This is a genomic window from Halobacillus massiliensis, from assembly GCF_900166625.1.
GTDB classification, from domain to species: domain Bacteria; phylum Bacillota; class Bacilli; order Bacillales; family Halobacillaceae; genus Halobacillus_A; species Halobacillus_A massiliensis.
In genome coordinates, this window is record NZ_LT800499.1 from 4,250,253 (window position 1) to 4,297,267 (window position 47,015).

A 47,015-nucleotide genomic window follows, 5' to 3' on the forward strand; every position below is an offset into this window, starting at 1 on the left:
CTCTCTTTTAGCTCCCCATACATCATTGATTATATCGGCTCCTGCCTTTACAGCCTGCCTGGCCACTTCTGCTTTATACGTATCGATTGATATTGGAAGCCCTGTTTCCTTTTTTACAGCTTCAATCACGGGGAGGACACGGTCAATTTCTTCCTGCTGAGACACAGGCTGATGCCCAGGACGTGTCGATTCACCACCGATATCAATAATATGCGCACCATCTTCTTTCATCTGCTTTGCATGATTAACGGCATTTTCGAAGGAGTCGAATTTACCGCCATCAGAAAAAGAATCGGGCGTAATATTTAAAATTCCCATAACGAGCGTCTGCTCGGAGAGGTCAAAGGTATGGGAGGATGTTTTTAGAATACCGTTCATTTGCAACCCTCTTTTCGTCATCATTCGTCATCCATTTTACAACATATTGAGTATTGTTTCACCTGGTTAGAAGTCTCCCTCAATTTACTTATAAGTTTGAATAGAGAAAGAGCTGTTCCGTTTATTGTAAAAAGAGATAAGCTGCTGGGAAATCGCTCGCTTTCCACTGGGAGCCGGTGAGCTAGCTCGTTGTACTCGCGGATCTCCCCCTGGCTCTATCTCCCTTGCAGGAGCCTTGGCATAGCAAGTTTTTTTCAATGTTGATAGAGAAAGAGCGATTCCGTTTATCATGTGTGGAGATAAGCGGCTGGGAAATGACTCGCTTTCCGCGGGGAGCTGGTGAGCTAGCTCGTTGCACTCGCGGATCTCACCTTAGCTCTATTTCCCTGCAGGAGTCTCGCCATTTCCCAGCCTCTTTACTGTTGATGGTATAAACGGAACGCTGTAGTTTCAGTAACCCTCTAAAGGAAATAGTTTTCTCTTACACAATGTTCCATAAAAAACATACAGGGCCGGGGGAAACGGCGAGACTCCTATGGGAGGATAGAACAAGGTGAGATCCCGGTGGGCTAAAAGCCCGAGTAAGCTCACCGTTCACCCATGGAAAGCAAGTCTTTCCCCAGGCCCGGTTTCTATATCATAGTAAACAGAACACTTTTCCCGTTTAATTAGGCTCCAGACTCAAAATAAAAAACCCGCGCTCCTTTTACAGAGCACAGGCTTTCCTCATTTTACTCTTCCTCAAACTGATACAGAGGAGTAGAGAGATATCGTTCACCATTACTTGGAATAATCGCAACAACTTTTTTACCTTTTCCTAATTCTTTAGCTACCTGCTTGGCAACGTGAATGGCTGCACCTGAGGAGACTCCACCTAAGATGCCGTCTTTTCTAGCAGCTTCACGAGCAGCTGCATAAGCTTCATCTGTAGATACCTGGCGGACTTCATCATAAACATCTGTATCGAGAATTTCTGGAACAAATCCAGCCCCGATTCCCTGTATTTTATGCGGACCAGGATCTCCGCCGGAAAGTACTGGAGAAGCGTCAGGTTCTACGGCATAAATTTTAAGGTTCGGGTATTTTTCTTTTAATACTCCGCCGGCTCCTGTAATCGTCCCGCCTGTACCAATTCCGGATACAAAGCCGTCAAGCTGATCGCCCATTTGCTCAACGATTTCCGGTCCTGTAGTTTCAGCATGGACTTTAACGTTGGCTTCATTATTAAACTGCTGAGGCATAAAATATCCATTTTGCTCTTTCAGCTCTGTTGCCTTTTTAATGGCGCCTTTCATACCTTCCGCTCCAGGCGTTAAAACGAGTTCAGCTCCATAAGCACGAAGCAGATTACGACGTTCTTGGCTCATTGTGTCCGGCATGACGAGAATCGTTTTGTATCCTTTAGCTGCCGCGATCATGGCAAGGCCGATACCTGTGTTCCCGCTCGTTGGTTCGACAATCGTATCGCCCGCTTTAAGTTCGCCTGACTCTTCAGCAGCCTCTATCATAGATAGCGCGATACGGTCTTTTACGGAGCTTCCCGGGTTCATATACTCTAATTTTAAGTAAATATCCGCAGCTTCTGGATCTGCACTTTTGTTTAGTTTTACCATAGGGGTCTGCCCTACTAATTCATTTACACTGTTCGCTATTCTCATTATTTCACTCCTAATACCAAGTATTTTAATAGGATTTAATACAAGATTACGCAAATAATATCTCGTTGTCAAACATTTCAATTAACTTTTATTGAAAAAAACTAAGCATAGATTACAAAAGAACAAAGCAGGACATCTGCTTTGTTCTTAGGTGTGGCTGGATTGCAACTCTTTCAATTCTTTAATATTAAAATGATAATCCTCGTTACAGAAATGACATTTTGCTTCTGCCCCGTGATCTTCTTCAATCATACGCTGTATCTCTTCATCGCCCAGGCTGGATATGGCCATTTCTACACGCTCTCTTGAACAGTGGCAATTAAATTCTACGGGCATTGTATCAAGAAACTGAACATTGCCGTTTCCCAGCACAGATTCTAAAATTTGCTCAGGTGTCTTTCCATCTTGAACCATTTTAGAAATCGACTCAATTTCACTTAAACGTTTTTCAATTTCCGCAGTTGTTTCTTCGCTTGCTCCAGGCATCAACTGTACAATAAAACCGCCCGCTGCCAAGATGGAGTGATCCGTATTTACAAGGACTCCCGCTCCAACCGCTGAAGGCACCTGTTCTGAATTAGCAAAGTAGTACGTAAAGTCTTCACTGACTTCCCCGGAGACAATTGGAACCTGGCCAGTAAAGTGGTCTCTCATACCTAAATCTTTTACTACGCTCAGCGTACCGCTTGTACCGACCGCCTTAGCTACGTCTAATTTTCCCTTTTCATTTAAATCAAAATCGACATGTGGGTTTTTTAAATAGCCGCGGACCTGTCCTTTGGAATTGGCATCTGCAATAATGGCACCAATCGGTCCGTCCCCTTCTACTTTTACCGTAAGCTTGTCTTCACCTTTTAACATAGCACCCATCATAACGCTGATTGTCAGGGTACGACCAAGTGCAGCAGAAGCCGTAGCCCAAGTATCCTGACGGCGGCGTGCTTCTTCCACAGTATTTGTAGAAGATATTGCGTAAGCGCGAACCTGGCCATCAAACCCCATTGCACGTACTAAATAATCTCCCATATATTATCCTTCTCCTTTAAATTCTTTATTATCTTTGTTCTTTTGAAAAATTTTATTCAGCCCTTTTAGCGTTAAATAAGGGTCCACAATATCGATAGTGCTTGAGTCGTCAGCGATTAGAGGAGCCAGACCTCCAGTGGCAATCACAGTAGGTTTTAAGTCAGCTTTCTCTTTCATCCTTCTGACCAGCTCATCGACCTGTCCGATATATCCATAAAACACTCCGGCCTGCATCGCTTCTACTGTAGAGGAACCAAAGACACTTTTCGGGTTTTTTATTTCTATTTTCGGCAGCTTGGCTGCTTTTGCATATAAAGCTTCCATGGAAATATTTATACCCGGGGCAATGGCACCGCCTACGTATTCTCCTTGCTCATTAATATAGCAGTAAGTGGTTGCCGTGCCGAAATCAATGATAACCAAAGGGGCATCAAACTGCTCAAGAGCACCGACGGCATTAACGATGCGGTCTGCTCCGATTTCCCCAGGATTAGGATACTTCATTTTAAGCCCATGATCGACATTATCCTGCCCAATCACCATAGGTTCTTTATTGAAATAATAACGAGACATTCCGACAAGAGCATACATAATCGGAGGGACGACAGATGAAATAATCACTCCGTTGATATCTCCGAATGTTAGTCCCTCATGCTCGAAAAGCGACTTAATTAACATGCCATATTCATCTTCTGTTTTATAGCGGTCCGTTTTTACACGCCAATGATATTTTAACTCATTATTATCAAATACACCTAATACAGTGTTTGTATTACCGACATCAAGCACGAAGTTCATACAAAAATCCTCCCGTTCCGTTTCCTTCGGCTTCCATCATATCACAATTAAGAGGGTAATTTCCCAAATCAACTCCCTCATTTTAAAAAAGAAAAAGCCACATTTCCCGGGAAATGTGGCTTCATCATATTATTAACGATCTTCAGGCTTGCGATTATTGTCATCTTCAGGCTCTGAAGAAGTATCGTGTTCTTTATCCGCAGAAGTTGAAGAATTTTTATCTTCCTCTTTGGACTTCAAGTTTACACGAACATTCTCATTATTGGACTGCAGCTCATCGATCTTCTTCTGTTCTTCTCGATTGGCTTCAAGCTGTTTATTATTCTTAATGGCAATTTCCTCAAGCTCTTCATCTGTTGGAAGACGTCCTTTCTTAAACAAGGACTCGATCTGGGTAGCATCGAGAGTTTCGATTTCCAACAATGTCTGAGCGATCAGCTCAAGCTTATCTTTGTTTTCAGTTAAGATCTGTTTTGCTCTGGCGTAAGAGTCATTAATGAACTTCTGAACTTCTGTATCAATATCATAAGCGATTTGATCACTATAGTTTTGTTCATTTTGAATATCACGACCAAGGAATACTTGTCCACCACTGTTCTGTCCGAACTGAAGCGGTCCAAGCTTCTCGCTCATTCCGTATTCAGTAACCATTTTACGGGCAATCGAAGTGGCGCGCTGGAAGTCATTGTGAGCACCTGTGGAAACTTCACCAAACATGATTTCCTCAGCAACCCTGCCGCCTAATAAACCTGTAATCTTATCGAGCAGTTCCGGCTTCGTCATAAAGTAACGGTCTTCACGCGGAAGCATTACGGCATATCCTCCGGCCTGTCCGCGAGGTACAATCGTAACTTTATGAACCATATCTGCATCATCCAGTACCATTCCGATAACCGTATGTCCACTTTCGTGGTGTGCGACAATGTCACGTTCTTTTTTAGAAATCACACGGCTCTTCTTAGCAGGTCCTGCAATTACACGGTCAATGGCTTCATCAACATGAATCATTTCAATGCTCTTGCTGTCGGAACGAGCAGCTACAAGTGCTGCTTCATTCAGTAAGTTCTCAAGATCAGCTCCAGAGAATCCAGGAGTTCTTAATGCTATTGTCTTTAAATCAACATTTTCTGCTAAAGGCTTATCCCTTGCATGCACACCAAGTACAGCCTGACGTCCTTTAACGTCTGGGCGATCCACCGTAATCTGGCGGTCAAAACGTCCAGGACGCAGCAAGGCCGGGTCAAGAATATCCGGACGGTTTGTTGCGGCAATCATAATGATACCTTCATTAGCACCAAAGCCATCCATCTCAACAAGTAATTGGTTAAGTGTCTGCTCACGCTCGTCATGACCTCCGCCAAGACCAGCACCACGCTGACGACCTACCGCATCAATCTCATCAATAAAGATAATACACGGAGAATTTTTCTTTGCGTTTTCGAACAAGTCACGTACACGGGACGCACCCACACCGACAAACATTTCCACGAAGTCAGAACCACTGATGGAGAAGAACGGAACTCCCGCTTCACCAGCTACCGCTCTGGCCAGCAATGTTTTACCAGTACCTGGAGGTCCTACAAGCAGAACCCCTTTAGGAATACGCGCACCGACAGCCGAGAATTTACGAGGATCTTTTAAGAAATCAACGACTTCAACAAGCTCCTGTTTCTCCTCATCCGCTCCGGCCACGTCTTTGAAACGCACCTTTTTCTTCTCTTCACTGTACATCTTCGCTTTACTCTTACCAAAGTTCATCACACGGCTTCCACCGCCCTGAGCCTGGTTAAGCAGGAAGATAAACAGAATAAAAATAATGACAAAAGGAATGATGGATGTCAGGACTGTCACCCATACACTAGGCTGCTCTTCTTCTTCTACCGTTAAGACACTCTGCTCCTGGGCTGTTTGAGTCACATCGTTAATGATCTGCTCATTCGCCGGAAGCTTGGCAGTGAACGTGTCACCCTCTTCAGCACCGACAAGCGTACCAGTAACCTGCATCACTCCATTGACAGGCTGCATAGTCATTTCTTCAACTTCACCGCTGTTTAATCTATCATAAAACTCATTTACATTTAACGTTTGCTGTGGCTCACCTTGACCTCTGAATAGACCGACTACGCCGATAACTACGAGGAAGATAAGTAAGTAAAATATTGTATTCCGAAATATCCGATTCATTGCCTACCTCCTCCCAAACGAGAAAAACTATAGTAAATATTATCATACGGAAATCTTACTATACAACTAATACCACTTGACAACAGCATGTTGGAACAATTATTAGCAGATTTGCTCATTATCCACCATACACTTCTGGTTTCAAAACACCGATATAAGGCAGGTTACGGTATTTCTCATTATAATCCAGTCCGTAACCGACAACGAATTCATCCGGCACTTCAAACCCTATCGTATCTGCTTTAATGTATGAAGTTCTTCCATCCGGCTTATCAAGCAGTGTAACAATCTTAATGGATTTTGCTTTACGATACTTAAACAGATCCACTAAATAGCTGAGCGTTAAGCCGCTGTCAATAATATCTTCAATAATTAAAAGATCTCTGCCTTCAACCTGGGTATCAAGGTCTTTAACAATCTTTACTTCACCGCTTGATCTCATACCGCTGTAACTGGAGACATCCATGAAATCCATTTCCAGATGTGTATCGACTCTCTTTAGAAGGTCACCCATAAACGGCATGGCGCCTTTTAAAACCCCAATTGCAAGCGGGAAGCGTCCCTCGTATTCGTTTGACAGCTGTTCACCAAGTTCTTTACATTTCGCCTGAATCTCTTCTTCAGAAATCAAGATCTTCTCAATCTCGTTGTGCATGAAAGCTCCTCCTACGTTTCTCAGTAATTTTTATAATGTAATCGAAGCCATGTACCGGAAGGGTCCCTAGTACACCCTTCACCTTTTCTTAACCCAACAAGCCATAGGACCTGACCATCATGATCAGTTACAAGCGGCCAAGTATCCCGTTCCTTAGCGGGGATTTTTTGATCGATAAAAATATCTTTTACCTTCTTCGACCCATTCATTCCTCTAAGCTTTAATCGATCCCCCGGACGGCGTGTTCTCACAATAAGAGGAAGGCTTACGTGATTTGAATCACAAGTATAGACATACCTGCCGGCTTCCTCTCTACTGTCAGCCGCCTCCAGAGAAATCATTGAACCATCCGGAAGTGTCACTTGCTTCCCTATGTAAAGTGGTGCGTGAAACGCCGTTTCTTCCTCAGGCTGAGCAAAGGTCAACGTTATAACGTCATACGCACGAATTACCCGAAGATTTCCCGGGAAATCTAATGATGCATTAGGTTTTTGTTCTTGTAAAAGGTGAAAAAACATCTCCTCATGTAAGTAGGAGATTTCTTCAATTTGATTACCATACAGATAGTTTAATATTAGATGAAAGGCAGACCTTTGTAAAGCAAGGGGGAACTTTTGAAATGTCGTTTTTGATAAAACAGCTTTGCCTCCTTCATCGCTTGACATATCAACATTTTCGAGCAGCTTTTTCGCTTCATTATTAATAAAAGTTCGATCTTCTGTCACACGCTCGCTCATATGCTGCATATGCTCATAAAGTTTAGGGTTTATTTCCTTTAGAAATGGGAGCACATGCTTTCGAAAAGCATTCCTCGTATACTCAGTATCTTCATTTGAAGCATCAATTCTTGGCTCTAAGCCGTTCTCCTTACAGTAGCTTTGTATTTCGGCCTTAGAAAGACAAAGAAAAGGCCGAATTAAAAAGCCGCCGGCAAACGGACGCTTTACAGGTATGCCTTGGACTGCCTCAGGCAGTGCACGGCGTGCCAGCTGCATAAGCATCGTTTCTGCCTGGTCATCTCCATGGTGGCCTAGAGCCAGTCTGTCAGCGCCTGTCTTTTCCATAACTTCTGCGAGAAACTGATAGCGTAAGGTTCTTGCCGCTTCCTGTGTCCCGATACCTGCCCTTTTCTTATACGCAGGAACATCCACAGAGGTTCCAAAAAATTCGGCACCCCACTGAAGAGCTGCTTTCTCAACAAAACTCACATCTTCTATAGAAGCTTCACCCCGCAGGCCGTGATCGACAGAAGCAGCGATAATCCGCAGATTATACTCTTCCTTTATCGTGGTTAAAAAATGTAAAAGTGCGAGTGAATCAGGACCGCCGGAAACAGCAGCAACGATTGTTTGATTCTTTTTAATTAAATCATGCTTTTTTATAAAGGAATGGACAGTTCCAAGCATTGTCCTCACCCACCTATCTCTCCTAATCCTATCACTCTAAAGCCCTATCCTGCAAAGCATTCATTTAAAACCAGAAACTCCACATGGAAATGCCATAGCAGATAACGGCAATAAAACCGACACCAAGCATTTCCCCCCATTCTGAAGCATCGTTTTGTACGCGCTTTTTCGTCGTACGCTTAGGCGTCTGCACTCGTTTCATTAAAATCTCGCCGAGCGCTTTTTTCATTTCAGCTGCTGAATGATACTTTCCTTGCCAGCAGTCAAGCATAAGCTGCTTATAAGCAGAAGGAAGAGGTGCCTGATTTAACCGGTCATTCAATGTTTTCCGCGGATCTTTCTGTGCGTCAAATCTTTTCGGGTATACGGTTTCCAACATAATCATCGTTACAGCAAACAAATCATAAGATGGCTCTGCTCTTCTCGAACCATAACCCCAATGTCCGCGGTCATAGAACTCTGTATACTCTTTAATCGCCCGTCCGACAGCGGTGACTCCTCCTACATCTATCCACTGTACCCGCGAGGAGGAGACGAGAAGATTATCTGTTTTTAAGTCTCCAAATACATATCCGGCATCGTGAAGGTGCTCTAAATCGCTCAGCAGCTGCATGGCAATAAGCCCAACCCACTCTTTTTTCTTACCGACCAGATAATCATTCAGCGGTACACCATCGATAAATTCCATAACATAAAAGGGGTAAGTCTGCTGCGAAGGCGCTACCCAGTCATCAACGTCAACAAAAGAAGGCCCAAGTTTAACCCCTTGGACCTTGCTGAATTTCTTTAGCATATTTACTTCAAGCATTAACCGTGAGCTGTCTGTGCCTACTTTAAGGGCATACTTCACCCCGTTTTTTTGACAAAGATAAACAACCCCGCATGCTCCATCGCCAAGTGGTTTAATAATTTGGTAAACATGATGATTCCATTTGCCCCGTATCGCCGTTCCGGCTCGTAAATTAGTAACCTGTTTCTTCATAAGGATCTTCCTTATCCATGCCGTTTCTCTTCAACGACTTATTGGTAAACGCATAAAGAGCTTCTTTTAAAGCAGGACCTGTCGGAGTATAACCGCCGCTGTCAAGCTTTGAAAATAACCCATGAATCGCGTTAAGCTCAGTCGTCCAGTCAATTCTCTGTTTGATCGTATGCTTAGGATCAGGGAAAGAATAGACACTAAACTGATTCGCCCCTGTTCTGGCATTTAAGCTCAAGGACAAATCAGCTAAAGCTTCCTTGACCGTAGGAAGCTTATGATGCATGCTGGCACTGGTATCTACGAGCACAAGGACTTCCAAATCACACGTTTCTCCAAGATCATCTACGATTTCCACCACTTCTCCGCGCTGATCAGGCGGAAGTTCTTCAATCGTTTTCCTTTCTCCAAGAATTTGTTCAAGCTCTTTATTTACAACCCCCTGTATAGTTTGTGTCATGGCCTGCTTCGTGACCATCTGCACTGTTTCTGAAAGGTTCTTCTGATAGACTATCTGGCTGACACCCCCGCCTGATTCTGCAATTGCCTCTACTTCCTGCAGTCCCTGCGGCTCCTCACGGTCATCGAGAACCCCTATCACGTTTACGGTTACCCCCTGGTTTCTAGCTAATCCAGCGACCACGACTGGATCCTCTCCATAGTTTGAGCATCCGTCCGTAATTAATAAAATTTGTTTCAGTCGTCCTGTTTTCATAGATATTCCCTCCTTTTTCGTTACCCCCATTTTCGCCGAAAAAGGAAGGGAATATACCTGTTAAGCTACGCCTGTTTTTTCGCAAAAGGAATGGCCGACCATTCCGGTATATAATGATCCAGGCGTGCCACCAGTATTGTCATATCATCATCTATGTCGCCTGATTTTGTTCGAATGACCTCCTCTAATAAAATATCCGCCACCTCTTGCGGATCGTCGTTATTAATTTCCCTAATCTTTCTCTTAAACCAGAACTCTACATTTTCGATTTGCTTCTGACCTTCGAGTATTCCATCACTTACCATGATTAATAGATCACCCGCTTTGAGCTGCTCGCTCGTCGTATCTACATCAACGTCGCGGATGATTCCCATCGGCAAGTTGCTCGATTCTATGGAAAAGACCTGTTCTCCCCTTTTTATAAAGCTTGGAGTACTGCCTATTTTAATAAACTTGGATGTGGCTTTATGAAGATCAATAATTGCCAGGTCCAAAGTGGAAAAAATTTCATCATTGCTGCGTAATGAGAGCACCGAGTTTATCGACTGGATCGCCACAGATTCTTGAATCCCCGATTGCAGAATCTGTTTTAACAGCCTGAGTGTTTCCACACTCTCCTCGTGTGCACGTTCTCCATTTCCCATACCGTCACTGATCGCCAGTGCATACTTTCCTCTACCTAACTCCATCATTGTATAACTGTCTCCTGAAATGAATCCACCTCCTTTAGCGGCATGCGCCACACCTGATTCTATTGTGTAATGCTTTGCCGACCCGAAATTCATTAAACACCTTCCATTTGGATAAGGTGAAATATCCTCCATCGTCACAACGATCGTTTCTTTTAAGATATCTGAAAGCAGCGGGGCAATAATCTTTGCTCCTTCCCCCCGGTACTGATCAATCTCGATGGCTATTTCGAGATCGATATTGCCTGTATCCAATGTATAAATATCTAACTTGGCCACTTTAAGCCCCATTCGCTCAAGCGCCTGATGTATAAGTGTTTCTTTTTGTTCGTGCTGCTCCCTCTCCTTTACAATTTCTTTCGCGAAATTCCCCATTACTTCCGACACTCCATGCAGCTGCTCAGCCACGAAGCGCCGGCTTTCCCGGACCTGCTGTTTGAGCTGCTTATTCGCATGATAAAAGGACAGCTCCTGTTTCATCGTATCTACCAGTTTTTGCGACTTTACACAGTATTGATCTACTTCTTTACGCATCATCCTTCCTACTTCATCTTTTTCATCGATTTCCATCATCAAATCTGTCATGAGATTATGAGTCTCATTAAATTGATTAATCCAGCACTTTTCCTTTTTAAAACACGCCTGGCACGTTTTTTCCGTTACGTGACTAAGGAAATAATCGATTTCCTGAGAATTATGATCCTCCTCCTTTGATTGATCGGTAAGATGAAAGCTTTTGGACAAGGCTTCAAACACATCGGAGAACTTCCCCACTCGAACTGCTGTCACATCCCGTACCTTTTGTAAGTACTTCTGCTGCTCCTGGCTGTGCTCATCAGTCCCCGGCACGTAGCGAGAGAGTTTTTTCACCCACTTGTCCGGTGTCAGGAAAAACAGAACAATCGCAAAGAGCGATGCCCATATGGAAGCTGACAAACTTCCTCCTGTATAAAACCCCATTAAGACGGTACTTACAAAAAGTCCTGCACTGACCCCCAGTTTATTGCCCTCTTTTAATAACCCCCCCAGCAAACCAGAAAAGGCGAGCAGACTCATTTGGTATAAGTGATCGACTTGCGACAAACTGAGAACGAGACCGGTTACGACCCCCACCGTAGAACCGATCGCTGCTCCCGCGATATAAGCAATTAAAATAACAAGATATCTCGAAAAAATATCGACAACCGCGACATCCTGCACTTGAAATCCAATCATCCCCGTAAGAACGGATGCTAATAATATAATGAAACAAACAATTTCTTCATTCGATAAGGTCGGATGATAACGCTGTGGTGATAAAAGCGGAAGACTCTGCATAAAGATAAGTACAAGAATAAATGTTAGAACTCCCTCCGCTAAGACTAAAAAGATTTCGTAGAGCTGCCACCTGTCGAGAAAGGCCAGGCTGGCGGTCCTCGGTATAAGACTGGCGAATGCTGCAATGAGAGGGAGCCATCTCTGGGGATGGTGCATTTGCTTTAACAGGACATTTAAGAACAGGATGGAAGCAGAAGCTCCTAAAATAAATCCTGCATGACCGTAGCTGTATGTAGAAGCCCCGATCGCCATCATCGCCGTCGCCGGTATCATCAGCGGACGTTTGAACCACCAGATCACTGCCAGAAACGCTACACCAAACGGGGCCATTGAATTAAGAATCACAGCACGTCCCAATAATAGGCTCAGTGCCATATGGAACACACCCTTATCTGCTAAGAACGTCACAGAAGATAAAGCTGCACGCTCAAAGTTCTTATTAAGTGCAGAACCCTTCCACAATGTTTGTCTTCCTTGTCGCTTCGTTAATGTACCTAACATCTCATCACTCCTTTTTTGTTAGACTCATTAAACCACACGCAAAAAGATCATTTTGTCAAAAGAACGGACGAGCAGTAACAAAACTTTCGATTGAATTCCTACATAATTAGGCTGATTCTACAAATTCAAACCACTGAAGTCTCTCACTATTCCAAAATCCCCGAGGATAACCTATCGAAATTGACAGACTAATCTCACAATTTTATTTTATATTGACATGTTTTTTTTCATAGTGTACTATATTCCTTGTGCTTAAGAAGACATGGCGGTGTAGCTCAGCTGGCTAGAGCGTACGGTTCATACCCGTGAGGTCGGGGGTTCGATCCCCTCCGCCGCTACTAACAAGTGCTGAATGGCTTTGTTCAGATGCGACTCGCATCAGACAAGCATCTGAGCCATAAAGCCATATTAACTACATAAGTAAGGCCCGTTGGTCAAGCGGTTAAGACACCGCCCTTTCACGGCGGTAACACGGGTTCGAATCCCGTACGGGTCATCCTAAAAAGGAGGAAGCTAATCAGCTTCCTCTTTTTCTATGAGCTCTTCTTTACTCTGCTCAAAAAATCTTTGGGGCTCATGAGAAGCAAGTCCCGTTTGCCTATTGGAAAACCGGGCCTGTGGAAACAACTCGCTTTCCATGGGCGAACGGTGAGCTTCCTCGGGCTTTTAGCCCTCCGGGATCTCACCCTGTTCTATCCTCCCATAGGAGTCTCGCCGTTTCCCCAGGCCCTTAGCGTTTATTAGGAATAACGAAACATTGAGTTAGAGAAGACTATTTTCTTTAGAGCGGTTAATAAAACTACGAGCGTTCCGATTATACCAACAACGGTAAAGAGGATGGGAAATGGCGAGACTCCTGCAGGGAGATAGAGCCGTGGTGAGATCCGCGAGTGTAACGAGCTAGCTCACCGGCTCCCCGCGGAAAGCGAGCTATTTCCCAGCCGCTTTTCTCCACCCAAGATAAACGGAACAGTCTTTTCTGTTTACTTTTTTCCATAGAAAAAGCAGATCAGGATCCCTGATCTGCTTCTATATTTATGTGCATCTTTTACTTATTGTCCTAGACAGCAAGCTATCCTCTCTTAGCACCTCGACCTCCACGTTTGGTCTCGGTTTGCTTCTTCAGTGATGCTAAACGGTCTTCGCTATCCTTAAGAAAGTTGTTCATCTTCTGTTCGAATGACTCTGCTGGTTTACGAGGCTTCTTCGGTGCACGACGACCATAGTTTTCTTTGGCTTTTTTTATGGATAAGCCAATTTTACCATCGTCTCCAACATTAATTACTTTAACTTCTACTTCGTCACCTTGGCTAAGATGCTCATTAATGTCTTTGACATAGTTGTCGGCAACTTCACTAATGTGAACGAGTCCCGTTTTCCCATCCGGGAGTTCAACGAACGCTCCAAAATTAGTGATTCCAGTTACCTTACCCTGTAGCTTGCTGCCTACTTCAATTGACATAAAAAAAATGCTCCTCCTTAGAATTCGATAAAAATATCCTTCTTATCTATTATATATAGGATTTCAAAAAGGTGTCAATACGAAGGATCATCATTTGGCATTTTAAAGATAATTTCATTATCTTTTGAGAAGAAATAATTCGAGCGAGCGATTTGCAGGACATATTCTTCATTGTTCAGCAATTCAATCTCTTCTTTCAAGTTCTTCTCTTCCAACTTCAATTGATCCATCTCACCCTGCAGCTGTTGATACTCCTCCACTTTTTCAGCGTGAAGCGACCTCTGCTGGAAATGATAAAAAGTCATAGAGCCAGTGAATATAACGACTATAAGGCTAAATAACATGATGCGGCGAATCAGACGTTTCTTCTTACGAGCATCCCGTTGCATCTGCGCATCGTAGTGTTTCATGTATGTAGAATCCAAGCGAGCGACGGACTCTTTCTCTGCCATGTAATTAGACCTCCTCTGTCATGCCTAGCTCATGCGCTAATTCATAACGCCTGGCTAATCATTTTTCTTTTTCCATTTATTACTTAATCTATTCTTTATTTTAACGTATAATCCTCCTCCTTTGTGTAAGTAATTTTGAATTTTTTCCGGGAATAGCTTCCAAATCAGCCGAAGAAGCATCATTATCGGTGTAAAAACGACAAGAAACCCAAGATAAATGCCCTTATATATTAAACGATAAACCAATAATACGACATTTTTCAAGAGGATAAGCACACCGATGACAGGAACGAGGATAAGAATGTGAAAAATTCGCTTAATTAGTCTAAAAAGAGCGGTCACAAACTTTATTCCAACTTCAAGAACCTTTTTGAAAATATTTTGAAATAATGCCCTATAAGCAGAATATCCGCACAATACCGCTACAAATACATACATACGCATTTCACCATAATTGACAAGATAGAGGATATAAAAAAGAAAAGCAGCCTGTGAGATCCAGAAGGCAGGCTGCCACAGAAATTCTAGCCAGCTTTTTTGATTTCTTCTTCGAAATAGCCGGTTGAAGGTGTCTAATGCAGCCCCGATATAGACACCTCCGGCCAGCATCGAGATCATCGTCATAAATTGCGTTGTGAGCGTCATTTGAACAGCTTGCTAAATAGTCCTTTAGCTTTCTCCCCTTGATTTTCATCCAAATATGTCATTTCATAAATCCGCCCTTTTATCGACACCTCTCCATCATCTAAGTTGAGATTTTTCATCTGCAGGTTCTCCCCTCGGATCACCAAATATCCCATATTCGTCTGTAAAAGGAATTCTTCGCTGTCGAAACTGTCCACTTCCTTGACCCCGGTTATTTCCACATTCCGGCGGCTCCATATTTTCACATTGTGCTCAGGCTGCTGCCTGCTGTTATTCATCGTTTTATCGTAGTATTCCATTTTTAACAGCCTCCTTCTCTAGTACAAGCTATGAGAAAAAGAATGGAAATAGAACGAAAAAAACCGCCTTCCTTTAGAGGATAGACGGTTTAGCCTTTAACTGTTAACAGGCTCTTCTCTTTTTATTTCATAAAGCGTCGCTGCTTCATCTTTTTTGACATTTTCTTTTAATGATTTCACTTCAATAGTGAGGATTTTCTGACCAAACTGAATGACCAGCTCATCTCCCACGGATACATTTGTTGCAGCTTTGCTGGCATTTCCATTGATTTTAATTCTACCCTGGTCGGCTACTTCTTTAGCTAATGTACGACGCTTAATCAATCTGGAATTCTTCAAAAATTTATCTAAGCGCATCGTTACTCTCCTTTATTATTAAGTTTCGCGTTCACCCATAATTCTTCAAGGCCATCGAGTGTATATTTATCTAATGTTTTCCCGGCCGCTCCTGCCTGCTTTTCCATTGAGGAAAATCGGCTTCTAAACTTTTCATTAGTCCGTTGCAGGGCATTTTCACCGTTAATCTTATAATGACGTGCCAGATTTGCAATTGCAAATAACCAGTCTCCAAATTCTTTTTCCATCTCTTCGCGATCATCTGTTTCTTTAGCTTCGAGAAATTCATTCCATTCCTCTTCTACTTTATCTTTAACAGATTCGACGTCGTCCCAGTCAAATCCTACCTTGCCCGCTTTTTTCTGTAATTCTTCTGCCTGCAGCAAGGCCGGAAAGCTTCTCGGAACATCATCCAGCTTCGACTCCGGCAGCTGTCCGCCTTTTTCTTCCCTTTTGATCTCTTCCCAATTGACAAGCACCTGTTCAGCAGTCTCGGCCTGTGCCTCTCCGAATACGTGAGGATGTCTGCGGATCATTTTTTCGGTAACCGTTTTTATAACATCATTAATTGTAAAGAAGCCCTCATCTTCACCAATCTGACTATGAAGCATTACCTGCAAAAGAACGTCTCCAAGTTCTTCGACCATATGCTCATCATCCAGGCGGTTAACAGCGTCTATAAATTCATACGCTTCTTCAATCAAATACTTTCTTAAAGATTCGTGGGTCTGTTTTTGGTCCCAAGGACATCCCCCAGGTCCCCTAAGATCCCTGATTACTTCTCTTAAACGGAAAAATTGATGATTCAGCTGCGCCTTCTCAACCGGTGTTATATAGACACTTGTTAAGTTATCGACTTCAACCACCCGGTCGAGTTCTTCTAAAGAAACACGGATGATTTTTTCTTCGGTACTTCCTGCCGCTTTTACGACAGTCACCGGATGATCTGCCGTCAGGTCTTCAAGCAGTGTGAGCTTAACTTCTGAAGCAATCATCGCATCGTAGACCTGGCAGAAAACGATATGATTTTGATACTGCAGTTCTTCCCTTTCAAAAGAGGTAGCGTCTATAAACTGAAAGCCTTCAATCGGATCGATTTTTAAAGCAGTAAACATATCATCAAGATAGCTTTGACCGCCTTTTAGGTCAATTTCTACTCCTTCTTTCTCTAGCAGCAGCTGTACCGTTTTCTCTGCCAGCATCGGGTGGCCAGGTACCGCATAAATAATCTCCTGGGAAGAAGCCTTATCACAGAGTGTTTGCACAATGTTTTCATATACTTGTTCAAATTGTTCGGCCTCTTCATAAAATGTATCAAAGCTTTCAAAACGCACATCTTCTTCCACAAGCGCCTTAACAGCAGGATGATCGAGGGTTCTTGTATAGATCGTCCCTGTATAATTTTTTAGTTTCCGGTACAGCCCGAGGGTGAGCTGTTCGAGACTGCCGGCACCGAGGCCAATGACAGTAATTTTATTCATATATTTCTTCCTTTCGGTAATAGTTTTATGAGCCAGTCTCTAAATGGAAGGGACTCAAGTTCCTTCTCTCCAATAACTTTCAGCCGTATCAGTAGAATGAGGTAAATTAAAGCTCCAGCTGCGATGAAAAACATCAGGAAAACAAATAAAGCCAGCCGGTATTCAATAAAACCAAGCAGTGGAGACACAATAAGGAGAAATATCACCATTCCCGATAGTGAAGCCATCATGCCATTCCACGGCAGGCGTCTCCAGAGACTAAAAGGAAAATCCCGATTCAGTAATACTACATAGGAAGCCGTTACAAATCCGGCGGCCCCAACAGAAGCAAGAGCAGCTCCTGATTCTTCAAACAAAGGAATAAGATATATATTAAGACCGGCTTTTAGAAAAACAGCAAGCAGGATAATGAAAGCCGTATGGCCCGTAAAGTTCAGGCCCTGCAGAACAGAACTTAAGGTAATGGCAAGCGAACTAAAGACAATAACAATCATTAACAGCCTTAATGAGTCCGTCCCTGCGCTATCTTGAAACAATAGCGTATTTACGAATGGGAACAATATGACAAGCCCGGCTGTTGCTCCTAAAGAAATTATTAAAGTGTATTTGCCTGCACCGAAAATGTATTTCCGGACTTGCTGTGGGTCTTTTTCAAGACGTTTTCTCGTAACAGAGGGAACGAGCGCTAGAGCAAGAGATGAGGCCAGCACTGTACCCAGCTGAATCAGGGGCTGTCCTCTGTCGAATACACCTTTTGCTAACCTGGCTTCTTCTAAAGCGAGTCCGGCTTTTTCTAGATTTGAAACAAGTAAGAGCGAATCAGCAAACTGTAAAAACAAAAGAAGCATATAGTTTAGTGAAATAAATAACCCGTAAAATAAAATAGGCCGCACGTAAGAAATCTTTATGTTTTGCAAGCGGGCAGGTTGAATATTCTCCCGGCGAAACCAGTACACAAATAATACGACAGCAGCGGCGGATGTGCCTAAAATAGAAGACCACACTCCGCCAATTCCTATATTATAAAGTTCTCCTGTCCGTGACACGTAGAGTGCAGTTACAATAATAACCACGACCCTGACCGCCTGCTCGGTTACTTGGGAAACAGCGGTCGGTTCCATAACCCCTTTGCCTTGAAAAACCCCTCTCACGATTGAAGAGAAAGGGATCAATAAAAATACAAAAAAGGCTCCTCTTAATGACGGAACAAGACGTTCATCCCCCATGATGCGGGCAATTTGTTCGGCTTGAGTGTACCCCGCCAGAAAAATAGTACCGCAAATGGCAAAGACCCAGGCAAATACAGGTATGTAAAACGACTTTAACGACAGCTCAATCCCTTCCTCCCTTACATCAGAGACGAGCCGGGAAATTGCGGCAGGAAAACCGTAAAGCGATAAAATTAACGACATCCCTAAAATAGGGTAGATTTGCTGATAAATATAAAATCCTATATCTCCAGCTATATTTTGAAGCGGTATGCGGTAACCCGCACTTAATACTTTTCCGATAAGCCCGGAGAGTGTGAGTAAAAATGCCCCCTTCACTAAACGATGGGACGAGTTAGAATATTCCATGACCGTTCCTTCCACCTAGTAGATTAAGTTCTCTCATTATAGCATAAAAGAAGCCAGATCTCTTGATAGACCTGGCTTTGTTACTATTCCATCTGCTTGGCAAGAAACTGTGCAGCCGTCTGAATAGCCACACCATAGTTCTCATCGATTGGTGATCCTTCTTTGTTGAAAATGGCTACACAACCGATCGGATCCCCCTGTGCGATAATAGGATAAATAATATAAGAGATAACGTCCACTTCTTGATCGCGAACTAACTCAATTGGCTGCGGATGCTTTTCCGATACCTCGGTCCGCTTATCCATTACCTGTTCTACAGTCTGTCCGATTTGGCGGTTTAAGTAAGACTTCTTCGACTCTCCCGCTACCGCTATAAACTCATCACGGTCACAGATAAGTACAGGTACCTTCAATGAATCATGTAAAGCTTCCGCGTATTCTTTTGCGAAATCACCTAATTCATTAATAGGCGAATATTTCTTTAAAATCACTTCTCCTTCGCGGTCCACAAAAATTTCGAGGGGATCTCCCTCTCTAATGCGAAGTGTGCGGCGAATTTCTTTTGGGATTACGACACGTCCTAGATCATCAATACGACGTACAATACCAGTTGCTTTCATTCCATTGCTGCCTCCCTTTCTTGGTGAAATCTCCTTAATTATCCTGTAAAAAAAGCAGATGCAGGATAATTGGTGATAAATATAGTATGATACACCAAAAAAAACCTATTCATAAAAATAAAAGAAAAAGAGTGATTGAAGTCGTTTGATGGAAAAAACAGTCTTCTTTTGGGCTTAGAAATGGTTGTTCCGTTTATCACGTTTGGAGAAAAACGGCTGGGAATCAGCTCCCTTTTAAGCGAGAAGCCGGTGAGTTAGCTCGCTGCACTCACGGTTCTCTCCATAGCTCTATCTCCCTGCAGGAGTCTCGTCATTTCCCTTGATCCCACTTTAAGGGAAGTAAAAAGACTGTTCCGTTTATTGTAAAAAGAAAAAAGAGGCTTGGAAATGACTCCCTTTCCGCGGGGAGCCGGTGAGCTAGCTCGTTACACTCGCGGATCTCACCTTGGCTCTTCTCCCTGCAGGAGTCTCGCCATTTCCCAGCCTCTTTAACGCTGATGGTGTAAACGGAACCCAAAAAAGTTCGGAGAAAAAAACCACTTCCTTTGTTCTCTTACGTTAATGTTCCGTTACTTTAAAAATATAAAGGGCCGTGGGAAACGGCGAGACTCCTATGGGAGGATAGAACAGGGTGAGATCCCGGAAGGCTTTTGCCTGAGGAAGCTCACCGTTCGCCCATGGAAAGCGAGTCGTTTCCCCCGGCCCGGCTCACTAAATTCGGGCAAACGGAACAGGACTCTCATATTTCTGAGAATCAAAGAAGCCTTTATCGGAGCAGAACAAGGGTGTAATCCCGACCCCAGTCCGGTTTTCTAAATTCAGGCAAACAGACATAAAAAAGACTGCCGCTATTTAAGCAGCAGTCTTTTCTCTTATACATTAATAAGCTGGGTCATTAAACACTTGTCGCTTCACGAGTTAAATCAGGAAGCGCCTTAATGAATTCTTCGACAATATCATAGCGTTTTATTTCATTCTGACGATCCCATGTAAACGTTACTTTTAATTGAGAATCTTCCGTACCAAGCTGTACCATGCGGCCATATTGATTAGCAAATTCAAATAACTTTGCCCCATCGATGGCCTGGCTTTGAGAGGCTTCCATAAGAAGGATCATCTTTCGTTTTTTCTCAGAGATTGATTCTATTCGAGCTTTCTTCGCGTGATACCTCAGGGAAGAAACAGTGATCAGATTTTCCACCTCTTCTGGATAGTCACCGAATCGGTCAATCAGTTCATCACGGATATCATGGATATCTTCGAGCGATTCAATTGCCTGAAACTGTTTATACATATCGATTTTCTGTTTTTCATCAGAAATATATTCATCTGGTATATAAGCATCAACTTTCACATCAAGCTCTGTTTGGAAAGGCTGAATAGCTTCTGGCTCTTTGCCCTGTCTTTTCGCTTCAATTGCGTCTTTAAGCATTTGTGAGTACATATCAAAACCAACAGAATCGATAAACCCATGCTGCTGGGCACCGAGCAGATTTCCGGCTCCCCTTATGGAAAGGTCACGCATAGCAATTTTAAATCCAGAGCCTAGCTCTGTGAATTCCTTAATCGCCTGCAGACGTTTTTCCGCCACTTCTGTGAGTACTTTATCTTTTTGATAAGTGAAGTATGCGTAGGCTACACGATTAGATCGCCCCACTCTTCCCCGCAGCTGATAAAGCTGACTGAGACCCATTTTATCAGCATCATAAACAATCAACGTATTGACATTAGGAATATCCACACCCGTTTCAATGATGGTTGTACTTACGAGCACATCAAATTCCCCTTCCAAGAAGGAAAACATAACATTCTCAAGCTCTGTTTCATTCATCTGGCCATGAGCAAATGCAACCCTTGCTTCCGGGACAAGCGCTGAAATCTCCTGTGCCATCCGCTCGATGTTTTCGACACGGTTAAACAGGAAAAATACTTGGCCGCCGCGCGCCATCTCACGCTCCACCGCTTCCCTCATGAAGACAGGGTTATATTCAAGCACATATGTCTGAATCGGGAATCTGTTTTCCGGCGGAGTTTCAATAACCGATAGATCACGGACCCCAAGCATAGACATGTGCAGCGTACGTGGAATCGGTGTTGCTGTTAATGTCAGTACATCGACATTGGATTTGAGCTGCTTAATTTTTTCCTTATGTTTTACTCCGAACCGCTGTTCTTCATCGACAATCAGCAAGCCTAAATCTTTAAACTGAATGTCTTTGGAAAGGATACGATGGGTACCGATGACGATATCAACCAATCCTTTGCGCAGACGGTCCGTCGTTTCTTTTTGCTGTTTTTTCGTACGGAAGCGGCTTAACAGCCCAATATTGATGCCGAAGTCCTGGAATCGTTCCTGCATTGTTTCATAGTGCTGCTGAGCAAGGATTGTCGTGGGTACAAGCAGGGCCACTTGTTTTCCGTTTTCAACGGCTTTAAATGCTGCACGAATCGCCACTTCAGTTTTTCCATAGCCCACATCACCGCAAAGCAGGCGGTCCATCGGGCGAATGCGCTGCATATCCTGCTTAATTTCTTCTATACAGCGGATTTGGTCTTCTGTTTCCTCATAAGCAAAGGCAGCTTCAAAATCGCGCTGCATCTCGCCATCTTCTGAAAAAGAGAATCCTTTAGATGCTTCACGCTCGGCATAAAGCTGAATGAGGTCATCCGCAATATCTTCAACGGAAGACTGGACTTTTCGTTTTACCTTCGCCCATTCGCTTCCTCCGAGTTTATATATTTTAGGCTCTTTTCCTTCTGAGCCTACGTATTTCTGGATAAGATCAATTTGATCAATCGGTACAAACAGCTTGTCATTTCCGGAATATTTCACCATGAGAAAGTCTTTATGGGTATCTCCGACTTTCAATGTTTCAATGCCGATGTATTTACCAATACCGTGATTGGCATGTACAACATAGTCACCGACTTTTAACTCCTGGTAGTTTTTAATTCTTTCGGCGTTTGTCATTTTCTGTTTGCGTTTAGACTTGGCCGTCTGCTTCTTAAACAGCTCTTTTTCTGTTAAAACGGCAAGCTTGTGAAGCGGCCATTCAAAACCGCTGCTAATGTTGCCTTGAAGGATAACAGGCATTTTTACAGGAAGCGTGACCGAATCTTTAACGACAGAGGCTTCCATCCCATAATCAAGCAGTACAGAGTGTATCTTCTCTGCCCTTGCTTCATCAGGAGCTAACAGGAGCACACTGTAATTCTGCTTCGTCCAGCGTTCCATTTCTGTTTTCAACAAATTCATCTGGCCATGGAACTGCTGCATTTGGCGAGAGGAAATATTGACGATATTCTGAGGCTGGGTATTTGCGATATGGCGCATGAAAACAGATAAGTACAGCTTAGGGTGCTTCATCTTAACCCAAGTATCATGCCAGTCAAAGGAAATGCGCAGACCGCGCACAAGCTGATTTACTTCAAGCAGGCTGTTGTACCATTCGGCTTCTTCGTGATCTAGGCGGCTTGCTGTTTCATTAATGCGGCTCATTTCATCGAGTACAATTAACCCATTCTCAGGCAGATAATCAAGCAGGCTTATCGGCTCTTCATAAAAATACCCAATATACTTATACAGCTCTTGAAAACGTTCGGCACTACGCAGGCGTTCAATATCTCTTTCCGTATGGGCATTCAGCGTCTCTTTTGCATCGCTTTTCGTCAGCTTCTTCAAAGAATGACTAAGAGCTTCTTCCAGTTTATCCGCAGCTCTTGTAAAATCTTCTTTTGTAAGCAGAAGTTCCACCGCCGGACCAATGCTGACTTCCTGAAGTTTTTCATGAGAGCGCTGTGTCTCTGAATCAAATGTACGGATCGAATCAATTTCTGTATCAAAAAGCTCGATCCGATAGGGGAATTCTGCTGTTAAAGGGTATATATCGATAATGCCTCCACGCACAGAGAATTCCCCGGGACTGGCTACCATATCTACGCGTTCATATCCCATGTTTATAAAATGTTCCAGATAAGTATTTAAATCAATATCTTCTCCAACACGAAAAGGGAGCACGTTATGCTCCCAATAGGATTTAGGCGGCATGATTCTCTTAATAGCAGATACAGGTGCAATCAGGACACCTGTTTTCTTGTTCAGCCACTGACTTAAGGCGTCAATACGCTGACTCCTTAACTCAGGACTGGCTACGGCAATTTCCGAGGCAATCAATTCGTTCACGGGATAAAGGTGAACATCTTGATCCTCGGTTAATTCCATCATATCCTCATAAAGCTGCTGTGCTTGAATAAGCTGGTGAGTCACGATGATAACCGGGCGGTTCAGCGACTCTTTTAGAATGGAGACAAGCAGGCTCCTCGAAGCTCCTGAAAGCCCGGCCACCATTTGTTCTTTCATACCTGCCTCAAAGCCATCAATCACAGATCGCACGTCGTCATGGGACTGCAAATAATTTTTTATACCTTGCATCTTTAACTCCTCCGGAACCAGGAAGCCCGCTCTTGGAGGAGCTTCCCAGTTTAGTGAATAAAAAAGTCTAGTTCATGATAATGAGGATTCTGCTGTAACGACCGTTCACAGGAATCACAGATTGTTTTAATCTTCATATTGCCCTGTGCATCATACGTAATCATTTCCTTATGATCCTCTTCATTTAAACACTCTAAGCCAAGCTCAGAAATTGCGACACGTTCTCTGTCCAACTTTCCTACTTGGCGTTTGCAATGCCGGCAAATATAGTGAATTTGCATAGATACACATCTCCTCTAAAGGTGTCATGTATCTAGTGTTACCGGCGAAATTACCACTTATACTATTTTACTTCGTATTGTAATCGTTCATAACTTCAAGAAAAGGTCTGGATAACCACGCTTCACATGCCTTGGCCGACTGTTCAATGGATTCATTGACAGCTCCCTGTTCTTCCTTGGAAAAAGTGCCAAGTACGTAATCGACAACAGACATTGGGACAGAAGGGCGTCCTACCCCTACACGAAGACGTTTGAACTCTTTCGTTCCCAGCTGATCAATAATGCTGCGGATTCCATTATGTCCACCATGACCGCCTTTCTGACGCAGGCGAATCCGTCCTGTCGGTAAGTCTAAATCATCATAGATGACAAGTACGTCTTCTGGCGGGATATCGTAGTAGTCTAAAAATAAGCGAAGAGACTCTCCTGATAAATTCATATATGTCTGCGGCTGAAGCAATAGAACCTTTTCGCCGGAAAAATGCTCGATCGTATATTTCCCTTTGAATTTTTCCTGCGAAAGACTCCAGTTATGTTTCCCTGCCAGTTCATCAATAACCATAAAACCTATATTATGGCGGGTTTTTTCATATTTCCTCCCTGGATTTCCAAGGCCTACAATGCACTTCATTTAAAAATCTTCCTTTGCCTTTTCATATTCGTTCTATTATAACAGATTTACCTGAAAAAAATTGTCTAAACAGGACTGCTCCCACAAAAAAGGACGCAACCTTCGGCTACGCCCCTCTTCGTATATATTTTTTATTACTCTTTTATTACTCTTTTATTACTCTTTATTTTCTGCTTGCTCGTTGTTCTCTTCCTGCTCTTCGTCAGAACCTTCTTTTTCTCCTACGACTTCAGGTTCCTGATCAGCTTCTTCAAGCTCCGGCTCTTCCGGCATTTCTTCCGGTGGAGTGACGGAAACGATCGTTGTATTTTCATCTTCCGTAATCTCATAATTACGAGCTTCTTTTAAGTCGGCAACCATAATACTGTCACCTATGTTTAACTCGGAAACGTCCACAACGATTTCTTCTGGAATATCACGAGGTTTTGCTTTTATAGCCAGTTCGTAAAGCGGCTGCTGAACAACTCCGTCTTCTTTGACGCCGGCAGCTTCACCTTCAAGACGAACAGGTACTTGTACATCCATCTCTTCAGCCATGTTTACGATGTAAAAGTCTGCATGAAGCAGTTGATCTTTCAAAGGATCTACCTGATATTCGTGCAGCATTACGTCTACTGTATTGCCGCCATCAATATTTAAAGAAATAATTGCGTTTTTCCCTTCATCACGAACAGTTTTCAGCAGTTCCATGCTGTTTACTGAAACGTTAACAGGTTCTTTATCTTTTCCATAAACTACTGCAGGAACGTTGCCTTCCTGACGTAATTCTCTCGTTACTGATTGTTTAAGGTCTTTTCTTTGATCTGCTTTTAATGTAATAGCCAAAATAATCTCCTCCAGTTAATTAACCATCTATTTAAATCTGATTCCCAACTTTGTAGAAATTAAACCTTTTTTATTACAAAACACACTAAAAAACCGATTAATCAAACAAAATACTTACGGATTGACGTTCATGGACACGGATTATAGCTTCACTGATTAACGGAGCAACAGACAGCTGGGTGATCTTATCAATCGCTTTTTCTTCACCTAGCGGGATAGTGTTCGTTACGACAAGTTCTTTTATGTTGGAGCTGTCGATACGTTCAATAGCCGGACCAGATAAAACAGGGTGTGTACAGCAAGCATACACATCTTTTGCCCCATTTTCCACTAAAGCGTTAGCCGCAAGTGTAATAGTACCTGCTGTGTCTATAATATCATCGATCATAATCGCTGTCTTTCCTTCGATGTTACCGACGATATTCATAACTTCTGCCACGTTTGGACGCGGCCGGCGCTTATCAATAATAGCAATCGGAGCTTTTAAGCGGTCAGCCATCTTGCGGGCTCTTGTTACTCCTCCATGGTCAGGGGAAACGATTACGACATCCTCGAAATTCTTCGATTCAAAATAATCGGACAGAATGGGCACACCAACCAGGTGATCAATCGGCATATCAAAGAATCCCTGAATCTGTGGTGCGTGAAGATCCAGCATAATGACACGGGAAGCTCCTGCCGTTTCAAGAAGGTTAGCTACAAGCTTTGCCGTAATTGGTTCACGGGCGCGTGCCTTGCGATCCTGTCTCGCATAGCCATAATAAGGCATAACAATGTTTATACTGCGGGCAGAGGCACGTTTTAATGCATCGATCATAATAAGCAGTTCCATAATGTGCTGATTGACCGGGGCACATGTCGACTGAACGACGTAGACATCACATCCGCGAATACTTTCGTCAATGTTGATTTGAATTTCTCCATCACTAAAGCTTGTTACCGTACACTTGCCTAATTCTGTGCCTATATTCTCCGCAATTTCTTTTGCCAGCTCAGGATTAGAATTGAGAGAGAACACTTTCAATTTAGAATCCTTGTATCCAGTTGCCATGGATGAACCCTCCGTTAATCTTTTTTATTCGGCTGCATTTTACTAGCGTAGCCTTCTTTATTCGTTTGACGGGAACGAGCGATAGATAATGCTTCTGCTGGTACATCTTGATTAATGGTGGATCCAGCGGCTACATAAGCACCTTTTCCAACCGTAACAGGAGCAATTAAATTCGAGTTACAGCCGATAAAGGCATCATCTTCAATTGTCGTTAAATGCTTGTTAACACCATCATAGTTCACTGTAATTGTACCACAACCGACATTCACTCCGCTTCCCACTTCCGCATCTCCAATATAGCTTAAATGTGAAGCTTTGCTTCCGTTTCCGAAGGCTGCTTTTTTAATTTCAACAAAATTGCCGACTTTCACATCGTCCCCTAAAGAGGAATCAGGGCGAATATGCGCGAAGGGGCCAATCTGCACACGCTCTCCGATGCGGCTGTCCGCTGCAACACTTTGCTTCACCACTGTTCCTGCACCAACACTACAATTCGCAATTGTTGAATGAGGTCCGACCGTTACATCGTCAGCGATCACTGTCTGCCCTTCTAAAATGGAACCAGGGTAAATGGTTACATCCTGACCAATTTGAACATTAGGACCGATATAAGTCTGCTCTGGATCGACAAGAGTAACTCCATTGCGCATATGAGATTCATTAATTCTCTGCTTCATTAACCGTTCGGCTTTCGATAAAGCCACACGGTCATTTACTCCTAGAGCCTCTGAGAAGTCCGTAGTCTGGTAGGCACTGACCACTTCTGCCTGATCTTTAAGTATTTGAATAACATCTGGAAGATAATACTCTCCCTGTGCGTTATCATTGGAAACATTTTTTAAAGATTCAAAAAGCAGTTCATTATCAAAGCAATACGTACCAGTGTTGATCTCCTGTACAGCCTGCTCTCCCTCTGTAGCATCCTTTTGCTCTACAATACGCTCGACCTGGCCATTTCCACCACGAATCACACGCCCATAGCCTGTTGGATCTTCAGCATGAGCTGTTAAAATTGTAGCCTTTGCCCCTTTTTCCAAGTGATGATTTACCATGTTTTGCAAGGTTTCATCCGTTAATAAAGGAGTATCGCCACAAGCAACAATTGTAACACCTTGTTTTCCTGCCAGAATGCTTTCCGCTTGCTGGACGGCATGTCCAGTTCCAAGCTGTTCTTCCTGGATTGCATAATGGCTGTTTTTTCCGAGCTGGTCTTGTACTTTTTCAGCACCATACCCAACAACAGTTATTAATTCATCAAGCTGTAATTTATTCAGTTGGTCAACTACGTGCTGGACCATTGGCTTTCCGCATACCGGATGCAAAACTTTATAAAGCTTTGACTTCATACGAGTGCCTTGTCCAGCGGCTAATACTACTGCAAATTTTTGGGTCATGAAGCAACCTCCATCCTATTTATCCATTATGAATAATATCTTAAATACCGTATGATTTCAACAGAGAGCTCGTTCCAAAATAAGGGGATCTCTACTCAAACAAAAAGGAAGCCCGACCCCCCTTGAAGGTCTGACTTCCTTTTTAAGGAATTCTTAATTAAGAAGCTCCTGCTTCTTCAAATTCTACTTCAGATTCCGCATCACCGGCATTGTGATATTCCTCAAGAACTGCTTCCTGAATCTTACCGCGTGTCCCTGAGTTGATAGGGTGGGCGATATCACGGAATTCACCATCAGGAGTACGCTTGCTTGGCATTGCAACAAACAATCCATTGTTGCCATCAATCACCCTAATGTCATGGACAACAAACTCCTGATCCAAGGTAATAGAAGCAATTGCTCGCATTCTTCCTTCGGTATTTACGCGTCGCAGTCTTACGTCAGTTACTTCCATTAAAGTTCACCACCTTTTCCCAAAAAAGAACTTATTAAACCAATTCCACAAGACAAAAAGAAAATCCTGCTAATTTCACAAAAAAATTTGAAAGATATTAAAAATTCTAATTTTATAAGTCCTTTTCCTTATGAATTATCCTTTATATAGGTGATAAGTATTTATAGGATTTTTATTGCAGGAAAAACCGGTTCTGTTTGCCCTAATTTAGAAAATGAAGCCAGGAATCCTATAGGAAATTTCGTTGTTCCGTTTACCGTGATAAAGAGGATCGGGCCTGGGGAAGCAACTCGCTTTCCATGGGCGAACGGTGAGCTTCCTTGGGCTTTAAGCCCACCGGGTCTCACCTTGTTCTATCCTCCCATAGGAGTCTCGCCGTTTCCCCCACCCTTTATGTTTATTAAAAATAAAGAAACCTTGGAATAGTGAGGGTAAATCCTATAGAAAGTTGTAGGAAATTCCCTTGTTCCGTTTACTTTGATCAAGAGGATCGGGCCTGGGGAAACAACTCGCTTTCCATGGGCGAACGGTGAGCTTCCTCGGGCTTTAAGCCCTCCGGGATCTCACCCTGTTCTATCCTCCCATAGGAGTCTCGCCGTTTCCCCCGGCCCTTTACGTTTTTTGAGTAACGGAACATTTAAGAGGAGAGGATCGATCTCATGAGAGAGCTTACTGAGATTACAGCGTTCCGTTTATACCAACAACGGTAAAGAGGATGGGAAATGGCGAGACTCCTGCAGGGAGATAGAGCTAAGGTGAGATCCGCGAGTGGAACGAGCTAGCTCACCGGCTCCTCGCGGAAAGCGAGCTATTTCCCAGCCGCTTTTTTCCTGCCCCAGTAAACAGAACTGCCATCATTCCCCAGCCGCTTCCTCTTACTACAGTAAACGGAACTGCGATTTTCTTCCAACGCAAAACAAAAGCCTCTATCCGGAAGATAAAGGCTTTTGTTTTGCGTAATATTTATTTAAAAAGATTTCCCGGATGGACTTCGATTTTCGGCTGACGGTTATCCACGTTCATAATCTGAACGACCGATACGTAATCATCCACAACACGATCTTCTTCTTCATCTTCCGCTTCGGCTAACACACCAATACCGGCAACTTCTGCATTGAATTCCTTTAACAGGCTTCGCATTCCGTTTATCGTGCCGCCAGCTTTCATAAAGTCATCGATTATACATACTCTTGAGCCTTCGGTCAGTGATCGTTTCGTAAGCACCATCGTCTGGATCTTTCTGGTGGAGCCTGAAACGTAATTAATGCTTACTGTAGACCCTTCCGTGACTTTAGGGTCACGTCTTACAATAACAACCGGCACGTTCAAGTATGAGGCAACGGCATAGGCGAGTGGAATTCCCTTAGTCGCAACCGTCATGACAGCGTCTATTTCCTTTTCAGCAAAAGCTGAAGCCAGCAGGCGTCCAATGTTCCGAACGGTTTCCGGCTCTCCTAATAAATCACTCATAAACAAATATCCGCCCGGAAGAATCCGCTGAGGGTCCTCAAGCCGTTTACACAGTTCCCCCACAAAAGACTTATTGAAGTCTTCGGAAAAAGCAGGGATGTACTTTACTCCTCCCGCAGCCCCCGGAACGGTCTCAAGACGACCGATCCCTTCCTTCTGGAACATCTTATTAATAATTGCTAAATCTTCACTAATAGAAGATTTAGCCGCATCGTATTTTTTTGATAAAAAAGGCAGAGATACCATCTGTCTTGGCTGATCCAGCACATAATGGGTCATCGCCACCAGTCGTTCGCTTCTTTTCATGAAAGACACCTCAAAACCCGAATATTATCTTATAATATAACAGATTTGTACGGTTTTATTCAAGTGGTTTCTTTCATTCCAAGCATTCTGACCATGTAAACTTCTGGACAGAAGCCTTTAAGGCTATTATATATTCGATGCAGCTTTCCATCCTGTGAGACTAAAGCAAATACCGTGGGGCCGCTTCCGCTCATTAATACAGCCTCTGCTCCAGCCTGCTTCATCTTTTCTTTTATCTGGTTGACTTCCGGGTGCAGCTTCGTTGTTACCCCCTCGAGTATATTCGATACGTTAGCACAGATATCATCAAAGCTTCCGCGGTAAAGAGCATCAATCATGGCCTTTGTATTTGGATGCTCAGCTTTTTTAATATTAAGCTTTTGATAGATGGTCTGAGTTGAAACTCCAATCGCAGGCTTTGCGAGCACGACCCAGCATGCAGGGGGTGGTGGAAGCTCCTCTATGATTTCACCACGTCCGCGGGCTACAGCCGTCCCTCCATATACGCAAAAAGAAACATCAGAGCCGATACGGGCTCCAAGCTCAGCCAGTGTGTCTATGCTGGCATTGATTTTCCACAGTTTATTCAGTCCGCGCAGTACAGCAGCTGCATCACTGCTTCCGCCTGCAAGACCTGCGGCTACAGGGATATTTTTTTCAAGGAATATGCGGACACCCTGTTTTATATTAAAATGATTCTGCATCAATTGAGCCGCCCTGTACGCTAAGTTACGCTCATCGTTTGGCACAAAGCGGCTCTCCGATTCAATTTTTATTTGACTGCCTGGAAGCAGCTTTAATTCAATGCGATCGGCCAAATCTACTGTCGTCATGACCATTTCTACCTCATGGTAGCCGTCCGGACGTTTATGTAGTACGTCAAGAGACAAATTAATTTTAGCCGGTGCTTTTTCTAACACAATCATACCTACACCTCCCAGGGGACGTAATCTTCTTTCAGCATTGTATCATAAAACACAGTTGTGTGGAGAGGCTTTAAGACGGCCCCGTAAGACAAAATCTGTATCCGATGAGAAGATCTGCAGATTAAAGGTTCGCCTTTAATAATCCTTCACTTATAATAAAAAACCGCCCAGCCAAAAAAGGCTGAGCGGTCACCGTTACTTTTGGTTATTTATCATTTGTTCTTCGGCCATCTGGATGGCACGTTTCACCATGTTACCAGCATCGCGGGTCGTAATCCCGCCCCAGCCTTCTTTTTGAACCGTGTCGTAAAATCCAAGCTCTTTTGCGATTTCCTCTTTCAACGAATCGGACATGATACTTCGTCTGCGTCCCATCGTTTTCAGCTCCTTTCGCCATAGCTAACTACGACACTTTTATTATCTGTCGTCTACAGGAAAAGATGCGAGGAAGTATTCGGAAATTCTCTATTCATACAAAAAAACAGCAACCCGGGGGTTACTGTTCCATAGCCATTGATGATAAATCTTCGAAGCTTAGTTCGACTGTCTCTGTGAGTACATCTGCATAACTATATGACACACGTTCGAAAGCATTTTCTTCTTGGTCCAACTCAACAATAAATACTGCAGGGTATGTTTCTGCAAGAACGCCAGTGCGTTCAATTGTCTTACGACGTCCACCGTTCGCTTTTAATGTTAAACGTTTACCAATCTGCCCTTCAAGGGATTGTTTGATTTCTACTAACGTTTTAGCCACTACACTCCACCTCACTAAAGAATAATATATCATCATTTCTGGACAAAGTCAAATAAAATATTTAATTATACCAATAGGGTAAATTCAATGTCAACATAATAATTTGTAGATAAGGGTCTAATTTAAGCTTTTTGCATAAAATATTTTCCCTTTAAGCCATATAATTATGGTATTCCCCAGACAATGATTATATTCCTTAATTTTCGACATCTTCAGAGTAAGGCATTCCAATTCGTAAGAGCCCTCGCGTTTGTAGACCTCCTAACCCTTTTTCACCGCTGATTGTATTGCGGACCACATCCCAAATGTTTATATAGTCCATAAATGAAGTATATGCGACGCGTGCGGCCACATAGACTGGGTCAATGGCATGAATATTAACGCGTGCAGGGGAGCTGGCGAAGTTTGCGCCTGCTTTAATAATCGATTCAAAGTGAGATTGGCAGGCACCAGCGAAAATAACAAGCTGGTCAAAATGAGGATAATGCTGACGTAAGTTACGGACAGCCTCAACAAAATACTTTGAATGACGGTAGGCATCTAAATTTTTAGTAGAACCTTTAGATTTGGAATAAGCATCGTGACCCGTTAATACAACAATTTCCGGCTGAATTTTCTTAACAAGGGCCAGTACTTCTTCCGGCATGTTCCTTTCATGAATATACTGTCCATGCACCTGCAGCCCGAGTTGTTCATACAGCTGAACACACTTTTTCAAAAACAAGGCATCGCCGTCGATATGAAGAATGCGTGGAGAAATCTGAAAGTAATTGGCTTTCTCTTCCTCGGACTCTAAATATCCGCTGCTGGCTTCAATATCTCTTTTTTCCTTTAACAGACGATAATCCTGACGAAACAGGCGGTAAGAACAAGCCTCTTGTTTATTAATATGTGATTTTCGCTCTTGATATTCAGATCCAGTCACTTTTTTTAAATCTTCCAGGGGAGCATCTACTTCCAGACGCACATTTTCTCCGAGTAATATGACATAGGAATCTTCAATCGACTTTACCCGAAAGATTACATCGTGGTTATAGGACTTCCTTGTTACTAGATCACCCTTTGTTAACATCAGCATCCCACCTTCGTCATACGCTACATTAGCCTATGCGAAAGTTACAGGTCTGTTACTTCGGAGAGAATTGACGGGCGAGAACAGCGAATTCCTCCATCGACAAGGATTCTCCCCGGCGTATGGGGTCAATTCCAGCAGCTTCTAGCAGCTTCTGAATTTCCTGTTTATCCATTCTGTCTTTAAAATGTCTCGACAGGTTATTGCTTAATGTTTTTCTTCTCTGCCCAAAGGCTGCCTTCACTAAATCAAAGAAAAAATCTTCATCTTCCACTTGCACAGGTGGATTTGCTCTCATTTTTAAGTGAAGGACAGCGGAATCCACGTTTGGCTGCGGCATGAATACGGTTTTGGGCACGTGCATAGCAATCTCGGCTTCTGTATAATATTGAACAGCAATTGACAGCGAGCCATAACTCTTTGTATTAGGCCCGGCAGCCATCCGCTCAGCGACCTCTTTCTGTATCATGACGGTAATACTGTCAACCGGCAGACGAGCCATTAACAGATTCATTAAAATCGGTGTAGTGATATAATACGGAAGGTTTGCTACTACTTTGACAGGCTGATCTTTGGAAAAATGCTCTTCCATCACCTGTTTGACATCCGCTTTTAATATATCCATGTTAATGATCTCCACATGATCATATTCAGACAGCGTATCTTCTAAAATAGGAAGCAGGCGCTGATCGATTTCAAATGCGACGACTTTTCCTGCATGCTCGGCCAGCTGTTGAGTTAACGCTCCAATTCCCGGACCGATTTCAATTGCCCCTGCTTGCTTATCAATGCCTGCATGTTCAATAATATTTTTCAATATATTTACATCAATTAAAAAGTTCTGACCTAAGCTTTTCTTAAAAGAAAATCCGTATTTCTCCAAAATTTCTTTTGTTCGTTTCGGTGTTGCTACCGCTTTACTGTTCATTATTTTCCTCCTGCACAATTTGTTCCATAGCTTCTTCCAGCTGGCGGGTTGTAATTTGAAACATATTCAGGCGTTTGAGCAGCTGTTTTCCGTTCGTTTCCCCTATGTGAAGGAGGTTCCCCAATTTTTTTCGACGCTCATTTGCTTTAGATCCGCCTATCAGCCCATAGGCAATTAAATCTTCTTTTAATATCGTGTTTTCCATATTTTCCGCCAGTTCATATACTTCAGATAGCGCTTTTCGAATATCTTCTAAGGAAGCATGCTCAATTCCTACTCCTTTATCCCGTTTCGCCCGTGCCCGGTCTTTAGGCAAAAACGCGTGCTTACAGCCTGGCACGTGGTTTGTTACAATATGTCGGATTCTCTCCCCGGGATAGTCAGGGTCGGTAAAAACGATGACACCCCGCTTTTCATAGGCATGCTTAATTCGTCGCAGCACTTCTTCATCTATCGCAGAACCATTCGTTTCAATCGTGTCAGCCTCAACTGCCTGACGTACACGGGCTGTATCGTCCCGGCCTTCCACGACTATGATTTCTTTTATCTTCACCGTACATCCTCCAATTATTACTTGCTTTTAATCTTCCATAGCATACCACGTATTAAACATAGAAAAAAAGCAGAGGAAAGCTCTCCTCCGCTCTTTTTAGTCCAGTACTTTCACTTCTACCGTCCGGCTTCCAAAACTTAAAGCCTGACTTTTTGAAGGCACATGCACATCTATTTTATTTCCCTGGATGGCGCCTCCTGTATCTCCGGCAATGGCCGTTCCGTATCCTTCCACCCAAACCTTGCTTCCGAGCGGAATAACACTTGGATCAACCGCAATTACCTTTTTATTAGGATTTGCCTTTAAATCAATGCCTGTAGCTGTTTTTCCGCTGCAGCCTTTACAGTCAGCTGTATAAGCCGTCGCATTCATAGTCAAAGTCTTTGTGCTTTCTTCTTTTGGCTCAGATTTTTCAGAAGTGCTCTTCTTTGCGGAAGTTCTTACAATAGCAGGCTTGTCCTTCTCTTTTTTGGCCATAGCAGGCTGCTCAGGAGCCTCTTCTTTTGTACCTAGAGCTACAATTTCATCGACACTTTCTTTTTCAATTTCTTCGTTTACAAGCTTACGTTCTTTCTCCTCACCGTTGACGATGAGAATTTCGTATTCTTTTGTCACTTTTCCGTTTTCACCGGCAGTAAGAACTTTTTCTTCGCCTTTACGGATGCTGTTATCTTTTTCTTTGACAATTTTATGTTCAAGCTCTTCTTCTACCGTATCTTTCACTTTTTTTATACGCTTAATAGCCACTGTCATATCGTTGGCAAGCTCTTTATCTTTTGATTGGTTAAGTTTATCCAATTTGTTCAGGACGATGTTTTCCTCGTTTAGGAGCTCTTCGACTGTAGCTGCTGTCGTCCATAGCTCCTGCTCTTCACCGCCGTCATCTAATGTAAGGGATATGGCACGGTCGACTTGTATCTTTAGATCATCTTTAAGCTCTGTTGTTTGGTCATGAGATAAGACATCGTGTTTGTTTAATTGTATTTTCTGCTCTTCTAAGAAATCGCCGACTGTCTCAGCTGTCGTATAGTAAGTCTCAGATTCATCATTTTCCATAAGCTGCACAGGAGTAGAGGCTGTATACTTTACGTCCATGCCGTAAGTAACCGGGGTATCTAATTCGTGGGAGATCCGGTCATGAGCTTTAGGACTTACACTTAATTCTGCCAGTAAGTCTCCAACCGAATCAGCATGAGTACGAACGATTTGCGAGTCACCATTATGTGTCACAAGAACTGATGCTTTTGTTGCTTCATATGTAACGGCTGTTAAAAAGGTAATGGCAGCTATAGCTGCCAATCCTCCCCATAATAGTCCTGATTTAATTACAGTTTGAAGAATGTTCCAAAGCTTCATAGTTCCTTTCTCATCCCTTTCCCCCACGATTTTCTAAATATATGACAAATACTTTTCATTTAAAATTAAAGAAAGAGCCAGCACCTGTCTGCTGACTCTTTACATTATGCACTTTCGCCTATTCAATTAACATAACAGCTATATTACGATTACTATACAATTCCATCTTTATTTGTAATATTGGTGCCAAAGTCCTGCAATTTATGAATTAATTCGGAAAAAATTAAGAGCATTTTCGGTCGTAATTTCACACACTTCTTCATAACTCAAGCCTTTTAACTCAGCAATCTGTTCTGCCACAAGCGTGACATAGGCAGGTTCATTGCGCTTTCCCCGGTTTGGATGTGGAGCAAGGAATGGGCAGTCTGTTTCGATGAGCAGATGCTTCATATCGATAGCTTTCGCCACTTCTTTTGGAAGCTTGGCATTTTTGAATGTAACTGGACCTCCTAAAGAAATCATAAAATTCATGTCCACACACTCTTTCGCCGTTTCCACAGGACCGCTGTAACAATGCATGATGCCTCCGACTTCAGCCGCATTCTCTTCTTTCAAGATTTGGACGATATCTTCCGTTGCTTCACGGTTATGAATGATTATCGGCATCTTCACTTTTTTAGCCAGTTGAATTTGCTTTCGGAAAACTTCTTTCTGTACATCTGCCGGCGATTTATCCCAGTGATAATCCAGTCCCATTTCTCCAATCGCCACCACTTTAGGATGTGACAAAAGCTCTTCGATCCACTTAAGATCTTCCTCTGTCATATCAATCGCATCGACAGGGTGCCAGCCGACTGCCGCATAGATATGATTGTTTTCCTCAGCAATCTGTATGGCGAGTGGAATGGTTTTACGATCAAAACCTACAACGGTCATATAGCGGACACCGGCCTCATGAGCGCGATCGATTGTTTCCTGTAAATCATCTTCAAATTGGTCTGCATTTAAATGAACATGAGTATCAAATAACATCTTTATATCCTCCTTCATCGAAAAAGGGAAAAGCTCCTTTGCTTTTCCCCTTTTTATGTGATTATTTAACTTTCGAACCGTTTGGAAGCGACTGATCAATAGAAGCTAAAGCCAAGTTCCCTTTCCCATCTTCTCCTGCCAGGATCATGCCTTGGGAAAGCTCTCCTTTCAGCTTCACAGGCTTGAGGTTGGTAATGCAGATAACTTTCTTGCCAGTCAGCTCTTCTATGCTGTAATGCTCGGCAATGCCGGAAACGACCTGGCGCTGCTCTTCCCCTAAATCGAGCTGAAGCTTCAGCAGCTTGTCTGCTTTTTTAACTTTCTCTACTTTTTTCACTTCAGCGACACGGAAGTCAAGCTTTGAAAAGTCATCAATCGTAATTTCTTCTGCTTTATTTTCTGCTTTTTTCTTTTCTTTCTCCGGCTCAGAAGATGGCTTTTTCATCATATCTTTTATAATCTGAACCTCTTCTTCAGCATCAAGACGAGGGAAAATCGGCTCTGCTTTTTGCACCTTCGTTCCTTCAGGAAGCCCTTTGAATTCAGTAATGCTGTCCCAGGCCTTATCATCATCACTTGTGATACCAAGCTGACTGAATATTTGCTTAGGCGTGCTCGTTAAGAACGGCTGAAGCATAACCCCAATATGGCGCAGCGATTCAGCAAGGTGTGCCATAACATTCCCAAGACGATCTTTCTGGGCATCATCTTTTGCGAGCACCCATGGCTGTGTTTCATCAATATATTTATTTGTACGGCTGACGAACTTCCATAAATCAGCAAGCGCCACGGAAAACTCCATGTTTTCAAGAGAACTTTCAACAGAAGCTTTCGTTTCCGCCGCTAATGCTTCTAAATTTTTGTCATATTCATCTTCAGATCGTTTAAGGTTTGGAACTTCCCCATCAAAATACTTACTAATCATTGCAACTGTACGATTTAAAAGATTACCTAAGTCATTGGCGAGGTCATAATTTGTACGCTCTACAAACGCTTCAGGTGTAAACACACCGTCAGAGCCAAATGGTACTTCGCGAAGTAAATAGTAGCGGAGTGCATCAAGGCCGTAGCGGTCACTCAGCTGGACAGGATCGACGACGTTTCCTTTAGATTTAGACATCTTCCCATCTTTCATGAGAATCCAGCCGTGGGCAAATACCTTTTTAGGAAGCGGCAAATCTAAAGCCATCAGCATAATCGGCCAGTAAATCGTATGGAAACGGACAATTTCTTTCCCTACGAGATGGACATCTGCCGGCCAGTATTTCTGATACAGTTCATCATTATCACTATCGTACCCAAGAGCGGAGATATAGTTACTCAGCGCATCAATCCATACATAAACGACGTGTTTTTCATTCGAAGGGACTTTCACACCCCAGTCGAAGGTTGTACGGGAAACCGCCAGATCTTCAAGGCCTGGTTTAATAAAATTGTTAATCATTTCATTTTTCCGGCTCTCCGGTTGTATAAATGTTGGGTTCTCTTCATAAAACTTAAGAAGCCTGTCGACATACTTACTCATTTTGAAGAAATAAGACTCTTCTTTTACTTTTTCGACAGGGCCTCCGCAGTCCGGGCAGCGGCCATCTTCCAGCTGTCGCTCAGTAAAGAAGGATTCACAAGGTGTGCAATACCATCCTTCATACTCATCTAAGTAAATATCACCTTTTTCAAGCAGGTAATTAAAGATTTTGGCAACAACCTTTTTGTGCCGGTCCTGAGTCGTGCGAATGAAGTCATCATAGGAAATGTCAAGCTTGTCCCATAGGTTCTTAATTCCGGAAACAATGTCATCAACATAAGCCTGAGGCGTGACTCCAGCCTCTTCAGCTTTACGCTGAATTTTTTGCCCATGTTCATCTGTCCCTGTCAGATACATGACATCATACCCACGAAGGCGCTTGTAGCGTGCCATGGCGTCCCCGGCAACCGTGGTATAAGCATGACCTATATGCAAATTACCACTTGGGTAATAAATTGGTGTACTAATATAAAATGTCTTTTTTTCCTCTGACATCATGTTTCCCTCCTAGTTTCGAACAATTCTATTTGGTATTGTACCATGATTTGGCTATTATTTCTGTATATCCACATCTAACACTAAAATATACCGAACCTGTAATCAAATTGTCAAAAAAAATAAAAGAAAACGTCGAATAATAGTGTATCTTATCAAGGTATTTTCTGGTAAGATTAAAGTGTATATACAATGGATATTTCAACCATTTATGGATTGCCGAAATTTGTCGAGCTTAAGAGCCGCAATACTTGAAAAGTTGTCAGCTGTTAATGTATTTTTAATTAATTGTTTAAAATTACCACCGTTTTTGGAAATATTGTGAATTGACAGCTTTGGGAAACGTTGGTACTATATTACGCGAGACATATGTCGATATTTGACGAAAACTTTTGAGTTGAGGGGAGAAAAAAACATGAAATCTACAGGTATTGTACGTAAGGTTGACGAACTCGGACGCGTAGTAATTCCGATCGAGCTTCGTAGAACTCTTGGTATTAATGAAAAAGACGCACTGGAAATCTATGTCGACGATGACCGCATCGTACTAAAAAAATATAAGCCAAACATGACTTGTCACGTTACAGGGGAAGTTTCGGACGCTAACATGAAGCTAGCTAACGGTAACTTAGTATTAAGCCAAGAAGGCGCGCAAATGCTTCTAAAAGAAATTCAAGGCCAACTAAATAAATAAAACGTCTTGATAAAACTGGTTAACTAAACTGACGAACAACGAAGTTTTTGGCATATGCTCGTACGCAAAGAGCCCTTACTGCTTGCAGCAGTAAGGGCTTATTTTTATAGTTATTCTTATGATTCCACATGAAACGCCTGATAGACATCCCGCTTTTTCATATTACGATCAACGGATGTCTGTTTAATCGCCTCTTTCGGCGGCATCTGTTGATGACTGATGTAATATTCCACGTGTTCCTTGATGGAAAGGTGGCCCCACCAGATTTGGCCGGCTGTCTCTTCTTCTTCCTGCGCCCCTTCTACGATTACACAGAACTCTCCGCGTACTTCACCTTCGCTCGTCCACTGTATCACTTCCTCAAGGCTTCCCCTTACATATTCCTCATACCTTTTCGTTAGTTCACGAGCCAGGGTGATCTGTCGATTTCCAAACTGTGCATAAAGGTGACTCAGCATCTCTTTTAGTCTGTGAGGCGACTCGTAAAAAATAATCGTTGACCTCTGATTGTTTAAAGCTTCAAGGACAGCCTGCCGCTCCTTTTTCTTTCTTGGCAGAAATCCATAAAAATAAAACTGATCGGTTGAAAGACCTGAACCTACAAGCGCCGGCAGTGCCGCATTACAGCCGGGCAGGACGACGACAGAAAGCTCTTGCTCAATCGCTTCCTTGACTAAGTCTGCTCCAGGATCTGAAATACCGGGCATTCCTGCGTCACTGACGACGGCGATCGTCTGTCCTTCATTTATTTGTCCCAGCAGCTGCGGCCCCTTTGTATACTTATTATGTTCATGATAACTGGTCAAGGGTGTGGAAATCTCAAAGTGATTCAACAGTTTCTTCGTATTACGCGTATCCTCCGCCGCTATCGTATCCGCTTCCTTAAGAATGGAAACCGCTCGAAATGTCATATCTTCAAGGTTTCCTATTGGAGTCGGTACGATGTAAAGCGTCCCTTGCCCTTCATGCTTCGTAAAGCTTTTTTGGATGTTCATCTAGTGAGCCCCCATTGCTTGAAATAATCCATTTCTCTTTTTGGCCCCGTGAGAACTGCTTAAGTTTGTACTCCTGCTTCAAAGCTTCTCCTTTGGACTCGTATACTTCCAAATATTCTAACATAAACGGCCCCCGGCCTCTCGTATATTTGGCCCCTTTGCCTTCTGCATGCTTTCTCAGCCTGGCATCCAGGTCGTTCGTATAGCCGGTGTATAGGGTCTGATCCTTACAACGGATCATATACACATAATGCTTACTTCCCATATAAAATCTCCCGAAATTCGTCACTGTATTCCCCGTTATCTTTATGTGTATACAGCGGGGGAAGAATTTTTAAGTCAGGCTTTCCATCACGGGTTCCCTCAATCAGCAGAACGTTCGCTTCTTTACCTTGCTTAGGATGGACGAACTGAATACGTTTAGGCTCTACCTGATATTTTCTAAAAAGCTCAATTATATCAGCCAGCCTCCCCGGACGATGAACTAATGAGATTTTCCCACCTGATTTTGTCAGACGGCTGCAGGCTTTAATGACATCCTCAAGGGAGCAATAGATCTCATGGCGGGCAATCGCCAAGTGTTCGTTTTCATTTCTTTTGTCATGAGCCGGTGTTGGAAAATAAGGAGGGTTACAGGTAACAAGATCAAAGCGTCCGTTTCCAAGGACTTTCGGCATATCCTTTAAATCCCCGTGAATCATATCGAGTCGGTCTTCCAGCTCATTCAAATTTACATTTCGGACAGCCATATCATGCAGTCGTTTTTGAATCTCTACTCCTGTAATTGGAACTTGCGATCTTCTTGAGAGAAATAGTGGAATCACACCGTTTCCTGTACATAAATCCAGAATCCTTCCCCTCGTTCTCGGAACAGAAGTAAACCTGGCCAGCAGGACCGCATCGACGGAAAATGCAAATACTTGATCACTTTGAATAATGCGCATATTTTCCTCTGCTAATAAAAAATCAATTCGTTCATCACCTTTTAGCTCTACCATACTCTTGCACTTCCTTTATATTAATGACTCTTAAATAAAAAGAGAGCCCTTCCTCGGGTGGGCAAGGAAAGGCTTGGGCCTGAATAAACTATTTGCTTTTATTTAAAAATGACAGGCAGAACAAGCAATCCTCATCGCGCGGACTGCCGAAGTGAAGGTTACAGATATGGAAGCCTTCTTCATAAAGCCGGGCTAAGTTATCATAGCCTTCACCCACAACTTTGCTCTTCCCGCCTGAGCCGCTATCCTTTGAAGCCTGCTCGTTCTCCTGATCTAAACGCTGACGCAGATGATGGTTCTCAACCGATAAATGCTGATTCTCTTCAAGCAGATGGGCCAGCTGTTTTTTTAAATCACCTAACTGCTCATAGAGCTCGCCAATCTGCGATTCTAAATGAGATACTTGTTCAAATATAGCCTTTTTGTTCACGGTTGATTCCACCCCATCATTCTGTGGCTTCGGTTTGGACGACTCCTTCATCGATAAGCTCCTGTAAGGAATATTCAAGGGTGCGTTCCTGTTCCTTGAATTCAACCTGAACTAAACGCTCCAGCATGTTCAGACCGATGACTTTTCCTTTTCCATAGGATGTCGCAATGTTCTGTCCTACATCAGGAAGCTCTCGTTTGGCGGATTCGTATTCATCATTTTCGTATTTTAGGCAGCACATTAATCGGCCGCATAAACCGGAGATCTTTGCCGGATTTAAAGATAAGTTCTGATCTTTCGCCATCTTAATGGAAACCGGCTCAAAATCCCCTAAAAATGTTGAACAGCATAGCATTCTGCCACAGGGACCTATTCCGCCAAGCATCTTCGCTTCATCACGGACTCCGATCTGCCGCAGCTCAATCCGAGTCTTAAATACGGAAGCGAGGTCTTTAACGAGCGTACGGAAATCTACACGTCCATCCGCTGTAAAGTAAAAAATCACTTTCTTGCGGTCAAATGTATATTCTACATCGACCAGATTCATGTCTAATTTATGTTCACGTATCTTCTTCTCGCACATACGGTAGGCTTCTTCGGAGTTCTCTTTATTTTCATCGACGGATAGTTTGTCTTTTTCGTCTGCCATGCGGATCACTTTTTTCAAAGGAAGAACCACATCTTCTTCGTCTACTGTTCTATTCGCGATTACAACTTTGCCGAACTCTATTCCACGAACTGTTTCCACAATGACATAATCTTTCGTAGTCAGCTGAACACCGTCGGGATCAAAGTAATATATTTTCCCCGCTTGCTTGAATCGGACACCTACGACTTCTATCACTTGACATCACCTCTGCAGTTGAAGTGTAAGCTGTTCCATCACGAGAGTGGGATGGACATTTTGATCTATCTTTCGTTTCGCCTCTAAGATTAACGACAGGGAATGTGTAACAGACTGGCGTGTCCATCTTAATGCTGCCTGGTTTCGTTTTTCTTTCTCTTGTATATATACAATTGCTTGCTCACGGCCCAAGTTATGATGAATCAGGTCATGAAACCAAAGCATAATCATGTCCAAGCCGATCTGAATCTGCTGTCTCTCTTTGAAATGAGGCATCCACTGGTGGTTGATAAATAAGAGTCCTTCTTGTGGTTTGTTAAGAAGCACTTCTACTAATTGTATCACTAATTTTCGCGCATTAGCAAACCACTCATCTTGCTGCAACTCATCCGCTTCGCTTAAGTTATTTGTCAGCGAAGCTAATATTCTTGCATTAGATTCAGAGACTCCCTGTCCTTCTAATTGTTGCACAATTCGATCAGAATTCAAGGGTTGAAACGCCAAAATTTGGCAGCGTGAACGAATTGTATTTAAAATGGCCTGGCTGTTTTCCGTTAAAAGCATGGCCGTTGTCTGACGGCTGGGCTCTTCCAGAAACTTAAGCAGGCGGTTGGAAGCATTTGTTGTCATTTTATCAGCATCTGTAATGATATATACTTTTCGATTTGACTCGAGACCTGTATAGGAAAATTCTTTTTGTAAGTTAAGAATTTGTTCCTTTTTTATCGATTGGCCGTCAGGGGAAATCCAGTGCAAGTCAGGATGGTTCCCCGAATCAATCCTGCGGCAGTCCCGGCACTGCAGGCAAGGTTCTGCCCCTTCCTTTTCCTTGCAGAAAATACTCTTCGCAAATAAAGCACCCATTTCCCGCTTGCCTGTTCCTTTATCGCCCTGGAAAAGGTAAGCATGGGAAATACGCTCCTTTTTAAAGCTGTTAACGAGCATCTGGGCTACAAGCGGCTGGATTTCCCTCATTTCATTCCATGTCATATGGTTTCCGTCCTTAAGTGTATAAATTAATTAATAATCCTTTAATTTGTCCGATAATTCCCAGCACATTGATGGATCTCTTCTCCTGCCCCATCAGACCTTCTGTCAGTTCAGCTAAATGGTCATCGATGGACTGAACGAGCATCAGCTTTCGGCTGCGGCCGTTCCTATCGAAGCTGCGGCTTTGTTTAACAGCTAAGCCATAGGTCACTGCTTCATCCAAAAAATCTTTAATCAGCCTTTTATATTTAGCTAAGTCTCTAAACGAACGAGAACGTGCCACCCGCTCGCCCTGAGAGGAAATATGAGCGATTAAACGCTCCATCTGGTTTTCATGGAGCTGCTTTGCCTCTGTTTGGATCGCTGTATTAAAATTCTGCCTCCCCTTAACGGAAACCGCTGGATAAGGCATGGCTTCAAGCTGTGTCCGGATCTCCTGTGTAATCTTCATAGGAAATCCTTTTTAAAATTGAAAGAAGGAGTCTATTGGCAAAACAAATACGGTTGCACCGCCGACTTCGACTTTTACTGGTTTTGGAATATAAGAATCCGCATTCCCGCCCATCGGTGAGATTGGTGCTACCATCTGTTCACGATGGCTGCAATTTTTGCGGATAATATCTAGTGCATCATCTACCTGGTTATCGTCACATCCAATCATGAATGTTGTATTTCCTTCACGAAGAAAACCCCCGGTCGTCGATAACTTCGTCGTCTGTAAATCGTTATCGGCCAGTGCGTCCGTTAAACGATTACTGTCTTTATCCTGTACTATTGCAATAATCATTTTCATAGGAAACGTCCTCCCGTTTGGTTTTTTTTATTATTATACCAAAATTACTCTTTTTTTAGTAAAAAGGGATGAAGGACCTCTTTTGCTTCTTCATACACTTTGGAAGCTTCCTGATTAGCGTTGATAGGATGGATACGCTCCGAGTACTTCCTAATCAGCATTTGATAAGCTTCATACACCCGCTCATGAAAATCTACTTTTTCCAAATCAAGACGGTTCTTTTCACGTTTATCATTGGCTGCAATTCTCTTCAGCCCTTCTTCAGGCGGAATATCAAAAAACAAGGTGATGTCGGGCATACACCCTTCAATCGCAAACTGATTAATTTGATAAACTTCATCTATCCCCAGACCACGGGCATATCCTTGATAAGCCAGGCTTGAATCGACGAACCGGTCACATAAAACCACCTGGCCCTTATTAAGGGCAGGCAATACTTTTTCCACAAGGTGCTGTCGTCTGGCGGCTGCGTAAAGAAGCGCCTCCGTGCGCGCATCCATGGTTGTATGTTCTTTATTTAAAATAATCTCGCGAATGCTTTCCGCAATATGAATACCTCCCGGTTCCCTCGTTTTCAGAACCTCATATCCACTCTCTTCCAGCCAATCGCTGATTTGATTTAATATCGTCGTTTTTCCGGCGCCGTCTCCGCCTTCAAACGTAATAAAAAGTCCACTCACAAATGATTCTCCTTTTAAAATACCCACATCCCAAGCTCTATCTCTTTATTTTGGAACCCCGCTCTTTCTTCTAATAGGGAAAGGGTCTGCTTATAATGCTCTCTTGTCACCCGCTCTCCTTTTAAAATGAGAGGAATACCGGGCGGATAGGGAATAACAGCCTGGGCACAAACACGGCCCAATGCCACCTTCCAGGGCAGAAAGACCGGGGTTTTAAAGGACATGTCCTTGTAATTGGCTTCAAGCGTCTGTAATGCAGGAATAGATATATTCTTCCGTTTAATTGTATCATGAGAACTCTTAATTTTTAATTGGCAATTCAGCGTCTTAAGTGTTTTTTTCAAAGCGGATCGATCAAGATGCGGTACTAGTCCGCTCGTAAGAAGAACTTGTTCAGCTGTAGCCATTTCCGGGAAAAGGCCAGCATTCTCTAAATGGCGGGCGATCTCGAACCCGGAAAGCGAAGGATGGGGGATCAGCGTAATTTTTAAAGGGTCATCCTTCCTGGAGAGAGGAAGCAGCTTAAACACAGATGATTGAGCAAGCAGGGTGCGTATCTCCTGAACGTAGTCCATCAGCTCACTTTTTTGCTCCTTCGTAAAAGCAGCTAAAAAATATCGGGCCAAATCCAGACTGGCCATTAAAGGATAAGAAGGGCTGCTGGATTGATGCATCTGCAGGAAGTATTCCAGTCTTGAAAGCGGCACACGCCCTCCCTGTACATGCAGAAACGAAGCCATCGTCATTGCCGGTGCCATTTTATGGGCAGACTGAATCACAACATCAGCTTGAAGGTCTACAGCTGATACAGGAAAAGGTGCCCCAAGCTTAAAATGAACACCGTGTGCTTCATCAACGATCACTGGAATATTACGATCATGGAGGTAATCAATAATTTCCTTAAGTTCATAGGTTCTCCCGAAATAGTCCGGATATGTGAGTACGACCGCTTTAATCTCAGGATACCTATGCATTGCTGTTTCAATCATAGATCTTGTTATTTTGCTATATCGTCCTGTAGCATCTTCATATTCAGGCATAGCAAATACAGGCTCAGCGCCGGACAGTTCAATGCCGTGCAAAACTGATTTATGACTATTCCTCTGAATCAGCACTTGATCTCCCGGCCGAACAACTGTCATTATAGCTGCTATATTGCCTGAGGTGCTTCCATTTACTAAAAAGTAGGAAGATTGGCTGCCATAAAACTCACTGAGCAATTGCTGAGCTTGAAAAATGACATCTTCTGCTCCATGTAAATCGTCAAGGCCGGTAATTTCCGTAGCATCGAGTCTTAAGATACGCGCGAAATCCTCTTTCCCTTTATCCGGAAAAACATTGCCAAACTTATGGCCAGGGACGTGAAAGGATATATTTTTCTGTTGCTCATGCTGCTTCAATTTATCATATAATGGGGTTTTATTTTGATTCTCTCTATTCATTTTCAATCCATCCCGTTCTTACTATGTTTCACCATCTATGCTACATGATAGGGGTAAAAAAAAGCCACCCCCTTGATAAAGGAGCAGCCTCAGGAATGAATAGCCGTACGATAGGCCTTATTCATTTGATCGATAAAATACTGATATTTCGGGTCATCTGCTGGTGTGTTAAGCATTTCTTTTTCACATGAATCACAAATATAGACTTTTAATAATAGAATTCCGTTATCTGTTTTCTTAGAACAAATACTGCAGCATTCAGGTGTTTTCAAAGAAATCGGCCTCCTAAAGATATGAATTTATCTCTAGTATCTCCTAATCTATGAACTTTATACGAGATTTTTTATATTTTACTATTAAATTATCCAGCATATAAAAAAACCTTGGAAGATGATTTCTTCCAAGGTTTTAACTGAGACGAGGCAGCGTCCTACTCTCACGGGGATAAACCCGACTACCATCGGCGCTGAAGAGCTTAACTGCTGTGTTCGGCATGGGAACAGGTGTGACCTCTTCGCTATCGCCACCTCATCGTATGAAGGG

General features: G+C 43.0%; 47 protein-coding genes, 2 tRNA genes and 1 rRNA gene. 3 read left to right on the plus strand and 47 right to left on the minus strand.

Annotation, left to right across the window (positions count from 1 at the left end; translation table 11 throughout):
- From folP to spoIIE, 10 genes are all read right to left on the minus strand, one after another.
- Positions 1-378, minus strand: a 378-nt coding sequence (gene folP / locus B7E06_RS21210; RefSeq protein ID WP_425432195.1) for a dihydropteroate synthase, incomplete at its 3' end; no start/stop codon positions are given.
- A 731-nt stretch (positions 379-1,109) separates the two neighbouring features.
- Complete coding sequence (cysK, locus tag B7E06_RS21215; protein WP_082236096.1) at positions 1,110-2,039, minus strand: cysteine synthase A; 930 nt, start codon at positions 2,037-2,039, stop codon at positions 1,110-1,112.
- Positions 2,040-2,183: 144 nt separating this feature from the next.
- The gene (gene hslO / locus B7E06_RS21220; protein ID WP_082235806.1) at positions 2,184-3,062 is read right to left on the minus strand and encodes an Hsp33 family molecular chaperone HslO; all 879 of its coding nucleotides are present in this window, start codon (positions 3,060-3,062) and stop codon (positions 2,184-2,186) included.
- A 3-nt stretch (positions 3,063-3,065) separates the two neighbouring features.
- A complete protein-coding gene (locus tag B7E06_RS21225; protein ID WP_082235807.1) occupies positions 3,066-3,860 on the minus strand; it encodes a type III pantothenate kinase in 795 nt (264 codons plus the stop codon).
- A 132-nt stretch (positions 3,861-3,992) separates the two neighbouring features.
- Positions 3,993-6,044 (minus strand): ATP-dependent zinc metalloprotease FtsH, encoded by a 2,052-nt coding sequence (gene ftsH, locus B7E06_RS21230; protein WP_082235808.1) that lies wholly within the window; start codon positions 6,042-6,044, stop codon positions 3,993-3,995.
- A gap of 118 nt (positions 6,045-6,162) precedes the next feature.
- Positions 6,163-6,699, minus strand: a complete 537-nt coding sequence (hpt, locus tag B7E06_RS21235; RefSeq protein ID WP_082235809.1) for a hypoxanthine phosphoribosyltransferase — start codon at positions 6,697-6,699, stop codon at positions 6,163-6,165.
- Positions 6,700-6,719: 20 nt separating this feature from the next.
- On the minus strand, positions 6,720-8,105 hold the full coding sequence (tilS, locus tag B7E06_RS21240; RefSeq protein ID WP_082235810.1) for a tRNA lysidine(34) synthetase TilS: 1,386 nt from the start codon (positions 8,103-8,105) through the stop codon (positions 6,720-6,722).
- Positions 8,106-8,169: 64 nt separating this feature from the next.
- Positions 8,170-9,087, minus strand: coding sequence for a serine/threonine protein kinase (locus tag B7E06_RS21245; RefSeq protein ID WP_082235811.1), 918 nt, complete (start codon positions 9,085-9,087; stop codon positions 8,170-8,172).
- A complete protein-coding gene (locus B7E06_RS21250; protein ID WP_483866680.1) occupies positions 9,068-9,829 on the minus strand; it encodes a vWA domain-containing protein in 762 nt (253 codons plus the stop codon). The genes B7E06_RS21245 and B7E06_RS21250 overlap by 20 nt, the downstream gene beginning before the upstream one ends.
- A gap of 35 nt (positions 9,830-9,864) precedes the next feature.
- Positions 9,865-12,306 (minus strand): stage II sporulation protein E, encoded by a 2,442-nt coding sequence (spoIIE, locus tag B7E06_RS21255; protein ID WP_082235813.1) that lies wholly within the window; start codon positions 12,304-12,306, stop codon positions 9,865-9,867.
- A gap of 264 nt (positions 12,307-12,570) precedes the next feature.
- Between spoIIE and B7E06_RS21260 the strand changes: the two genes are divergently transcribed.
- Both B7E06_RS21260 and B7E06_RS21265 read left to right on the plus strand, forming a co-directional pair.
- Positions 12,571-12,644: transfer RNA gene (locus tag B7E06_RS21260), tRNA-Met, on the plus strand.
- 86 nt (positions 12,645-12,730) lie between these two features.
- Positions 12,731-12,802, plus strand: a tRNA-Glu gene (locus B7E06_RS21265).
- 576 nt (positions 12,803-13,378) lie between these two features.
- On the opposite strand, the gene B7E06_RS21270 is transcribed toward B7E06_RS21265, so the two are convergent.
- The 25 genes from B7E06_RS21270 to metG form a co-directional block, all read right to left on the minus strand.
- Positions 13,379-13,768, minus strand: coding sequence for a S1 domain-containing RNA-binding protein (locus B7E06_RS21270; RefSeq protein ID WP_082235814.1), 390 nt, complete (start codon positions 13,766-13,768; stop codon positions 13,379-13,381).
- 74 nt (positions 13,769-13,842) lie between these two features.
- Positions 13,843-14,220: an FtsB family cell division protein gene (locus B7E06_RS21275; protein WP_082235815.1), complete on the minus strand. Its 378-nt coding sequence runs from the start codon at positions 14,218-14,220 to the stop codon at positions 13,843-13,845.
- Between the two features lie 54 nt (positions 14,221-14,274).
- Positions 14,275-14,865 (minus strand): spore cortex biosynthesis protein YabQ, encoded by a 591-nt coding sequence (gene yabQ / locus B7E06_RS21280; RefSeq protein ID WP_082235816.1) that lies wholly within the window; start codon positions 14,863-14,865, stop codon positions 14,275-14,277.
- Positions 14,862-15,143, minus strand: a complete 282-nt coding sequence (yabP, locus tag B7E06_RS21285) for a sporulation protein YabP (RefSeq protein WP_425432233.1) — start codon at positions 15,141-15,143, stop codon at positions 14,862-14,864. Before yabP ends, yabQ begins: the two co-directional genes overlap by 4 nt.
- Positions 15,144-15,260: 117 nt before the next feature.
- On the minus strand, positions 15,261-15,521 hold the full coding sequence (locus B7E06_RS21290) for an RNA-binding S4 domain-containing protein (RefSeq protein WP_082235818.1): 261 nt from the start codon (positions 15,519-15,521) through the stop codon (positions 15,261-15,263).
- Positions 15,522-15,523: 2 nt separating this feature from the next.
- On the minus strand, positions 15,524-16,981 hold the full coding sequence (yabN, locus tag B7E06_RS21295; protein ID WP_082235819.1) for a bifunctional methyltransferase/pyrophosphohydrolase YabN: 1,458 nt from the start codon (positions 16,979-16,981) through the stop codon (positions 15,524-15,526).
- Positions 16,978-18,558 carry a putative polysaccharide biosynthesis protein gene (locus B7E06_RS21300; protein ID WP_082235820.1) on the minus strand — a complete coding sequence of 527 codons (1,581 nt, stop codon included), beginning with the start codon at positions 18,556-18,558 and terminating at the stop codon, positions 16,978-16,980. Before B7E06_RS21300 ends, yabN begins: the two co-directional genes overlap by 4 nt.
- An 83-nt stretch (positions 18,559-18,641) precedes the next feature.
- Positions 18,642-19,178 (minus strand): stage V sporulation protein T, encoded by a 537-nt coding sequence (gene spoVT, locus B7E06_RS21305; RefSeq protein ID WP_082235821.1) that lies wholly within the window; start codon positions 19,176-19,178, stop codon positions 18,642-18,644.
- An 895-nt stretch (positions 19,179-20,073) separates the two neighbouring features.
- Positions 20,074-23,610 carry a transcription-repair coupling factor gene (mfd, locus tag B7E06_RS21310; protein ID WP_082235822.1) on the minus strand — a complete coding sequence of 1,179 codons (3,537 nt, stop codon included), beginning with the start codon at positions 23,608-23,610 and terminating at the stop codon, positions 20,074-20,076.
- Between the two features lie 50 nt (positions 23,611-23,660).
- Complete coding sequence (gene fin, locus B7E06_RS21315; RefSeq protein WP_082235823.1) at positions 23,661-23,891, minus strand: anti-sigma-F factor Fin; 231 nt, start codon at positions 23,889-23,891, stop codon at positions 23,661-23,663.
- Positions 23,892-23,958: 67 nt separating this feature from the next.
- Entirely contained in the window at positions 23,959-24,522 is a 564-nt protein-coding gene (gene pth, locus B7E06_RS21320) for an aminoacyl-tRNA hydrolase (protein ID WP_082235824.1), read from the minus strand.
- A gap of 156 nt (positions 24,523-24,678) precedes the next feature.
- On the minus strand, positions 24,679-25,347 hold the full coding sequence (locus B7E06_RS21325; RefSeq protein ID WP_082235825.1) for a 50S ribosomal protein L25/general stress protein Ctc: 669 nt from the start codon (positions 25,345-25,347) through the stop codon (positions 24,679-24,681).
- A 97-nt stretch (positions 25,348-25,444) separates the two neighbouring features.
- Entirely contained in the window at positions 25,445-26,398 is a 954-nt protein-coding gene (locus B7E06_RS21330) for a ribose-phosphate diphosphokinase (protein WP_082235826.1), read from the minus strand.
- Positions 26,399-26,412: 14 nt separating this feature from the next.
- Positions 26,413-27,792: a bifunctional UDP-N-acetylglucosamine diphosphorylase/glucosamine-1-phosphate N-acetyltransferase GlmU gene (gene glmU / locus B7E06_RS21335; RefSeq protein WP_082235827.1), complete on the minus strand. Its 1,380-nt coding sequence runs from the start codon at positions 27,790-27,792 to the stop codon at positions 26,413-26,415.
- A 157-nt stretch (positions 27,793-27,949) separates the two neighbouring features.
- Entirely contained in the window at positions 27,950-28,246 is a 297-nt protein-coding gene (gene spoVG / locus B7E06_RS21340; protein WP_082235828.1) for a septation regulator SpoVG, read from the minus strand.
- 963 nt (positions 28,247-29,209) lie between these two features.
- Complete coding sequence (gene purR / locus B7E06_RS21350) at positions 29,210-30,022, minus strand: pur operon repressor (protein ID WP_082235830.1); 813 nt, start codon at positions 30,020-30,022, stop codon at positions 29,210-29,212.
- 59 nt (positions 30,023-30,081) lie between these two features.
- A complete protein-coding gene (gene ispE, locus B7E06_RS21355; protein ID WP_082235831.1) occupies positions 30,082-30,948 on the minus strand; it encodes a 4-(cytidine 5'-diphospho)-2-C-methyl-D-erythritol kinase in 867 nt (288 codons plus the stop codon).
- Positions 30,949-31,143: 195 nt separating this feature from the next.
- On the minus strand, positions 31,144-31,323 hold the full coding sequence (locus B7E06_RS21360; RefSeq protein ID WP_082235832.1) for a small, acid-soluble spore protein, alpha/beta type: 180 nt from the start codon (positions 31,321-31,323) through the stop codon (positions 31,144-31,146).
- A 121-nt stretch (positions 31,324-31,444) separates the two neighbouring features.
- The gene (gene veg / locus B7E06_RS21365; protein WP_082235833.1) at positions 31,445-31,705 is read right to left on the minus strand and encodes a biofilm formation stimulator Veg; all 261 of its coding nucleotides are present in this window, start codon (positions 31,703-31,705) and stop codon (positions 31,445-31,447) included.
- 196 nt (positions 31,706-31,901) lie between these two features.
- Complete coding sequence (gene yabG, locus B7E06_RS21370) at positions 31,902-32,777, minus strand: sporulation peptidase YabG (RefSeq protein WP_179134111.1); 876 nt, start codon at positions 32,775-32,777, stop codon at positions 31,902-31,904.
- 55 nt (positions 32,778-32,832) lie between these two features.
- Complete coding sequence (gene rsmA, locus B7E06_RS21375; RefSeq protein ID WP_082235834.1) at positions 32,833-33,705, minus strand: 16S rRNA (adenine(1518)-N(6)/adenine(1519)-N(6))-dimethyltransferase RsmA; 873 nt, start codon at positions 33,703-33,705, stop codon at positions 32,833-32,835.
- Positions 33,695-34,258: a ribonuclease M5 gene (gene rnmV / locus B7E06_RS21380; protein WP_082235835.1), complete on the minus strand. Its 564-nt coding sequence runs from the start codon at positions 34,256-34,258 to the stop codon at positions 33,695-33,697. Before rnmV ends, rsmA begins: the two co-directional genes overlap by 11 nt.
- Before the next feature lie 96 nt (positions 34,259-34,354).
- Positions 34,355-35,614, minus strand: a complete 1,260-nt coding sequence (locus tag B7E06_RS21385; RefSeq protein WP_082235836.1) for a resuscitation-promoting factor — start codon at positions 35,612-35,614, stop codon at positions 34,355-34,357.
- 201 nt (positions 35,615-35,815) lie between these two features.
- A complete protein-coding gene (locus tag B7E06_RS21390; RefSeq protein ID WP_082235837.1) occupies positions 35,816-36,586 on the minus strand; it encodes a TatD family hydrolase in 771 nt (256 codons plus the stop codon).
- A gap of 61 nt (positions 36,587-36,647) precedes the next feature.
- A complete protein-coding gene (metG, locus tag B7E06_RS21395; RefSeq protein WP_082235838.1) occupies positions 36,648-38,606 on the minus strand; it encodes a methionine--tRNA ligase in 1,959 nt (652 codons plus the stop codon).
- Positions 38,607-39,021: 415 nt separating this feature from the next.
- On the opposite strand from metG, the gene B7E06_RS21400 reads away from it, so the two are divergent.
- Positions 39,022-39,300: a transition state genes transcriptional regulator AbrB gene (locus B7E06_RS21400; RefSeq protein ID WP_082235839.1), complete on the plus strand. Its 279-nt coding sequence runs from the start codon at positions 39,022-39,024 to the stop codon at positions 39,298-39,300.
- A gap of 116 nt (positions 39,301-39,416) precedes the next feature.
- Here B7E06_RS21400 and rsmI read toward each other — a convergent pair whose 3' ends face one another.
- The 12 genes from rsmI to rrf all read right to left on the minus strand — a co-directional run bounded on the left by rsmI (position 39,417) and on the right by rrf (position 47,003).
- Positions 39,417-40,295 (minus strand): 16S rRNA (cytidine(1402)-2'-O)-methyltransferase, encoded by an 879-nt coding sequence (gene rsmI, locus B7E06_RS21405; RefSeq protein ID WP_082235840.1) that lies wholly within the window; start codon positions 40,293-40,295, stop codon positions 39,417-39,419.
- Entirely contained in the window at positions 40,264-40,560 is a 297-nt protein-coding gene (locus tag B7E06_RS21410; RefSeq protein ID WP_082235841.1) for a GIY-YIG nuclease family protein, read from the minus strand. The genes rsmI and B7E06_RS21410 overlap by 32 nt, the downstream gene beginning before the upstream one ends.
- The gene (locus B7E06_RS21415) at positions 40,550-41,293 is read right to left on the minus strand and encodes a tRNA1(Val) (adenine(37)-N6)-methyltransferase (RefSeq protein WP_082235842.1); all 744 of its coding nucleotides are present in this window, start codon (positions 41,291-41,293) and stop codon (positions 40,550-40,552) included. The genes B7E06_RS21410 and B7E06_RS21415 overlap by 11 nt, the downstream gene beginning before the upstream one ends.
- Positions 41,294-41,381: 88 nt before the next feature.
- Positions 41,382-41,723 (minus strand): DNA replication initiation control protein YabA, encoded by a 342-nt coding sequence (gene yabA, locus B7E06_RS21420; RefSeq protein WP_143414593.1) that lies wholly within the window; start codon positions 41,721-41,723, stop codon positions 41,382-41,384.
- A gap of 16 nt (positions 41,724-41,739) precedes the next feature.
- Positions 41,740-42,567, minus strand: a complete 828-nt coding sequence (locus tag B7E06_RS21425; protein WP_082235844.1) for a PSP1 domain-containing protein — start codon at positions 42,565-42,567, stop codon at positions 41,740-41,742.
- Between the two features lie 6 nt (positions 42,568-42,573).
- A complete protein-coding gene (gene holB / locus B7E06_RS21430; RefSeq protein WP_082235845.1) occupies positions 42,574-43,557 on the minus strand; it encodes a DNA polymerase III subunit delta' in 984 nt (327 codons plus the stop codon).
- 13 nt (positions 43,558-43,570) lie between these two features.
- Positions 43,571-44,008, minus strand: a complete 438-nt coding sequence (locus B7E06_RS21435) for a YaaR family protein (protein WP_082235846.1) — start codon at positions 44,006-44,008, stop codon at positions 43,571-43,573.
- Positions 44,009-44,020: 12 nt separating this feature from the next.
- On the minus strand, positions 44,021-44,350 hold the full coding sequence (locus tag B7E06_RS21440; protein WP_082235847.1) for a cyclic-di-AMP receptor: 330 nt from the start codon (positions 44,348-44,350) through the stop codon (positions 44,021-44,023).
- A gap of 44 nt (positions 44,351-44,394) precedes the next feature.
- Complete coding sequence (tmk, locus tag B7E06_RS21445; RefSeq protein ID WP_082235848.1) at positions 44,395-45,030, minus strand: dTMP kinase; 636 nt, start codon at positions 45,028-45,030, stop codon at positions 44,395-44,397.
- Positions 45,031-45,044: 14 nt separating this feature from the next.
- Positions 45,045-46,472 (minus strand): aminotransferase class I/II-fold pyridoxal phosphate-dependent enzyme, encoded by a 1,428-nt coding sequence (locus B7E06_RS21450; protein WP_082235849.1) that lies wholly within the window; start codon positions 46,470-46,472, stop codon positions 45,045-45,047.
- Positions 46,473-46,561: 89 nt separating this feature from the next.
- A complete protein-coding gene (locus B7E06_RS21455) occupies positions 46,562-46,744 on the minus strand; it encodes a sigma factor G inhibitor Gin (protein ID WP_082235850.1) in 183 nt (60 codons plus the stop codon).
- A gap of 145 nt (positions 46,745-46,889) precedes the next feature.
- Positions 46,890-47,003 (minus strand): 5S ribosomal RNA (rrf, locus tag B7E06_RS21460).
- Positions 47,004-47,015: the final 12 nt, after the last annotated feature.

What these genes read in the sequence shown, in the direction of transcription:
- B7E06_RS21390 (WP_082235837.1), bottom strand. Translation starts at nt 36,586, where the DNA reads ATGTTATTTGATACTCATGTTCATTTAAATGCAGACCAATTTGAAGAT.
- pth (WP_082235824.1), bottom strand. Translation starts at nt 24,522, where the DNA reads ATGAAGTGCATTGTAGGCCTTGGAAATCCAGGGAGGAAATATGAAAAA.
- B7E06_RS21450 (WP_082235849.1), bottom strand. Translation starts at nt 46,472, where the DNA reads ATGAATAGAGAGAATCAAAATAAAACCCCATTATATGATAAATTGAAG.
- spoVT (WP_082235821.1), bottom strand. Translation starts at nt 19,178, where the DNA reads ATGAAAGCAACTGGTATTGTACGTCGTATTGATGATCTAGGACGTGTC.
- B7E06_RS21385 (WP_082235836.1), bottom strand. Translation starts at nt 35,614, where the DNA reads ATGAAGCTTTGGAACATTCTTCAAACTGTAATTAAATCAGGACTATTA.
- yabG (WP_179134111.1), bottom strand. Translation starts at nt 32,777, where the DNA reads ATGTTAACAAAGGGTGATCTAGTAACAAGGAAGTCCTATAACCACGAT.
- mfd (WP_082235822.1), bottom strand. Translation starts at nt 23,610, where the DNA reads ATGCAAGGTATAAAAAATTATTTGCAGTCCCATGACGACGTGCGATCT.
- ftsH (WP_082235808.1), bottom strand. Translation starts at nt 6,044, where the DNA reads ATGAATCGGATATTTCGGAATACAATATTTTACTTACTTATCTTCCTC.
- yabQ (WP_082235816.1), bottom strand. Translation starts at nt 14,865, where the DNA reads ATGACGCTCACAACGCAATTTATGACGATGATCTCGATGCTGGCCGGA.
- fin (WP_082235823.1), bottom strand. Translation starts at nt 23,891, where the DNA reads ATGCAAATTCACTATATTTGCCGGCATTGCAAACGCCAAGTAGGAAAG.
- spoIIE (WP_082235813.1), bottom strand. Translation starts at nt 12,306, where the DNA reads ATGTTAGGTACATTAACGAAGCGACAAGGAAGACAAACATTGTGGAAG.
- B7E06_RS21400 (WP_082235839.1), top strand. Translation starts at nt 39,022, where the DNA reads ATGAAATCTACAGGTATTGTACGTAAGGTTGACGAACTCGGACGCGTA.
- spoVG (WP_082235828.1), bottom strand. Translation starts at nt 28,246, where the DNA reads ATGGAAGTAACTGACGTAAGACTGCGACGCGTAAATACCGAAGGAAGA.
- holB (WP_082235845.1), bottom strand. Translation starts at nt 43,557, where the DNA reads ATGACATGGAATGAAATGAGGGAAATCCAGCCGCTTGTAGCCCAGATG.
- B7E06_RS21360 (WP_082235832.1), bottom strand. Translation starts at nt 31,323, where the DNA reads ATGGGACGCAGACGAAGTATCATGTCCGATTCGTTGAAAGAGGAAATC.
- tilS (WP_082235810.1), bottom strand. Translation starts at nt 8,105, where the DNA reads ATGCTTGGAACTGTCCATTCCTTTATAAAAAAGCATGATTTAATTAAA.
- purR (WP_082235830.1), bottom strand. Translation starts at nt 30,022, where the DNA reads ATGAAAAGAAGCGAACGACTGGTGGCGATGACCCATTATGTGCTGGAT.
- B7E06_RS21275 (WP_082235815.1), bottom strand. Translation starts at nt 14,220, where the DNA reads ATGGCAGAGAAAGAGTCCGTCGCTCGCTTGGATTCTACATACATGAAA.
- rsmA (WP_082235834.1), bottom strand. Translation starts at nt 33,705, where the DNA reads ATGAACAGTAAAGCGGTAGCAACACCGAAACGAACAAAAGAAATTTTG.
- B7E06_RS21245 (WP_082235811.1), bottom strand. Translation starts at nt 9,087, where the DNA reads ATGAAGAAACAGGTTACTAATTTACGAGCCGGAACGGCGATACGGGGC.
- B7E06_RS21440 (WP_082235847.1), bottom strand. Translation starts at nt 44,350, where the DNA reads ATGAAAATGATTATTGCAATAGTACAGGATAAAGACAGTAATCGTTTA.
- yabP (WP_425432233.1), bottom strand. Translation starts at nt 15,143, where the DNA reads ATGAATAACAGCAGGCAGCAGCCTGAGCACAATGTGAAAATATGGAGC.
- metG (WP_082235838.1), bottom strand. Translation starts at nt 38,606, where the DNA reads ATGTCAGAGGAAAAAAAGACATTTTATATTAGTACACCAATTTATTAC.
- B7E06_RS21250 (WP_483866680.1), bottom strand. Translation starts at nt 9,829, where the DNA reads ATGGGGGTAACGAAAAAGGAGGGAATATCTATGAAAACAGGACGACTG.
- glmU (WP_082235827.1), bottom strand. Translation starts at nt 27,792, where the DNA reads ATGACCCAAAAATTTGCAGTAGTATTAGCCGCTGGACAAGGCACTCGT.
- yabN (WP_082235819.1), bottom strand. Translation starts at nt 16,981, where the DNA reads ATGAATAAAATTACTGTCATTGGCCTCGGTGCCGGCAGTCTCGAACAG.
- B7E06_RS21410 (WP_082235841.1), bottom strand. Translation starts at nt 40,560, where the DNA reads ATGGGAAGTAAGCATTATGTGTATATGATCCGTTGTAAGGATCAGACC.
- B7E06_RS21435 (WP_082235846.1), bottom strand. Translation starts at nt 44,008, where the DNA reads ATGAAGATTACACAGGAGATCCGGACACAGCTTGAAGCCATGCCTTAT.
- B7E06_RS21225 (WP_082235807.1), bottom strand. Translation starts at nt 3,860, where the DNA reads ATGAACTTCGTGCTTGATGTCGGTAATACAAACACTGTATTAGGTGTA.
- B7E06_RS21330 (WP_082235826.1), bottom strand. Translation starts at nt 26,398, where the DNA reads ATGGCAACTGGATACAAGGATTCTAAATTGAAAGTGTTCTCTCTCAAT.
- B7E06_RS21415 (WP_082235842.1), bottom strand. Translation starts at nt 41,293, where the DNA reads ATGGTAGAGCTAAAAGGTGATGAACGAATTGATTTTTTATTAGCAGAG.
- rsmI (WP_082235840.1), bottom strand. Translation starts at nt 40,295, where the DNA reads ATGAACATCCAAAAAAGCTTTACGAAGCATGAAGGGCAAGGGACGCTT.
- B7E06_RS21290 (WP_082235818.1), bottom strand. Translation starts at nt 15,521, where the DNA reads ATGCGCTTAGATAAATTTTTGAAGAATTCCAGATTGATTAAGCGTCGT.
- B7E06_RS21270 (WP_082235814.1), bottom strand. Translation starts at nt 13,768, where the DNA reads ATGTCAATTGAAGTAGGCAGCAAGCTACAGGGTAAGGTAACTGGAATC.
- hpt (WP_082235809.1), bottom strand. Translation starts at nt 6,699, where the DNA reads ATGCACAACGAGATTGAGAAGATCTTGATTTCTGAAGAAGAGATTCAG.
- ispE (WP_082235831.1), bottom strand. Translation starts at nt 30,948, where the DNA reads ATGATTGTGTTAGAAAAAGCACCGGCTAAAATTAATTTGTCTCTTGAC.
- hslO (WP_082235806.1), bottom strand. Translation starts at nt 3,062, where the DNA reads ATGGGAGATTATTTAGTACGTGCAATGGGGTTTGATGGCCAGGTTCGC.
- B7E06_RS21300 (WP_082235820.1), bottom strand. Translation starts at nt 18,558, where the DNA reads ATGGAATATTCTAACTCGTCCCATCGTTTAGTGAAGGGGGCATTTTTA.